General features: G+C 56.8%; 37 protein-coding genes (1 of these 37 cut by a window edge). 22 read left to right on the top strand and 15 right to left on the bottom strand.

Going from position 1 to position 43,574, the window contains the following annotated elements; all coding sequences use genetic code 11:
* Positions 1–355 (bottom strand): DUF4277 domain-containing protein (locus AB5Y90_RS06235; protein ID WP_368166452.1); only part of this gene is annotated, 355 nt, incomplete at its 3' end.
* 205 nt (positions 356–560) lie between these two features.
* On the opposite strand from AB5Y90_RS06235, the gene tcdA reads away from it, so the two are divergent.
* Complete coding sequence (tcdA, locus tag AB5Y90_RS06230; RefSeq protein WP_368166692.1) at positions 561–1,397, top strand: tRNA cyclic N6-threonylcarbamoyladenosine(37) synthase TcdA; 837 nt, start codon at positions 561–563, stop codon at positions 1,395–1,397.
* 21 nt (positions 1,398–1,418) lie between these two features.
* Here tcdA and AB5Y90_RS06225 read toward each other — a convergent pair whose 3' ends face one another.
* Both AB5Y90_RS06225 and AB5Y90_RS06220 read right to left on the bottom strand, forming a co-directional pair.
* Positions 1,419–1,853, bottom strand: coding sequence for a SufE family protein (locus AB5Y90_RS06225; protein ID WP_307895918.1), 435 nt, complete (start codon positions 1,851–1,853; stop codon positions 1,419–1,421).
* A 13-nt stretch (positions 1,854–1,866) separates the two neighbouring features.
* Complete coding sequence (locus tag AB5Y90_RS06220) at positions 1,867–3,087, bottom strand: aminotransferase class V-fold PLP-dependent enzyme (RefSeq protein WP_307895919.1); 1,221 nt, start codon at positions 3,085–3,087, stop codon at positions 1,867–1,869.
* A gap of 181 nt (positions 3,088–3,268) precedes the next feature.
* Between AB5Y90_RS06220 and rep the strand changes: the two genes are divergently transcribed.
* Positions 3,269–5,281 carry a DNA helicase Rep gene (gene rep, locus AB5Y90_RS06215; protein WP_368166691.1) on the top strand — a complete coding sequence of 671 codons (2,013 nt, stop codon included), beginning with the start codon at positions 3,269–3,271 and terminating at the stop codon, positions 5,279–5,281.
* 2 nt (positions 5,282–5,283) lie between these two features.
* On the opposite strand, the gene AB5Y90_RS06210 is transcribed toward rep, so the two are convergent.
* The 5 genes from AB5Y90_RS06210 to AB5Y90_RS06190 form a co-directional block, all read right to left on the bottom strand.
* Positions 5,284–7,560 (bottom strand): putative bifunctional diguanylate cyclase/phosphodiesterase, encoded by a 2,277-nt coding sequence (locus AB5Y90_RS06210; RefSeq protein WP_368166690.1) that lies wholly within the window; start codon positions 7,558–7,560, stop codon positions 5,284–5,286.
* 84 nt (positions 7,561–7,644) lie between these two features.
* Positions 7,645–8,100 carry a cytochrome c5 family protein gene (locus tag AB5Y90_RS06205; protein ID WP_058056430.1) on the bottom strand — a complete coding sequence of 152 codons (456 nt, stop codon included), beginning with the start codon at positions 8,098–8,100 and terminating at the stop codon, positions 7,645–7,647.
* A gap of 197 nt (positions 8,101–8,297) precedes the next feature.
* Positions 8,298–9,326, bottom strand: coding sequence for an L-threonine 3-dehydrogenase (tdh, locus tag AB5Y90_RS06200; RefSeq protein ID WP_368166689.1), 1,029 nt, complete (start codon positions 9,324–9,326; stop codon positions 8,298–8,300).
* A 55-nt stretch (positions 9,327–9,381) separates the two neighbouring features.
* Complete coding sequence (locus tag AB5Y90_RS06195; protein WP_368166688.1) at positions 9,382–10,572, bottom strand: glycine C-acetyltransferase; 1,191 nt, start codon at positions 10,570–10,572, stop codon at positions 9,382–9,384.
* A 115-nt stretch (positions 10,573–10,687) separates the two neighbouring features.
* Complete coding sequence (locus AB5Y90_RS06190; RefSeq protein ID WP_005340848.1) at positions 10,688–11,332, bottom strand: TetR/AcrR family transcriptional regulator; 645 nt, start codon at positions 11,330–11,332, stop codon at positions 10,688–10,690.
* A 158-nt stretch (positions 11,333–11,490) separates the two neighbouring features.
* Between AB5Y90_RS06190 and rfaD the strand changes: the two genes are divergently transcribed.
* The 6 genes from rfaD (at position 11,491) to AB5Y90_RS06160 (ending at position 18,409) form a co-directional block, all read left to right on the top strand.
* A complete protein-coding gene (gene rfaD, locus AB5Y90_RS06185; protein ID WP_368166687.1) occupies positions 11,491–12,450 on the top strand; it encodes an ADP-glyceromanno-heptose 6-epimerase in 960 nt (319 codons plus the stop codon).
* A 64-nt stretch (positions 12,451–12,514) separates the two neighbouring features.
* On the top strand, positions 12,515–13,696 hold the full coding sequence (locus AB5Y90_RS06180) for a glycosyltransferase (protein ID WP_368166686.1): 1,182 nt from the start codon (positions 12,515–12,517) through the stop codon (positions 13,694–13,696).
* Positions 13,693–15,453, top strand: a complete 1,761-nt coding sequence (locus AB5Y90_RS06175) for a polysaccharide deacetylase family protein (protein WP_368166685.1) — start codon at positions 13,693–13,695, stop codon at positions 15,451–15,453. Before AB5Y90_RS06180 ends, AB5Y90_RS06175 begins: the two co-directional genes overlap by 4 nt.
* Before the next feature lie 3 nt (positions 15,454–15,456).
* Positions 15,457–16,665 (top strand): O-antigen ligase family protein, encoded by a 1,209-nt coding sequence (locus tag AB5Y90_RS06170; protein ID WP_368166684.1) that lies wholly within the window; start codon positions 15,457–15,459, stop codon positions 16,663–16,665.
* Complete coding sequence (locus AB5Y90_RS06165) at positions 16,662–17,327, top strand: glycosyltransferase family 25 protein (RefSeq protein ID WP_368166683.1); 666 nt, start codon at positions 16,662–16,664, stop codon at positions 17,325–17,327. Before AB5Y90_RS06170 ends, AB5Y90_RS06165 begins: the two co-directional genes overlap by 4 nt.
* Before the next feature lie 8 nt (positions 17,328–17,335).
* Positions 17,336–18,409: a glycosyltransferase family 9 protein gene (locus tag AB5Y90_RS06160; protein ID WP_368166682.1), complete on the top strand. Its 1,074-nt coding sequence runs from the start codon at positions 17,336–17,338 to the stop codon at positions 18,407–18,409.
* 27 nt (positions 18,410–18,436) lie between these two features.
* Here the strand turns inward: AB5Y90_RS06160 and AB5Y90_RS06155 are convergent, their stop codons facing one another.
* Positions 18,437–19,498 carry a glycosyltransferase gene (locus AB5Y90_RS06155; RefSeq protein WP_368166681.1) on the bottom strand — a complete coding sequence of 354 codons (1,062 nt, stop codon included), beginning with the start codon at positions 19,496–19,498 and terminating at the stop codon, positions 18,437–18,439.
* Between the two features lie 236 nt (positions 19,499–19,734).
* Here AB5Y90_RS06155 and AB5Y90_RS06150 point away from each other — a divergent pair, with 236 nt between their 5' ends.
* From AB5Y90_RS06150 to AB5Y90_RS06125, 6 genes are all read left to right on the top strand, one after another.
* The gene (locus AB5Y90_RS06150; protein WP_368166694.1) at positions 19,735–20,946 is read left to right on the top strand and encodes a 3-deoxy-D-manno-octulosonic acid transferase; all 1,212 of its coding nucleotides are present in this window, start codon (positions 19,735–19,737) and stop codon (positions 20,944–20,946) included.
* A 200-nt stretch (positions 20,947–21,146) separates the two neighbouring features.
* A complete protein-coding gene (locus tag AB5Y90_RS06145) occupies positions 21,147–21,968 on the top strand; it encodes an AraC family transcriptional regulator (RefSeq protein WP_368166680.1) in 822 nt (273 codons plus the stop codon).
* A 40-nt stretch (positions 21,969–22,008) separates the two neighbouring features.
* A complete protein-coding gene (locus tag AB5Y90_RS06140) occupies positions 22,009–22,644 on the top strand; it encodes a LysE family translocator (protein WP_368166679.1) in 636 nt (211 codons plus the stop codon).
* 57 nt (positions 22,645–22,701) lie between these two features.
* Positions 22,702–23,832: a PotD/PotF family extracellular solute-binding protein gene (locus tag AB5Y90_RS06135; RefSeq protein WP_201909348.1), complete on the top strand. Its 1,131-nt coding sequence runs from the start codon at positions 22,702–22,704 to the stop codon at positions 23,830–23,832.
* Between the two features lie 390 nt (positions 23,833–24,222).
* Positions 24,223–24,879, top strand: coding sequence for a DUF3313 domain-containing protein (locus AB5Y90_RS06130; protein ID WP_368166678.1), 657 nt, complete (start codon positions 24,223–24,225; stop codon positions 24,877–24,879).
* A 258-nt stretch (positions 24,880–25,137) separates the two neighbouring features.
* Positions 25,138–25,650 (top strand): cupin domain-containing protein, encoded by a 513-nt coding sequence (locus AB5Y90_RS06125; RefSeq protein WP_368166677.1) that lies wholly within the window; start codon positions 25,138–25,140, stop codon positions 25,648–25,650.
* Between the two features lie 101 nt (positions 25,651–25,751).
* Here the strand turns inward: AB5Y90_RS06125 and AB5Y90_RS06120 are convergent, their stop codons facing one another.
* The gene (locus tag AB5Y90_RS06120; protein ID WP_368166676.1) at positions 25,752–26,252 is read right to left on the bottom strand and encodes a DUF1993 domain-containing protein; all 501 of its coding nucleotides are present in this window, start codon (positions 26,250–26,252) and stop codon (positions 25,752–25,754) included.
* 311 nt (positions 26,253–26,563) lie between these two features.
* Between AB5Y90_RS06120 and ydfZ the strand changes: the two genes are divergently transcribed.
* The 3 genes from ydfZ (at position 26,564) to AB5Y90_RS06105 (ending at position 29,104) form a co-directional block, all read left to right on the top strand.
* Positions 26,564–26,761 (top strand): putative selenium delivery protein YdfZ, encoded by a 198-nt coding sequence (gene ydfZ / locus AB5Y90_RS06115; RefSeq protein WP_005342516.1) that lies wholly within the window; start codon positions 26,564–26,566, stop codon positions 26,759–26,761.
* A gap of 277 nt (positions 26,762–27,038) precedes the next feature.
* Positions 27,039–27,569, top strand: a complete 531-nt coding sequence (locus AB5Y90_RS06110) for a transposase (protein WP_368166675.1) — start codon at positions 27,039–27,041, stop codon at positions 27,567–27,569.
* Between the two features lie 245 nt (positions 27,570–27,814).
* The gene (locus AB5Y90_RS06105) at positions 27,815–29,104 is read left to right on the top strand and encodes a hypothetical protein (protein ID WP_368166674.1); all 1,290 of its coding nucleotides are present in this window, start codon (positions 27,815–27,817) and stop codon (positions 29,102–29,104) included.
* A 110-nt stretch (positions 29,105–29,214) separates the two neighbouring features.
* Here the strand turns inward: AB5Y90_RS06105 and uvrD are convergent, their stop codons facing one another.
* The gene (uvrD, locus tag AB5Y90_RS06100) at positions 29,215–31,386 is read right to left on the bottom strand and encodes a DNA helicase II (protein ID WP_368166673.1); all 2,172 of its coding nucleotides are present in this window, start codon (positions 31,384–31,386) and stop codon (positions 29,215–29,217) included.
* 507 nt (positions 31,387–31,893) lie between these two features.
* On the opposite strand from uvrD, the gene AB5Y90_RS06095 reads away from it, so the two are divergent.
* The 4 genes from AB5Y90_RS06095 (at position 31,894) to AB5Y90_RS06080 (ending at position 36,629) form a co-directional block, all read left to right on the top strand.
* Positions 31,894–32,892 (top strand): BMP family protein, encoded by a 999-nt coding sequence (locus AB5Y90_RS06095; protein WP_368166672.1) that lies wholly within the window; start codon positions 31,894–31,896, stop codon positions 32,890–32,892.
* Between the two features lie 85 nt (positions 32,893–32,977).
* Positions 32,978–34,543 (top strand): ABC transporter ATP-binding protein, encoded by a 1,566-nt coding sequence (locus tag AB5Y90_RS06090; protein ID WP_368166671.1) that lies wholly within the window; start codon positions 32,978–32,980, stop codon positions 34,541–34,543.
* Positions 34,543–35,661, top strand: a complete 1,119-nt coding sequence (locus AB5Y90_RS06085; protein WP_368166670.1) for an ABC transporter permease — start codon at positions 34,543–34,545, stop codon at positions 35,659–35,661. Before AB5Y90_RS06090 ends, AB5Y90_RS06085 begins: the two co-directional genes overlap by 1 nt.
* A gap of 2 nt (positions 35,662–35,663) precedes the next feature.
* Positions 35,664–36,629 (top strand): ABC transporter permease, encoded by a 966-nt coding sequence (locus tag AB5Y90_RS06080; protein WP_368166669.1) that lies wholly within the window; start codon positions 35,664–35,666, stop codon positions 36,627–36,629.
* A gap of 266 nt (positions 36,630–36,895) precedes the next feature.
* Here the strand turns inward: AB5Y90_RS06080 and AB5Y90_RS06075 are convergent, their stop codons facing one another.
* Positions 36,896–38,887 (bottom strand): bifunctional 2',3'-cyclic-nucleotide 2'-phosphodiesterase/3'-nucleotidase, encoded by a 1,992-nt coding sequence (locus tag AB5Y90_RS06075; RefSeq protein ID WP_021230729.1) that lies wholly within the window; start codon positions 38,885–38,887, stop codon positions 36,896–36,898.
* A 348-nt stretch (positions 38,888–39,235) separates the two neighbouring features.
* On the opposite strand from AB5Y90_RS06075, the gene AB5Y90_RS06070 reads away from it, so the two are divergent.
* Complete coding sequence (locus AB5Y90_RS06070) at positions 39,236–40,177, top strand: hypothetical protein (RefSeq protein ID WP_368166668.1); 942 nt, start codon at positions 39,236–39,238, stop codon at positions 40,175–40,177.
* 81 nt (positions 40,178–40,258) lie between these two features.
* Here AB5Y90_RS06070 and mgtE read toward each other — a convergent pair whose 3' ends face one another.
* From mgtE to nirC, 3 genes are all read right to left on the bottom strand, one after another.
* Entirely contained in the window at positions 40,259–41,683 is a 1,425-nt protein-coding gene (mgtE, locus tag AB5Y90_RS06065) for a magnesium transporter (RefSeq protein ID WP_368166667.1), read from the bottom strand.
* A gap of 146 nt (positions 41,684–41,829) precedes the next feature.
* On the bottom strand, positions 41,830–43,230 hold the full coding sequence (cysG, locus tag AB5Y90_RS06060; protein WP_368166666.1) for a siroheme synthase CysG: 1,401 nt from the start codon (positions 43,228–43,230) through the stop codon (positions 41,830–41,832).
* A gap of 12 nt (positions 43,231–43,242) precedes the next feature.
* Positions 43,243–43,574, bottom strand: partial view of a nitrite transporter NirC gene (gene nirC, locus AB5Y90_RS06055; protein WP_368166665.1) — the 3' end only. Its footprint extends 481 nt past the window's final position; the window shows 332 of its 813 coding nt (coding positions 482–813); the start codon falls outside the window, past its right edge; the stop codon is at positions 43,243–43,245.

Here is a 43,574-nt window from a genome sequence, read left to right as displayed (position 1 = left end):
GCTCGACGACTTGCGCCGCCATCACCTGATACAAGGTGCTGACATCGGCGTCGAAGAGGGCATCGAGACAGCGCCCGAGCACATCATCATTGAGGTCATCAGCACAGATCCCGGGGCCGATCAGGCGCTCAACCGGCTTGTTAGCGAAGAATTGCGGGAACATGTGCAGGGTGCTGCTGTGAAAGCCCAGGCCGTTCACTATCATGGCGACCAGCGCTTGACCATGTGAGACCTTGAAAGGGGGCGTTTTGGGGAGCACGGCATCGATCATGCGGGCAATGCCCAGTTCTTGGCAGAGTGCGGCGACCAAACCAAGGTGATCGAGGTTACGGATAGAGATAGCGGGAGCGGCCATGATGATCTACCTGCAAAAGAGAGTAATAGATCAGAATGGCCGATCGCCGTCAAGCTTTGAAAAAGCCAAAATTAGGTGCGGAATGACGGTTTATTCCCTCTTCCCTGCCGTTTTCTCCATTTTTCCTCCTCGATTTTCTCCGGTTCTGCCATCGCCGCTGGCAGTGGTTGTCGCTATAATGGCCGCCCTCAAGCAAGGTGGTGGTATGAAAGCAGAATATCTACAGCGATTCGGGGGCATTGCCCGTCTTTATGGTCAGAACGCACTGCGTTCCTTTAACCAGGCTAAGGTCTGTGTTGTGGGGGTCGGTGGCGTGGGCTCCTGGGCGGCAGAGGCGCTGGCCCGTGCCGGTATCAACCAGATCACCCTGATCGATATGGACGATATTTGCATCACCAACACCAATCGCCAGATCCACGCCATGCAGGGTACGGTCGGTCGTCTCAAGACCGAGGTGATGGCCGAGCGCATTCGCGCCATCAATCCAGATTGCGAAGTGATCGAGGTGGACGATTTCGTCACCGCCGACAACCTGGCTGAGCATATCAAGCGGGAGTTTGACTATGTGGTGGACGCCATCGACTCAGTCAAGGCCAAGGTGGCACTGATTGCTTTCTGCAAGCGCAACAAGATCCCGGTGATCGTCGCGGGTGGTGCTGGCGGGCAGATGGATCCGACCCAAATCACAGTGGCGGATCTGGCCAAGACCATTCAGGATCCGTTGGCCGCCAAGGTGCGCTCCGACCTGCGCCGGTTGCACAACTTCAGTAAGAATCCGGCGCGCAAGTTCGGGGTAGAGTGTGTCTTCTCAACCGAACAGCTGAGCTATCCGGATGGCAATGGTGGCACCTGTCAGACCAAGGCAGCCAGCGATGGCACCATGAAGATGGATTGCGCCTCCGGCTTTGGCGCCGTGACGCCGGTGACGGCAACCTTTGGGCTGGTTGCCGCATCCCGGGTATTGAAGAAGATTGCCGAGCGGGGTGCCCGAGCCGAGAAAGAGGCCGGGAATGAAAACGCTGGGTCGATTGGCGAAGCCTAATCGACCACTGAACAATGCGGGTTAGACAACCCGCCCTCGGATCGCCAGCACGATCGCTCTGAGCCCGTTACCCCGTGACGGGCTCAAATGTTTCTCCAGCCCCAGTTCGATGAAATACCCTTCCATATCAAAAGCCTGGATCGCCGCAGACGATTGGTGGTTGAGTGCCGCCAGCACGATGACGATAAGGCCCCGCACGATGCGGGCATCGGAATCACAGGCAAAGTGCCAGCAACCATCCTCGCTTTGTTCTCCCTTCAGCCAGGCCTGGCTTTCACACCCCTTGAGGCGGAACTCCTCCTGCTGCCATTCGCCGGGTAGCGCTGGCAGCTGCTTGCCGAGCTGGATGATGAGCCGGTACTGATTCTCCCAGCCGTGAGCGGCGGCAAACTGCTGGCGGATGGTGTCGGCGTTGGGCTCAAGGCCAATCTGGGTATAGCTTGCGAGGTCACTCATTCGGTTGTCTGCCTTAGAAGAAGTCACTGAGTTTGTGCAGGGCGGCCAGCAGGGCGTCGACATCGTCCCGATTGTTGTAGCAGGCCAGCGAGGCGCGCATGGTGCCGCCGATCCCGAGCGATTCCATCAGCGGCATGGCGCAGTGATGGCCGACTCGCAGGGCGATCCCCTGCATATCGAGCAAGGTAGCGGCATCTTGCGGGTGGATATCATCCAGCAAGAAAGAGACCGCACCGGCGCGTTGGCCGGGTTCACCGATTAGACGTAGCCCCGGTACCTGCTGCAGGCCAGCGACCAGATAGTCGGTCAGGGCCTGTTCATGGTTGGCGAGCCATTGCCGGTCTTGCTCCATCACAAAGTCGATGGCGGCGGCGAGGCCGATAGCACCAGCGATATGGGGGGTGCCCGCCTCGAATTTGAAGGGCAGGGTATTGAAGGTGGTGCCGCTGAAACTGACCCGATCGATCATCTCGCCACCGGCTTGCCAGGGCGGCATCCGCTCCAATAGCTCGGTGCGGCCCCACAACACACCGATGCCGGTCGGGCCATAGAGCTTGTGGCCGGAGAAGGCGTAGAAGTCGCAACCGATGGCTTGCACATCCACCTCGAGATGAGCCACCGCCTGGGCGCCGTCGATCAGCGTCACGGCGCCAACCGCTTTGGCGGCCTCTACTATCTGGGCGACCGGATTGACGGTACCGAGGGCATTGGATACGTGGGCCACGCTCACCAGCCGGGTGCGTGCTCCCAGCATGGCGTGATAGGCGGCCAGATCGAGATCGCCCCGCTTATCGAGTGGGATAACCCGGATCACCGCGCCGGTACGCTGGGCGACCAGCTGCCACGGGACGATATTGGCGTGGTGCTCCAGCGTGCTGAGGATGATTTCGTCCCCTGTCTTGAGTTCGTTCATCCCCCAGCTCTGGGCTACCAGATTGATCGCTTCTGTGGTACCACGGGTCCAGATAACTTCGTGGCTGCGGGGCGCATTGATAAAGCGGGCGACCGTTTCGCGGGCGGCCTCGAAGGCACGGGTCGCGCGGCCACTCAGGGTGTGGGCGGCACGGTGCACGTTGGCGTTGTCGATCCGATAGTAGTGAGCGATGGCATCCAGTACCGCTTGCGGTTTCTGGGTGGTGGCGGCGTTGTCCAGATAGACCAGAGGGTGGCCGTTTACCTCCTGCGCCAAGGCCGGAAACTGGCTGCGCAGTTGGTCGTGCTGTTGCTGATTCATGCTCCCCTCATCATCTGGAAAAAGTCATCATCTCGAAAGGTCGGCCATGATCCTGAAAATAGCGCCCAAACACAAGGCGCGATAAGTCGGAATGGCGGTTGCCTGCCGTGCAGCAGGTACGGCTCGTCGGGTGATTTCTGGTACAATGCCGCCCCTCATCATAAGCCAAGAGATCCGGCCCATGAAGCTCAACCCCAATCAGAACGAAGCGGTCAAGTATGTCTCCGGCCCTTGCCTGGTGCTGGCGGGTGCCGGATCGGGCAAGACCCGCGTCATCACCAACAAGATTGCCTATCTGGTGCAGCAGTGCGGCTACAGTGCGCGCAACATCGCTGCGGTCACCTTTACCAACAAGGCGGCGCGGGAGATGAAAGAGCGGGTCGGCCAGACTTTGGGGCGTAAGGAGGCGCGGGGGCTGATGGTCTCCACCTTCCATACCCTGGGGCTCGATATCATTCGTCGTGAGCACAAGAGTCTGAATCTCAAGGCCAACTTCTCCCTGTTCGATGACACCGACCAGCTGGCGCTGCTGAAAGAGTTGACTGAAGACGAGCTCGACAACGACAAGGACAAGCTCTCGGCCCTTATCAGCCAAATCTCCAACTGGAAGAACGACCTTATCCTGCCTGCCCGCGCCATGCGCATCGCCCGTGGGCCGGAAGAGGTGCTGATGGCTCAGCTCTACGAGCGCTATCACCGCCAGATGGTGGCCTATAACGCGCTGGATTTTGACGACCTCATCGTGATGCCGACCCTGCTGCTCAAGAGCAATCAGGAGGTGCGTGAGCGCTGGCAGAACAAGATCCGCTATCTGCTGGTCGATGAGTACCAAGACACCAACACCAGCCAGTACGAGCTGGTGAAGCAGATCGTCGGCGAGCGGGCTCGTTTTACCGTGGTAGGGGATGATGACCAGTCCATCTACTCCTGGCGCGGTGCCAAGCCGCAGAATCTGGTGCTGCTAAGCGAAGATTTCCCCAGCCTCAAGCTGATCAAGCTGGAGCAGAACTACCGCTCCAAGCGGCGGATCCTCAAGTGCGCCAACATCCTGATCGCCAACAACCCGCACGTCTATGACAAGGCGCTCTTCTCCGAGTTGGATGAAGGGGTGAAACTCAAGGTGCTGTTCGCCAAGAACGAGGAGCACGAAGCGGAGCGGATCGCCGCCGAGATGATGGGACACAAGTTTATGAACCGCACCCGGTTCAAGGATTACGCCATCCTCTATCGGGGCAACCATCAGTCGCGCATCTTCGAGAAGGCGCTGATGACCAACCGGATTCCTTACCGTATCTCCGGCGGCACCTCGTTTTTCTCCCGCACCGAGATCAAGGACATCATGGCCTACCTCAAGCTGCTGGTGAATCCGGATGAGGACACCGCCTTCCTGCGGGTGGTCAACCTGCCGCGCCGCGAGATTGGCCCCACTACCCTCGAAAAACTGGGGCAGTATGCCAATCAACGTGGCAAGAGCCTGTTTGCCGCCAGCTTCGAGCTGGGGCTGGAGCAGCACCTTTCCGGGCGCGGACTCGTGGCCCTGCAGGCATTCACCAACTGGCTGGTGCGCCTTGGCGATCAAGCGCTGCGCGGCAATCCGGTGGAGGCGGTGCGGGACATGATTAAGGAGATCCACTACGAAGAGTGGCTCTACGAGACCTCCCCCAGCCCGAAAGCGGCCGAAATGCGGATGCAGAACGTCTCTACCCTCTATCGCTGGATCACCGAGATGCTGGAAGGGGATGAGCTGGAGGAGTCGATGACGCTGGCTCAGGTGGTCACTCGCCTCACCCTGCGCGACATGATGGAGCGCAACGAGGGGGAAGATGATGCGGATCAGGTGCAGTTGATGACGCTGCATGCCTCAAAGGGGCTGGAGTTCCCCTATGTTTACATGGTGGGGATGGAGGAGGGCTTGCTGCCCCACCAGACCAGCATAGATGAAGACAACGTCGAGGAGGAGCGGCGTCTCGCCTACGTGGGGATCACCCGGGCCCAGACCGAGCTGACCTTTACCCTCTGCAAGGAGCGGCGTCAGTTTGGCGAGTCGGTACGGCCAGAACCGAGCCGCTTCCTGCTGGAGCTGCCGCAGGATGACCTTGAATGGGAAAACCAGAAAAAGGTGACTGCCGAGGAGCGCCAGCAGAAGGGGCAGATGGCGGTGGCCAATCTGCGCGCCATGTTCAAGAAGGATTAACCCTAAGTGCTGGCCGGAGTGAGCAGCGGTACTATGTCTGTGCCCGGCATGGGTGGTGAGATATAACGTCCCTGTCCCATCCGGCAGCCAATATCGATTAGCTTCTGCAATTGCTGCTGGTTCTCTATGCCTTCCACCACCAGGGTGTAATCGAGATCCTGACAGATATCCCGCATGGCGCGGATCAGCGCCAAATCTTTGGGTGATTGCAGCATCCGCTGGGTAAAGCTGTCATCCACCTTGATGTAGTCCACCGGGAAGTGGAACAAGGCGTTGAGAGAGGAAAAGCCGGTGCCAAAATCGTCGAGGCTGATCTGGATGCCCTTGGCGCGCAGCTCGTGCAGCGAGGCCAGCGCATCGGAATCTTGCCGCGACAGCTCCCGCTCGTTGAATTCAAAAATCAGATAGCCGGGGGCGACCCCTTCCTCTTCGATAATTCCCATCAGTCGCATGATGTGGTCATGGTTGACCAGATGCTTGCCCGACAGATTGATGGCGACCTTGAACTTGCTCTGCCCGGAGATTGGCAGCCAGTTCTTCAGTTGCTGACAGGTGTGGCGCAGGATCTGGTAATCCAGCTCCAGTATCAGACCACACTGCTCCGCCAGCGGAATAAAGTCGAACGCATCTTTCAGAATCCCCTCCTCGGTCAGCCAGCGCGCCATCACCTCCAGTCCGGTCAGGCGGCTATCCTGCAGCCGGATCACCGGTTGGAAATAGGGGACGATACGCCCCTCCCGCAGGGCTCTGGCCAGCATCTCTTCCGGCGAATTCCAGTTCTGATTGATGCAATCATCCGAGTAGCTGACGATGCGACTGCGACCATTGCGCTTGGCCTGATACATGGCCAGATCGGCCTGATGGAGCAGCTGGCTGATATCTGAGGTTTGCTCGGATACGCTCGATACCCCCAGGCTGACGGTAATGCTCAACTCGTTGCCGAGTAGCCGGAACGGGTAGGAGAGGCGGCTGATGATGCGGTTCAGTACCGGGCTGATGTCATCGTCGCTCTTGCTGCTGTCCAGATAGATGACAAACTCGTCGCCCCCCAGTCTGGCCACCAGATCGTTTTGTCGGATACAGGTTTGCAGGCGGCGGCTCACCTCCTTGAGCAGCTGATCGCCAGCGCTGTGGCCGAGGGTGTCATTGATCTGCTTGAAATGATCCACATCGATAAAAATCACCGCGAATCCCGGCGATTTGTAGCGGTTGTAGTGGGTCATGGCGTGGTTGAGGTGGTTCATCAACAGCGCGCGGTTGGGCAGTTGGGTCAGCGGGTCGTGAAGCGCATCGAATTGCAGCCGCCGTTCCAGCTCCTGATGCTGCTTGAGCTGCTTTTGCAGCCTGAGGTTGGTCTGACGCAGCTGTTGCAGCCGCTGGTTGATGGAGTCTTCGGTATTGATGTCGTTGAGCTGCTGGCGGATCCGTCTCAGCTCCAGCAGCAGGGTGAGCTGACCACGCAGGAAGTCGAGAAACAGCTTGTCGTCGGTCTCCAGCGGTTGAGCCGTGCTGATGATGAAGTGGGCGAAGTACTGTTGTTGCAGCCGCAGCGGCATGCTGTGCCAGTAGCGTGACTCCCTGCTCACCTCGATATTGCTGGTGCTGTGGCACAAGCCGCTGATGAACTCGTCTCCCTGATGGGGATGGGCAGGGTAGATCTTTTCCAGCTTCTGACTGGTTAACCTGACCAGCAGCATGTCCTCGATGGTGAGCATCTGGCGCAGTACCGCTTCCAGTTGGGAGAAGAGCGCCTGAGCCGGCAGGGTATTGGCGAGTCGCATGATGCGGCTGATGCTTTCGATTTTCTTTTTCCAGTTCGGGTCTTTGCGGATCAGCGGCGAAGGCAGCTCGGTGAGATGGGATCCCGCCTGGGTTTCGGTCAGCCGTTTGGCCAGACACTCCAGCAGCAGACGCAGGGTCGGCAGGTCGGCGGGGGTGCCACGCGCCAGCAACCACTGTATCTGGCCATGCTCGATGGGGAAGACGCACCATCCTTCGGCCTCATCCAGCTGGGTGAGCTGATCGGTGATGCGGGACTGCTCCCGGCCCAGCTGTTGCTTGAAGATGTCGCTGACCTTGTAGGCGTAAAGCCAGTTCAGGCCGGTATCGGAGAGGCCCAGCATGCCGAAATGTTGTAGCGGGCAGAGTTGGTCAATCTGCTGGATCAGGGCATCGTAATCGTCAGATGTGGCGGTTTGTGGCGCCGGGAAGTCCATAATGGCAGAGACCAACGCCAACAGAGGAGTTGAGTAGTGGGATTCGATGGATTGGGCCGACATGTGCAACTCCCGATATGTCTACCTTACAAGAGTAGTCGGAAGCCGATAGATTGAAAGGGCCGCAATTGCGGCCCTTTCAAATACTTACAGCTTGTCGATCATGTAGTGGATGGCGTTTTCAATCTCTTCATCACTACAGTTCGCACAGGTGCCGCGCGGAGGCATCATGCCGGACTTGCCGGTAAAGCCTTCAATGGCATGTTTCTTGAGAGTATCAATGCCCTGGGCGATGCGAGGATCCCAGGCTGCCTTGTCACCCCGTTTGGGGGCACCAGCGGCGCCGGTGTCGTGACAGGCAAAGCAGGCGCCCTTGTATACCGTTTCGCCATCGCGGGGACCGGAGGAGGCGGTCGCAGCAGGAGCAGCACTCGCGCCGGCAATACCTTCCAGATCCTTGGCGGTATAGACCTGACCGATTGGTTTGATCCGCTCGGCAATGGCCTCCGGTGACATCTCATCGGCAGCAAGCACTGCCCCAGACAAGCTGGCGGCCGTCATCCCGACAGCCAGCAAATAGCTCAGTTTTTTCAACACGCTCATATACTCCCAGCAGTCTTTTATTATCCATGTAAACGACGGGATTATAACCGAATAGTTACAGCCATTTAAACGCTTGTGTGTGAAGTGTTAAACAGTCTGCGTACAAAGTTTTGGCCGATATCACGGCAATTTGGGTGGTGGAGATAAAAAGAAACCCGGCATTTGCCGGGTTTCGAGTAACCAAGGGGTGAAACGGCCTATTTATCCCAGCTCAGGATCACCTTGCCGGAGTAGCCGGAGCGCATCGCATCGAACCCCTGCTGGAATTCGTCGATGTGGAATCTGTGGGTGATGATGGGGGAGAGATCCAGCCCGGACTGGATCAGGCTGGCCATCTTGTACCAGGTCTCGAACATCTCGCGGCCATAGATCCCTTTGATAAACAGCCCCTTGAAGATCACCTTGTTCCAGTCGATGGCCATGGTGGAGGGGGGGATGCCGAGCATGGCGATCTTGCCGCCGTGGTTCATCTTGTCGAGCATCTCCTGGAAGGCGCTCGGGACGCCGGACATCTCCAGCCCCACGTCGAAGCCTTCGGTCATGCCCAGCTCGCTCATCACGTCGGCCAGCTTATCCTTGGCCACGTTGACCGCGCGGGTGGCGCCCATCTTGCGGGCCAGCTCCAGCCGGTATTCGTTGACGTCGGTGATCACCACGTGGCGCGCACCCACATGACGGCAGACGGCGGCGGCCATGATGCCGATGGGGCCTGCCCCGGTAATGAGCACATCTTCACCCACCAGATCGAAGGAGAGGGCGGTGTGCACCGCATTGCCGAACGGGTCGAAGATGGCAGCCAGCTCGTCCGGGATGTTGTCCGGCAGCTTGAAGGCGTTGAATGCGGGGATCACCAGATACTCGGCAAAGGCGCCCGGGCGATTGACGCCAACGCCAATGGTGTTGCGGCACAGATGAGTGCGCCCAGCGCGGCAGTTGCGGCAATGACCGCAGGTGATGTGCCCTTCGCCGGAGACCCGATCGCCGATGGCGAAGCCGCGCACCTCCTGACCGATGGCGACCACTTCCCCAACATATTCATGGCCGACCACCATGGGTACCGGAATGGTCTTCTGGGACCACTCGTCCCAGTTGTAGATGTGGATATCGGTGCCGCAGATGGCGGTTTTGCGGATCTTGATCAGCAGGTCGTTGTGGCCGAGCTCGGGGGCCGGCACATCCGTCATCCAGATGCCGACCTCTTTGTGCAGTTTGGAGAGTGCTTTCATGGCTGTTCCTTCAATATGAATGCAGAAAAAAGGGGCTGCAGCCCCTTGATTCAAATCAGATAACGCCGAGTTCACGGCCGATGCGGATAAAGGCGTCGATCGCCTTGTCCAGCTGCTCGCGGGTATGGGCGGCAGACATCTGGGTGCGAATGCGGGCCTGACCCTTGGGCACGACCGGGAAGGAGAAGCCCACCACATAGATGCCAGCTGCCAGCATGCGGCTCGCCATTTCGGAGGCGAGTTTGGCATCCCCCAGCATCACCGGAATGATGGCGTGGTCGGCGCCTGCCAAGGTGAAACCGGCTGCGCTCATCCGCTCGCGGAAGTAACGGCTGTTCTCTTTCAGACGTGCGCGCAGGTCGTGACCTTCCGCCAGCATGTCGATCACCTTGATGGTGGCGGCGACAATAGAGGGGGCCAGCGAGTTGGAGAAGAGGTAAGGGCGGGAGCGCTGACGCAGCCAGTCGATCACCTCTTTCTTGCCGGAGGTATAGCCGCCGGATGCGCCGCCGAGCGCCTTGCCCAGGGTGCCGGTGATGATGTCGACCCGATCCATCACGCCGCAATATTCGTGGGTGCCGCGACCGTTTTCGCCGATAAAGCCGACGGCATGGGAGTCATCCACCATCACCAGCGCATCGTATTTGTCGGCCAGATCGCAGATGGATTTGAGGTCGGCGATGACGCCATCCATGGAGAAGACACCGTCGGTGGCGATCAGCTTGAAGCGGGCGCCATCGGCGTCAGCCTGCTTGAGCTGGGCTTCCAGCTCGGCCATGTCGTTGTTGGCGTAGCGATAACGCTTGGCCTTGCACAGCCGCACGCCGTCGATGATGGAGGCGTGGTTGAGGGCATCGGAGATGATGGCATCTTCGGCGCCGAACAGGGTCTCGAACAGACCGCCATTGGCATCGAAACAGGAAGAGTAGAGGATGGTATCTTCGGTGCCGAGGAAGGCAGACATCTTCTGCTCCAGCGCTTTGTGCTGATCCTGGGTGCCACAGATGAAGCGCACCGAGGCCATGCCGAAGCCATGGCTGTCGAGTCCCTGATGGGCGGCAGCGATCAGATCCGGGTGGTTGGCCAGCCCAAGATAGTTGTTGGCACAGAAGTTCAGTACCTGCTCACCGCCGACGGCGATGTTGGCCTGCTGGGCGGAGGTGATGATGCGCTCCTGCTTGTACAACCCTTCAGCTTGCACCTGGTTCAGTTGCTCGGTCAGGTGACGATAGAATCCGTTAGACATCCTCGATCCTTAGTGGCTATTTCAGCTGCGTATCAACAGAGGGCGACATTTTACTGCAATCTGTTGCGGTAAATTCAAATGATTGTGCTGATATTCAACAAATGTGAAACAGATCTCACCCAGCTGGTTGGGCCAGCTGGCGGTAGTGCTGCTCCAGCTGCTGGATCTGTCCGGCAACCTGGGGTTGCACATAGGGGCGCAGCAGGAACAGCACCTTCAACACGCCCTGATAGAGCAGAGGTTTGGTGATGCGGGTGTTGGGGGCCTGGGCAATCTGGAAGGGGATCCAGCAGGTCACCACCATCTTGATGGTCTGTCCCAGATCCGGTAGGTCTTCATCGCTGACATCTATGATGCCCCCTTCGCGCAGGCTTCTGAGCAGCGCGACCACGGAGGATCGCATCTGCTCCTGGGCCTTGAGGTACTTCTGTTGCAGCGGCTCGTCACGGCTCAGGATGTCCGGCAGGTTGGCGTAGAAGAAGCGGAACTGCCACATCAGATAGAAGATGGCATCGAGATAGCCCATCAGATCCTGCAGGGTGATTTCACGGTTGCGGGTCGGCACGAAGCTCTCGCTCAGGTGACGGGCATACTGGTCGAAGATGGAGTGGATGATGTCTTCTTTATTGCGGAAGTGGTAGTAGAGGTTGCCTGGGCTGATACCCATGTGCGCCGCAATATGGTTGGTGGTGATGTTGCGTTCACCCTGATCGTTGAACAGCTCGGTCGCGCTGTGAATGATCCTGTCTCTGGTTTTCATCACTCATTCCTCCAACAGGTTCCGCTCGGGGCAGTTTTGAACAAGGTCGAATCCCCGGACGGCCCGTGATAAACTTTTCGGCAATTTCAAATTGGCTCACTATACACAGCTTTAACAAGCAGTCACATGTAGCCATCAACGTACGAGAGGCAAACTCCATGATCGTAGTAACTGGCGGTGCTGGCTTTATCGGCAGCAATCTGGTCAAGCAGCTGAACGCTCAAGGACGGACCGATATCGTGGTCATTGATGACCTGACCGACGGCACCAAGTTCGTCAACCTGGTCGATCTGACCATCGCTGACTACATGGACAAAGACGAGTTTCAGGCTCGCATCGTCTCCGGTGACGAGTTTGAAGAGTGGGACAACGGCATCGAGGTGATCTTCCACGAAGGCGCCTGCTCTGCCACCACCGAGTGGAACGGCAAGTTCATCATGGAGGTCAACTACGAGTACTCCAAGGATCTGTTCCACTACTGTATCGAGCGTGAAATCCCGTTCATTTACGCCTCTTCTGCCGCGACCTACGGTGGCCGCAACGACAACTTCATCGAAGATCCCAAATTCGAACAGCCGCTCAACGTCTACGGCTACTCCAAGCAGCTGTTTGACCAGTACGTGCGCCGCTGGATGCCGGAGATCAACTCTCAGGTCGTTGGCCTCAAGTACTTCAACGTCTACGGCCCGCGCGAGCAGCACAAAGGCTCCATGGCTTCCGTCGCCTTCCACCTCAATACCCAGGTGAAGAAGGGCGAGAATCCCAAGCTGTTCGAAGGTTGCGACGGTTTCCCCAACGGCGGTCAGATGCGTGACTTCATCTATATCGACGACGTCTGCAAGGTAAACTTGTGGTTCTGGCAGAACCCGCAGCATTCCGGCATCTTCAACTGCGGTACCGGCCGTGCCGAGCCGTTCCAGAACGTGGCCGAAGCCGTGATCAAGCATCATCAGAAGGGTGCCATCGAGTACATTCCCTTCCCGGATCATCTCAAGGGTCGCTACCAGAGCTTCACCCAGGCTGACATGACCAAGCTGCGCAGCGCAGGTTATGACGCCGAGTTTAAAACCGTTGCCGAAGGGGTTGCGGATTATATGGCTTGGCTCAACCGGGCCTGATTATTCGCTTTTGCGGAATGGCCGCCAATGAGGCGGCTTTTTCATTATTTCCTATGTGGTTAGCATGAAGAAAAAAGTCTTATTTATAATGGAAACATTGGGCGGAGGAGGCGCCGAAAAGGTCCTTATTGAAACGCTTAAGCGTTTGGATTTTAGTAAATACGCTATTACGCTGCTGTTATTAAGGCGTGAGGGTGTATATTTATCTCAAGTTCCGAAAAATGTAAAAATAGAATTTCTGTTACCGACCGAACCATCGGGGTTGTTTCAGCGTAGAATTTTTTTCTCTATTAAAAAACGCTGGTGGAATTTCGTTCTAAATAGCAAGTGGTTAGCAAATATCGTATTTAATGAACGATATGATATTGGTATCGCATTTTTGGAAGGGAATAGCTCTCTGTTGTTATCTCACCTGAATTCTGTTGTTCGAAAGATAGCATGGGTCCATATAGACTTGTTGTGCCATCAAATTCTTTCCAGAAAAGTTGAGCGTACCGTTTATAAAAAAATGGATAACATTGTCTGTGTCTCTAAAGGTGCACAGAATGCATTATTGAAATTGTATCCTGAAGTGAAACCATATACTCACGTGGTTTATAACCCTGTTGATATAGAAGGCATAATGCGGAAAAGTCATGAGCCTATTACGAGTGAGGGGCAAATAAAAGTTATTGCTATTGGACGGCTATGCAATGCCCAAAAAGGATTCGACATATTACTGGCTGCTCATAAAATAAATATTGATGCAGGGGTTAAATATCACCTTACTATTTTGGGAGAAGGTGATGATAGAGCTGGGTTAGAGTCATTTATCAATATTAATAATATTGGTGATAGTGCGAAATTACTTGGGTTCAAGGAAAATCCATATCCATATCTTGCTGATAGCGATCTATTCGTTATGTCCTCACATTATGAGGGTTACCCGGTTGTACTCGTAGAGGCAATGGCGTTGGGGAAGGCCATTGTATCGACAGATTGTACTGGACCTAATGAAGCTCTCGATGGCGGAAAATATGGTGTTCTCGTTCCTGTCGGGGATGCAAATGCGCTTGCATTGGCAATACGAAAAATGATTGAAAATAAAAAAACGCTATCAACATATAGTTCCTTATCGAAGGAGCGAGCCAGGATTTTCAATCTCCGAGAGAGTATGAGGCAGATCGAGCAATTATTAGATGGGGAGAGCAAACTTCCTTCCAGTTGCACTCTTCATTCGAGTCTTGTTGACGGAGGTGTAGGGTGAATATATTGATGGCACTCTCCCAGCTCGAGGTAACGGGCGCGGAGGTCTATGCCACGACGGTCGGTAACGAACTGACCCGGCGTGGTCACAACGTCTTTTATGTGTCAGATACCTTGACCAAACCGACCCTTGGCCCCGTCTTCAAGCTGAGATTCAACAAGCGCAGTATTCTGCGCCGTTTCTGGCACGTCTTTTACCTTATCTACCTCATCAAGAAACACCATATCCAGTTGGTGCATGCTCACTCCCGCGCCTCAGGCTGGAGCAGCTATGTGGCCTGTAAGCTGACTGGCACCCCGATGATCACCACGGTACATGGGCGTCAGCCGGTGCACGCCTCGCGCAAGGCCTTCCATGCTCTTGGATTCAGGGCGGTTGCCGTTTGTGAGGATATTGCCCGGCAGATTGTCGACAATCTGGGGGTCGATCCCGCGATAGTGCAGGTGCTGCGTAACGGTATCGAAACCGACAAGTTCCAGCCTGTGCCTGCGCCGGACAATCCAAAGCCGGTGATTGCCATCATTGGCCGTTTGAGCGGCCCCAAAGGGGAGCTTTGCTACCGCCTGCTCGACGAAGTGCTCGATCTGGATGCCTGTCGGGTGCGGATTGTCAGCGGTACCAAGGTGCCGGAGCGCTTTGCCCGTTTCGAAGGGCGCGCCGAGTTTGTTGGGTACGTCGACGATGTCCCCGCTCTGCTGGCGAGTTGCGATCTGGTGATCGGCGCAGGTCGGGTAGCGATGGAAGCACTGCTCTGCGGTCGACCCGCCTTTGCCATTGGTGAAGCCAGGGCCATCGGTCTGGTGAGCGAGCAGAATCTGGATGAGGCGCTGGCCAGTAACTTCGGTGACATTGGTCCCAAGGATCTGGCCATTGATTTTGCGGCCCTGAAGGGAGAGATCGAATCTGCCCTGGCCAGCAAGACGGTGCCGGAAGCCATTCGCCAACGCATTCAGGATCAGTATGGCTTGCAGGGGGTAGTATCCGGCCTCGAAACCATCTATCAGGATGCCGTAGTCGAAACCCTGCGCCGCGAGATGCCGGTCATCATGTACCACCGTTTTATCGAGCAGGATAGCGAGAAAGGGGTGCACGGCACCTGGATGCCGATCGCCATGTTCGAGAAACATTTGCGCCTGATGAAGTGGCTCGGCTACGAAACCCTGACCTTCCGTGATCTGGCTGACAAAGGCTTTATCCACCGTCTGCAATATGGCAAGAAGTACCTGATGATCACCGCCGATGATGGCTATCAGGACAATCTGACCCGCATGCTGCCGCTGCTGGAAAAATATGGTTACAAAGCGGTGGTGTACGTGGTCACCGGTGAAGGCTATAACCGTTGGGATGTGGAGCATCCGACCAATCCGGACACCAAGGTTTCATTGATGAGTTGTGAGCAGGTCAAGGCGCTGGCTGCCAGCGGTCATGTGGAAATTGGTGGTCATACCCTGACTCACCCCCGCTTGAGTCAACTCACTGCCGAACAACAAGCCCATGAAATTCAGGATAATAAACGCCAACTGGAGGCCCTGCTTGGCCATCCGCTGCTCTCGTTTGCCTACCCTTACGGAGATATGAACGAGAGTGCCAAGGAGCAGGCTATCGCCGCCGGGTATCGTTTTGCCGTTGCTACCAATAGTGGCCCCAAAGCAATGCACCAGGACCCTTTTAAGATCCGCCGGATTGCTATCTTCCCCCGCACTGATGTGTTCGGGTTGTGGCGCAAAATTCGCGGGAACTATGTATTTAGGAAGTGATTTATGCCACCAGTAATTCAGGTCTTTTTTGATCGCCTGACCACAGTGCTTTTTTCTGCCACGTTGGCATTTACATTTTGTGGACTTTTTTTGTTGCCAAATGGTAAGGGTATTCTTGCTAATATGTTGGTTATTTCGATTGCGATCGGAGTTATAAATCTGATTATTGGTCGGAAGTGGGATATAGGACTACGGGATAGACGTATTCTCTGGCTATTTTTTGGATATGCCGCATTTATTTTAATAAACCGTCTCATTCATGGTGATCAGTATGGAGTTATGCGCAGTCTTGGCTATGTCTCCTTATTCGGGCTTTTGGTACCAAGAAAAGAGATCGTTCTAAGAGTAAGCCGATACGCCATCATGGCGGGTGGGGTTGGCATGGGCTTTATCAGCCTGTGGCAACAGTTTCATGGCATCTATAGGGTTGAGGGATTTACCAATGCAATACTATTTTCACAGGCAAGCTTGGTGATAGCACTACTGGCTTGGGGCATGCATAAAGAAAGATCTCTGCTTAGTTGGGAGAAAGGTTGTGCGTTGTTATCTATCTTGATGGCGCTCTACAGCCTCTATGCTTCGCAGAGCCGCGGTGTTTGGCTGGCATTTATGACGATTGTTGGTTTGATTGTGCTTGTTAAGGCGATGAAAAAACCGCTCAAATATATTGTTTTTTTGCTTCTGATATTGAGCGGAGGAGCAGTTTTTTACAATCAGAGTTCAGTATTACAAGAACGAGTACAAGCCAGCATTTCTGATATCAGTAATGCAGAGAAGGGCGTTTATGGCACTTCTTGGGGATTACGTCTGGTCGCTTGGCAGGGGGCATGGCAAGGGTTTCTAACTGCCCCCGTGTTAGGGGTTGGTACTGATGGATTTGATGTAACGAAACAGGCTTTGGTTGCATCCGGTGTCAGCTCTCCTTTGTTACTAGATCCCGCCCTAGCCCATTCCCACAATCAATATATGCAAAACTTGATCATTCGTGGTGCCGTTGGTTTTAGCGCGCTTCTACTGTTCTTTGGGTGGCCAATGTGGTGGGCGATACAACGTTGGGGTGTGAGTTCGGTTGGGTTATTATTACCACTTTCTTTTGCCATCAATAGCTTGAGTGATGTTCCATTTGAGCATCAAAATACATTGTTTCTCTACACGTTGGGATTGGTATATATCTGGTTCCAAAATCAAGATAATCATAGAGGTTTTCGATGATTCCAATTTTCGTAATCAGCTTGTTACGAAGCCATGAGCGGCGAGCAGCCATTGAGAAGCAAATGGCTCATGCAGGCTTATCTTTTACATTTTGGGATGCTGTAGATGGAAAGCTATTAGGTAATGATGGTTTAGCTAAGGTAGATCTAAATGCAGCGGAGGCATTTTGTGGCCACTCTTTAAGCTTGGGTGAAATAGGTTGTGCGTTAAGTCATATCAGCCTCTATGAGATGATGGTAAAGAACAATATAGATAAAGCTATCATATTAGAGGATGATATATATATTCACATGCATTTTAAGAGTGTTGTGGAGGAGGCTTTGAAAAAATCTAGTTCAGAAATCATCTTCATTCATCATGGAAAGGCGAAACAGTGGCCATGGGCACGAAAGTTACCAGAGGGATATCGATTATCCCGTTATCTTCGGCCTAGTAAAAATTCCAATAGGGGTATTATATCCACCGCTGGATATATATTGACATCAGAAGGTGCGCGAAAATTATTACATTGTGCTTATCCAGTAAGAATGCCATCTGATTATTTGACTGGTCGGCTTCAGTTGAACAAATTGAATGCATCAGGTATTGAACCATGCTGTTTGGATGTCGGGTTGTTTGATACGACGATTGATGATCGTGATTATGGTCAACATATACAATAATAGAGGTGATGACTGTGATTAAAACCTTGCAATTGTGGAGAGATGCGCTTCGTCGCAAGCTTGGCATTTTACTATTTGATCACCACTCATCAGTGATATCACCATCGAATGGGGCTACTGTTTTTGTGAGATGGGATGCGAAGCTTGGTGATGCAATCGTCTCTTCTTGGGCGGCAAGAGAGATTAAAAATGTATTTCCAGATAGGAAGGTTTATATCATAACCACCTCCGCAATGGCACCTTTGTTTCGAGATTTTTTTAATTTTGATAATGTTTTTGAGATATCAAAAAGGGCTAGCTATACCGAGCTAAAAAAGCTAGCAAAAGAGTTGGGGGACGTTGATTACCTCATTCATTTTAGTCAAAAGATGAAGATGAAAGATCTTTATTTTGTTTCTCACGTTGGAAGCAAGAATGTCGCGGGAATTGATGATGAGCTTGATTGTGTTAATATAAAGTTGGGCAAAAAAACAGCTGGCATGCACTTCTCAAAGAAATTTAAGGTGTTGTTGGAGTATATGGAAATTGTTAACCCTGACACCAGTTATATAGTGCCTTATTTCAAAGATTCTGAGGATAGGGTTGGCTCTTGGTGGCCAAGTCATAAAACGTTGTGCTTCAATCCATATGGTAGTGGGGCATCCCGTTGTTTCAGCGTTGAGAAAACCATAGCTCTAATAAACACAATGCTTGCTTCATCAAATTACAACATTTGTCTATTGTACCCGCCTGGTCGTGAGAAGGACGTAGAACGCATAATATCTCATGTTTGTGACCCCGCCAGGATTCTCATTGATCATGAAAAGCCATCTTTGGCTGCGCTCTTTGCACAGGCAAGGCATTGTGCCGGTATGGTGTCTGTAGATACTGCTACTGTGCATATTGCAACAGGTTTGAATAAACCAGTTCTTGGTATTTATAATGATAATTTCGGGATGCCGGAGAATGTAGAGTGGCATCCAAATAATCATCGCTCAAGAGTTATCTACGCAGAAACCAGGTCTGCACAACAAGACGTAAACTTTATAAACGTTGCTGAATTTGAAATGGTATTTAAAAAGTGGGTGGCTGATTATCTATAGAGAGTTGGGGTTTTCCCCAACTCTTTTTCATAAAGATATAAATTCTTCGGTAACTCTTTCACTAGAAAAAGGTTGATAATAGTTTGAATTAACGGGGATTCTTCTTCGATCCATGCTTGTAATTGCTATGGCCAGTTCACTGATGTCTTCCATCGGTATTAAAAATTTATCGAGTGGTGTTGTCAATATTTCAGCAGGCCCAGATGGACAATCCACACTGATAACCGGTGTATAGCAGATAAGTGCTTCAATAAGCACAGTTGGTAGCCCTTCTGCATCTGATGTCAGGATGAGTGCTTGGGCAGCCTTGATATAGGGATAGGGGTTCTTCTGAAAGTCGATGATCTTCACCTTGCTGGCAAGGTTCATCTCTTCGATCATGGCTTCAATGTGAGGGCGTCGCTCCCCTTTGCCCATCAGGACGAGTGGTGTATCAACGCCGCTTAGCTGATATGCCTGCAAGAGACGATCGTGGCGTTTTCGTTCTTCGAAGGTGCCGACATGGATAAAATACTTGTCGAATGGCTTGCTGAAAGGCTCATTAGCCAACGCCTGAATTTTCTCGATATCAAACGGATTGTAGATAACCTGACACGATTTAGGGGTAGCTTTGACATTGTGCAAAATGTCGTCTGCTATACCACGGGACACACAGATCAGTTTCTTGCCATTATAGAAGCGCTTGAATTTTTCATATCCTTTGGCATTGTCTTTGGCAAAACCGGTGACATTACCATGGATCCAGTAATAGATATTCAGTGTTTCAGGCAGGTGCCTGGTAATTTTGTCACATGAACATGAGATGATGACGTCAGGTGAAATATCTTTGATTTTTTTCAGGATCAGTGACGCTTGTATCTTTTCAACCGCCATATTGGATATGGCTTTGGTCAGTTTTGTGACAATGCCAAGATTAAGCGGATGAATATTTTCAGGCAACGTATGATCTATTTTTTCCCGTAAGGTAAACAAGGTTACATCTGTACCGGCATCTTTTAGCAATGATGCGGTATTGAGCAAAACCTTTTCCGCACCACCACCATACAAGTCTTCAACAATGAATAAAAACTTTTTAACTGGTGGGGTCATAACTGCTCCGCGGGTCTCATAACTGACTGGTAAATCTACTAAAAATGTGAATCGTAAACGAGCAAAATCAGGTGGCAACTGTTAAAGTCGTTAGCAATTTTTTCAATAGGTATGGATCAATGATTGGTCTTAGTGGGCGCTACCATAACGCATTATTCGCGGCCTGTATATTTGCCGGGCTGCTGCTCTCCTGGTTGTTTTCTGTTAATCAGCTCCTCACTGGCGACCAGACCCAGATGCTCTACAAGGGTTACCTTGGAGCCTATGAGGGGGTCTGGCTCAGCTATGGTAATGCAGCGAGTGCGGTGGGCAATGTGCCGGGCAGCTTGTCGGCCTGGCTGATTGGCGGGCCGCTGCTGCTGTGGGACTCTCCCTATGCCCCCATGGTGTTGCTGCTGGCGATGCGGCTGGTCGGGTTCCTGCTGTTTGATGCGGTGATCCGCCAGGTGTTTGTTGACCCCGTATCGAAGGGCAATGCGCGGTTGCTGTTTCTGGTGCTTTGCTGGCTTAACCCCTGGTTCCAGTACGAGAGTTTGCTCTACAACCCCTCCTATCTCTTCCTCTTCTCGGCCATGCACTGCTGGTCGGCCTGGCATATGCGCGAGCGGGCCTCCTTCTGGCACATGATTGTTCACCTGCTGGCCATCGGCATGGCGATGCAGTTGCACTACTCCTGGCCGCTGTTGGCGGTAATGTCCACCTATCTGTTCTGGCGCCGCATTCTCAAGGTGAGCTGGAGCGGGGTGGTGGTGGCTACCCTGCTGATCGGTGCCTCCCTGATCCCTTACGCCATGGAAGTGATGAGCAACAGCCACATCACCCAGAACGTCGATCCCGAGGCGCGCCAGCGCTATATCGGCTGGGGGCTGGTGCATGTCTATCCGGTGCTGAAATCGGTGATTTACTGGCTGCGCTACGGCTCCTGGCTGTTTGCCAGCAAGCTGGTCAACGATACCCAATTCATCTGGCTGGCGGGGAACGAATATCTGCAGATGGCCGCGATCTGGCTGTGGCGGCTCGTGATTTACGGGATGGGCTCGGTGACCGTATTGCTGGCAGCCAAGGCCAACTGGCAGTTGTGGCGCGAACTCAAACCGCGTCTGCTGCGCAGCGACCGTGCATCCGTGGACGGCACGAGCTGGCTCGGCCTCTATGCTATGGCGGCCGTATTGGCTGTGCTGGTGAGTGCGGCGCTCTCGCCCATCATCTTCAACTACTGGCACCTGATGCTGATCTTCCCCTACGCCCTGTTCCCGATCCTGCTGTTGCTGGTGCGTTGGAGCCGTCGTTATCCGCAGTGGGTTGGCAAGGGGCTGCTGGCAGCAACTTTGTTCTGCACCGCGGTGAACCTGATTGCGGCGAGCGACAGCACCAAGTTCTCCTATCAGGCTGACTACAAGCTGCAAGTGCAGGAGTATTTGCATGAGATGAAGCTGCAGCCCAAGTAATTAGGGGGAGTGCGGTCAGACGAAGGGAGGCGTAATGCCTCCCTTTGTTTTTTCCGTAGCTCAATAAGCGGGTTGTGGTTGCCGGTCATCGCTGGTGGCGTAGCCGACCTGCTTTGGTGGGCATTGCATCAGCTGCAAGGGCATAGCCGGAATGCAATAATCTACAAGCTTTCAGCTTGTTTGCGGTGTATCTATAACCCATGAATACCACCGATTCCCTCATCCGCTACTGGCAATCCCCGCACCTGCCGGGGGTCGAGCTGTCGCACTCTCACCACAGGGTGTTCAGCTACGGCCGCCATGTCCATCTCGACTACCATATCGGGCTGGTGCAGCGAGGTTGCCAGAAGTTTATCCACAAGGGGAACAGTCACCATCTGGTGCGCGGGGTGCTCTCTACCGTCAACCCGGACGAGGTGCATGACGGCCTCAGCCTGCTGCCGGAAGGGTACGAGGTACGGGTCTTCGCCATCGATCCGCAGCAGCTGGCGCTCTGGCTGCCGGAGCAGCCGGAACCCTTCTTCGACAAGGGATTGCAGAGCCGCCCCGACCTCTATCAGGGCTTTGCCCAACTGCACGGCTATCTCGACAACCCCAAGGCTGATGGCCTGCTGATCGAGAGCCAGCTGCTCGCCCTGCTGGGGGAGCTGCTGCATCTGGCCCCCGAGGTGCACCAGCTGGCCGATCCCCAGTTGCGATTCCTGCGCGACTATCTGATGGCCGCCCTCGACGAGCCCCACTCGCTGGAAGAGCTGGCGGGGCTGCTCGGGCTCGACCGTTTCGCCTTTCTGCGCCAGTTCAAGAAGCGCAGCGGCATGACCCCCTACGCCTGGCTGAAGCGGCTGCGACTGGAGCAGGGCAAGCGGCTGCTGGCGAGCGGCATGGCGGTGAGCGAGGCGGCGCTGGCGGTCGGCTTCTTCGATCAGAGTCACTTCCACCACGGCTTTCGCCAGGCATTCGGTCTGACACCCGCCGAATTTCGTGCCCAGATGCAATCTTTTACAAGCCGCGCCCCCCGCTGATCCGCCATGCTGGCTCCCCGTCGTTAAAGCGAGAGTTGTTATGCTGACCAGTCTGTTCGTTACCCTCGGCCTGATGCACCTGATTGCACTGGCCAGCCCCGGCCCCGATTTTGCCCTGATCCTGCGCACCAGCCTGCACCGGCCGACCGCCCTTGGCGCGGCGCTGGGGATCTCGTTGGCTATCATGGTGCACGCCACCCTCAGTCTGACCGGCATCAGCATGCTGATCGCCAACAACCCCATGCTGTTTATGGTGATCAAATGCGGCGGTGCCCTCTATCTGGGCTGGCTGGGCTGGGGGGCCCTGATGGCGGCCCGCCAGCAGAGCAGTACCGTGATGGCCAGCACCGCCAACGAGCTGCGCGGCTGGGGCAGGGGCGTGCGCACTGGCCTTGCCACCAATCTGCTCAACCCCAAGGCGCTGGTGTTCTTTATCGGTCTGCTGGCTGCCATGGTGACGCCAGAGGTGGATGGAATGACCCGCAGCCTGCTGGTGGGCGAGCTCTTCATCATCTCCCTCTGCTGGTTCGGGTTGCTGGCGTGGAGCCTCTCCACCGATCGTGCCCAGCGCCTGCTGCTGCGGGTGCAGCGGCCACTCAATCTGGTGACCGGCGTGCTGTTTGCGGTGGTCAGCCTCTCCATTCTGGCGAGCATGAGGGCCGAGCTGGTGGCCTGACGAGTGGGCGCATGGGCCTATACTCCAACAAGGTTTACCTGTCAGGAGTGCCCGGCCATGCGTCTACTGCCTCTTTGCTGGTTGTTGGGGATGACCCCGGCGCTGGCGGCCCCGGTTCAGCTCAAATTGCTGGAGTGGGGCTATCTGCCAGCGGGTTATGAACAGCAGTTTGCCGACTACGCCAACGCCCATGGGGTGGAGGCGACGGTCAGCCGGATCGAGCCGCTGCTGACCGATTTCGACAGCGTCTACCGCTCCCTGCGCACCCGCAGCGCCGATGTGGTGCTGCCGACCAGCTACTTCTACAAGGCCCATCACCAGCCGCTGTTCAAGCTGCTGCTACCCATCGATTTCAGCCGCCTGCAGCACTACGCCGAGGTGAAGCCTGCCCTCAAGAACACCGAGTATGACAAGCAGGGGGAGCACAACTACTCGGTGCCCTTCTCCTACGCCATGTTCAGCCTCGCCTATGACAGCAAGCAGGTGCCGCAAGCGCCCACCAGTTGGCAGGTACTTGCCAACAGCTCGCCGTCGGGCCAGTTTGCCGAGTTCTGCGACCAGTTCGAGCCGCTGCTCTTTTCGGTGCTGCTCTCCCTTGGCAAGTCGCCCGCCCTGTTTGCCAGCGGCGAGATGCTGGCCGACAAGACCTTGCAGCAAGAGGTGGAGCAGCAGCTCTCGCAGCGGCTGCGAGCCAGTCGCGGCTTCTGGTTCAATCAGGCCAACCGCTGTGAGGATCTGCGCCAGCAGACCTTTGCCACCACCTGGGGGCTGGAGCTGGTGGAGTGCAACAAGCAGAACGAGCAGCAGTGGCGGATCGCCATGGTGCAGGAGGGGGCCATCTATGCCCTCGATGCGATCTCTATCGCCCGTCATGTCGGCGATGATCCCGCTCGGCTCAAGGCCGCCTACCTGCTGGTGGATTTTCTGCTGAGCGCACCGCTGCAGCGCCAGATGCTGGTAGGCACGCCCACCATCTCGGCCAGCAATATGGCCTCCCGGCCGCCCCTCAGCCCGCAGGAGCAGGCGGTGCTGCCGGATCGCCCGCTGCCGGAGTTTGACGAGCGGCTGCTGGTGCCCGCGTTGCCCGCCCATATCAAGAATCGCTACAAACGGATGGTGCAGCAGGCGATCGTCGCCAGCGGCAAAGAGGGACTGGTCAAGCAGTGCCCCTGGGATCTCGATAACTGATGAATGAGCCTGCCGCTTCTTCGGCGGCAGGCAAGTTTGCGCAAGATGGCTGATGATCGGTCATCGCCCGTTCCAGGGCATTCCCCCGTTCAACTCACGCCGCTCGCGGGCTCGCATCGTTTGAAAAAACTGAGCGCTTTCCGCAGCCCCATTTAGCCGGATTAAACAACCGAACCCTCGCCAGATTGCCGTTCGTACCCTGGCTGACCCTGTACAAAAGTGCCTCAATTGTGACAACTTGGATGTGAGCTGAACAATCCTGATCTGTCCCTTGTGGGAAGGTGATGAATAGGTTATTTCTCTGTGACATTGGCGGCATCCGGCACGGGTTCTCCAGCCATGTGGTGCGAAATCCACAGCAAAAACAAACAGTAAAATGCAGGAGCAAATATGAAAAAGGTCGTGATGATTGCCGTGGCTGCGGCCCTGCTGGGTGGTTGCGCCGTCAAGAATCAGGTATCCCACAGCTTGCAGGCGATCCCGCTGACAGCCTTCCAGCAGAGCGAGAGCAACCCCAATCAGCGCGTCTACAAGGAGCCGGGCGTTGACCTGCGCCAATACAATGAGGTGCTGCTCGATCCGCTGCAGTTTATCCGGCAGGAGAATGGTCAGTGGTATCTGCTGACCGCCAACGAACAGAACCAGATTGGCCGCTACTACCACGACAAGTTCCAGAGCGAGCTAATCAAGCAGGGCGTCAAGATCGCCACCGCCCCCGGCCCGAAAGTGATGCGGATCCAGGCCGCCGTCACCAACTTCGACCTGACCCGCCCCGACCCCAAGCTGCGTGACCTGCTGCCGGCCAAGATCGCCATCAACGTCACCCGCGAAGTGATCGGCAAGGAGCCCTACCTGCTCAAGGTGGGCAGCATGGCCCAGCTGCTCGACTCCCGGAGTGGCAAGCTGCTGGTGCGGGTGATGGATGCCCGCGAGAGTCAGGATACCACCCACAAGGATGAGCCCATCACCGCCGGGGAGATGGAGAAGATGATCGACCAGTGGGCGGCCAGCCGCGCCAAACAGCTGGCGGATAATCTTGGGAAATAAGAGCGGAAATTAGCCTCAGTGCAGACAGATCGAGAGAGGGAGCCAGCGGCTCCCTCTTTTTGTCTCTATTTTTGTCCGCACCACATGCCGCTGGCATGGCCGTTCAGCCCTTGCCGAATGGGGAATCGACCCGTTGCCGAGTCCGCCGCCACACCATCCGCTGTGCAACGGGCCGACCGATTTCTGCTTTTCTCGCCCGCATTCAGGCAGTTAGGATGACCCCTCCCGTGACAACATCCTCATAGAAAAGGAACCGCTATGACCCGCCACCCCTGCATCAAACACTGGAGCGAGCTGCAAGAGCAGACGCCGCGCTACTACTCCGGCAGTCAGGAGCCCCTTTCTCGCGGTTGCGCCCTCGGCAAGCACTTCGGCTTTAGCCGCATCGGCATTCACCACGAGATTGTCGAACCCGGCCATCGCACCAGCTGGCCCCATGCCGAAAAGACCGAGGATGAGTTCGTTCACGTGCTGGAAGGGGCGCCGGATGTCTGGCTCGATGGCGTGCTCTATCGGCTGCAACCGGGGGATTCGGTGGGTTTCAAGGCCGGTGACGGACTGGCCCACGCCTTTATCAACAACACCGAAGAGGCTGTCCGCCTGCTCTGCATTGGCGATACCGATCGGGAGGACAACCGCATCCACTACGCCGTGCATCCCGAGCGCAATATCACCCTCGGCAAGCTGCACTGGGATGATGTGCCCGAGCGCGAGCTGGGGGATCACGACGGCCTGCCCGACAAGCTGCGCGAGCGCAACGGCCCCTTCTAGGGCGCAGCCCTTCTGCGCACCAGATCTGCACCACCCGATATAAAAAAGCCTGCCGCGTGGCAGGCTTTTGCTATCTGTTTGCCGCCAGTGGCGTGCAGCGCTTATTGCAGGTTGAGCCCGCCCAGATAGTCGCGCTTGCCGAGATCGACCCCGGCTTGGCGCAGCAGGGCGTAGGCCATGGTGAGGTGGAAGTAGAAGTTGGGAATGCCGTACTCATGGACGCAGGTATGGCCATCCATCCCCTTGCCGCCCGCCCAGTGGGGCACGTAACGCCCGCTGGCGTACTGGCTGTAGTCTGCCTCCAGCTTGCCCTGCAGATAGGTGATGGTCTTGCCGATATGGGCGCGCAGATCCGCGATCGTTTTAGGGTCATCACCCAGCACCGGCGGCTCGCTGTGGCTGGCGGTGGCGACCACGGCGCGGGCCGAATCGCAGCAGATCAGCACCTGCTTGGACAGCGGCAGCATATCGACGATCAGCCGCTCGCCGAAGAAGTTCTCCACGTTGAACTGCTTCGCCGCGGCGTGGGCCTCGGCCTTGGCCAGACAGTGGTCGAGGTTGGTCAGCATCTTGATAAACTGGGCGGTAATGTCGCGATTCATGAGCACTCTCCATCTTGTTGAAACAGCGGCCCGCTTGCGCGGCCACAGTGAATGAGACTGGCTAATCGGCCACCAATATACCCCAACCGCTGCCGGGTTCGAGCCCGCCACGATGAAAAGGGCAGGGGGGCGCTACTTCGCGCGACAACCGCTGGCCAAGCGGCCATGCTCGCTTTTTGAACCTGTGAGTCCCTTATCGCCCCTTTTTTGATCTGTGACATAAATCACCTTTTTTCAGGGGCGTAGGCTGAATGTCGTTGTCCTGGACACAAGCCTGTGCATCCGCCAGGACACAAGAAAAGGAGAATGAGATGAAGATCTATGACCGTAACCGCAATGTGCTGAACCTGGGTCAGCGCGTGATGATTGCCGCCACCGGCGCAGTCGACTTTCTGAAAGAGGCCCACACCGACAATATGACCCCCTATCAGGCGGAGCATGAGAAGTGCGTGCTGCTGGCAAACTCCGGTGAGCGCTACGCCCCCATCGAGTTGATTAGACTAGGCTGATCCCTTTCTCTGTCACCCTACTCTTTACAATTCACCCGGCCGCCGCGCCCCATCTGGCGGCCGGGTTTCTGATTTCCCCTCTTTGCTTTACCCACCTTTCTATTGCAATGCTTCAAGCCGGTTTGAGTTGCCATGTAGGTTCGATTAGCGAAGCGTAATCGGACGATCGCGTAATCGAACAATCTCGTAATGGAACATCCGCATCATCACGGCCCGCAAGCAGATCGAAGTGAGGCAAGGCTATGCTTGGCTTTTCGGCCTCAACGAGGAGGACAGGATGGCCAATTGGCGGCGGGCATGGTGGCCCGGAGGAACCTGGTTCTTTACCGTCAACCTGCTGGAGCGGCGCAACAACCGGTTGCTGGTGGAGCAGATTGACCTGCTGCGCCGCAGCGTTGCCAAGGTGCAACAGGCTCACCCCTTCGCCATTCACGCATGGGTGGTGTTGCCCGACCATCTCCACTGCATTCTCTCTTTGCCGGAGGGGGACACCGATTTCCCCCTGCGTTGGCGGCTGATCAAAAGCCACTTTTCCCGCGCCCTGCCGGTCAATGAGCGGCGCAACCAGACCCGGCTACGCCACGGGGAGCGGGGCATCTGGCAGCGCCATTATTGGGAACATCTGATCCGGGATGAGCAGGATTACCGCCACCATATGGATTACGTCCATATAAACCCGCTCAAGCATGGTCATGTCACACGGGTGGCCGATTGGCCGTATTCCACCTTCCATCGTTATGTGGCGAGTGGCGTCTATCCGCAGGATTGGTGCGGGTCGGTGGCTGGGGTGTTGGGGGGATTGGAGTAGACCTCTAAAAGGGTTGCTCCGTTGTTAGCGTCCGATTACGCGAACGTCTTACGCGATCGTCCGATTACGCTTCGCTAATCGAACCTACGGCCCTTCAATTAAAGAAACCGGCGTAGCTTCACCAGCTACGCCATCTACTAAAAGATCGATGTCACAGATTTTATGTAAATATATCATAAGATTAGGCGTGTTTTTGTTACATTAACAATCAGAAATTAAAACTTATTTTGCCGATGGGAGTGAGAGTGGGAATATTAGAGGATATATGGAGTTCCATTAAAGGTAATGCCAGAATAAGGGTTAAAGACCCTATAATTGGCACCTTTATTTTCTCTTGGTGTATATGTAACTGGGATAAGTTGGCAACCCTCTTTTTAGGAACAGCCTCAATTGATGAAAGAATAAAATACATGGTTGATACCATGCACATCACAAATCTACTTTATGATGTAGATCTGATAATCCTTCCATTAATGCTGACGATATTATATCTGTTTGTATTTCCACATTTATCACTATGGGTAAAACAAAAACAGAATGCCGTTATTTTATCACAGCACAAACAAGCTATAGAATTGGATATTAACCAGGCAAAGGCTCAGAAACAACTTAACAAAGTCAGGCTTAGAGCAAATCCTGAAAAAGAGTTTCTTACTCAAGAAATTGAAATGGATCTTCAAGAGGAGATGCGGAAAAGTGAACGCCGTAACAAGATAATGGAATATATAGATTTAAAGACAAAAAACAAACGTGCAGAGTTGGAAATAAAAAGTTCTCAGGCAGAGAAGTTACGTGTCGAGCTTGAAGTGAAAAAACGACAAGAGGACACAGAAAAAATGAAATTTGAAAGGCAAGCCGCAATTCATAGGGCAACGTTAGCTTCAAATCGCTTTCCTATCTTGTATCAATGGATGAATTTGCTTTCAAATAGCATCCAACAAGATGGCGTGACCATGAGCCTTAGTGGATTAACTAACACTATCGCTGCCATGTTTGGGTATGACACCATAGATATGCTGATCAATGATAAAAATTTCAACAACTCAAAGTTAGATGAAATAAAATTCATCTATCACGATTCAGTATATTTGGCTGATAAGCTTAGCAATATAGCAAGTGCTGAAAATGACAATGAAGAAATAATATCTGGAGAGTTACTTTTTGATCATGTTCAGATGATATTGGAGGGTTTCAACATAGATTTGTTATCTGCTGATGAATTAGCGGAAAAGATATGTGATATGGTCAATGAAACAAGTTATGACATTCTTAATAGTGAGGAATTATCAGGCCCAATGGCTGAGACTGACACTATATTTGATGACCTAGAGATAGCCGTCGATAGTTTTAAATTTAATGACGGATTTGAAGTCTCAATGAGTGGTTATGCTAGCGGTCATCATCGAAAAGAAGATGATGTTCTCGGTCGAGAATTGTCAGTTAATATAATCGCTAGTTGTACACCACAGATAGGTAGATTCGGTTTGTCAGATTACAAATTAACTATTAGTGGATCGCCTAGAGATTATGAGTGAGTTAGCAACTTTGGATTTTTCTTATAAATAAAAATTCTTGCATAAGAAAGCTATGATATATAAACCAACCCGGCCTAAGCCGGGTTGGGTGTATCAAAAGGCGGAAGAAATCAAAGCGCTTCCAATCTGGCATACGCCGTCACCAGCCACTTGGCGCCGACGTCGTCGAACTGGATCTGCACCCGACTCTGCTGGCCGACCCCTTCGAAGTTGAGTACCACCCCCTCCCCGAATTTCGGATGGAGCACCCGCTGGCCGAGCTTGATGCCGCTGGCGTCAAAGCTCTGCTGCACCTCGTTCTGGCTAAAGCGACCGTACTGGGTGGGGCGGCTGACCTGAGTGCGCAGCCGGATCTCTTCCAGACACTCGGCGGGCATCTCGCGGATAAAGCGGCTCGGCTTGTGGAACATCTCGCGGCCGTAGATGCGGCGGCTCTCGGCATAACAGATGTAGAGCTTCTCCATGGCGCGGGTCATGCCGACGTAACAGAGGCGGCGCTCCTCCTCCAGCCGGCCCGACTCCTCGGTGGATTGCTGGCTGGGGAACATGCCTTCCTCGACGCCGACCAGCAGCACCAGCGGGAACTCCAGCCCCTTGGCGCTGTGCAGGGTCATCAGCTGCACCGCGTCGGCATATTCGTCCGCCTGATTCTCGCCCGATTCCAGCGCCGCATGGGCGAGGAAGGCGGAGAGATCGCTCATGTCTTCCAGCTCGTCCGGGCGCTGGTACTGGCGGCAGGCGGTGACCAGTTCGTCCAGGTTCTCTACCCGCGCCTGGGATTTCTCGCCTTTTTCCGCCAGATACATGGCCTTGAGGCCGGAGTTCTGGATGGCGATATCCGCCTGCTGGTGCAGCGGCAGCATGGCGACCTGCTCCTCCAGCGCATCGATGAGATCTACAAAGCCGCGCACCGCGTTACCGGCGCGACCGGTCAGCACCTTGTCATTGAGCAGGGCCTTGGCCGATTGCCACAGGTTGAGCCCCTGATCCCGGGCGTTGCCGCGCAGGATCTCGAGGGTGCGATCGCCGATGCCGCGGGTCGGGGTGTTGACCACCCGCTCGAAGCTGGCGTCGTCGCCACGGTTGTTGATAAGACGCAGGTAGGCCATGGCGTCTTTAATCTCTTGCCGCTCGAAGAAGCGCAAGCCGCCGTAGATGCGATAGGGCATGGCGTCCTGCATCAGCGCCTCTTCCAGCACCCGCGACTGGGCGTTGGAGCGATAGAGGATGGCGCAGTCGGCCAAGAGGCCGCCCTTTTCCTTCCAATCCTTGAGGCGGCCGACCACGAAGCGCGCTTCGTCCACCTCGTTGAAGGCGGCGTACAGCGAAATCGGCTCGCCCTCGGCCCCTTCGGTCCACAGCTCCTTGCCAAGGCGCTCGGCGTTATTGGCGATGACGCTGTTGGCGGCTTTGAGGATATTGGCGGTGGAGCGGTAGTTCTGCTCGAGGCGGATGGTCTCGGCCCCCTGATAGTCGGTCAGGAAGCGCTGGATGTTCTCGATCTTGGCGCCGCGCCAGCCGTAGATGGACTGGTCATCGTCGCCGACGATCATCGCCTTGCCGCTGTTGCCCGCCAGCATCCGCAGCCAGGCGTACTGGATGCCGTTGGTATCCTGAAACTCGTCCACCAGGATGTTCTGGAAGCGGTCGCGGTAGTGCTCGAGGATGTGCGGCTTGTTGAGCCACAGCTCGTGGGCGCGCAGCAACAGCTCGGCAAAATCTACCAGACCGGAGCGATCGCAGGTCTCCTGATAGGTCTTGTAGATCTGCTGATAGGTGCGGGTGACGGGATCGCCGTAGAGGTCGATGTCGCCGGGGCGCAAGCCCTCGTCCTTCTTGCCGTTGATGTAGCTCATCACGGCGCGCGGGGCCCAGTGCTTCTCGTCGAGGTTGAGCGCCTTGATGACGCGGCGAATGAGGCGGTACTGGTCGTCGGAGTCGAGGATTTGGAAATCCTGCGGCAAGCCCGCATCCAGATGGTGGGCGCGCAGCAAACGGTGGGCGATACCGTGGAAGGTGCCGATCCACATGCCGCGCACGCCGTCACCGATCACTTTCTCGACCCGGCCGCGCATCTCGGCCGCCGCCTTGTTGGTAAAGGTGACCGCGATGATGGAGAAGGGTGAACAGCGTTCCACCTGCATCAGCCAGGCAATGCGGTGCACCAGCACCCGGGTCTTGCCCGAACCGGCACCGGCCAGCACCAGCAGATTGCTACGGGGCGCCGCAACGGCATCTCTTTGCTTGTCGTTGAGCCCGTCGAGCAGGGTTGAAACGTCCATCACCACTCCTGTTTATTTATACAGGCGGGGATTATACGGCCATCCCCCCTGCCAGACCAAATCCAAACTCGGGGGAGGGGGCGAGATGGGGGCTTGCAGGGGAGTCGGTGCGGCCAATTTTGGCTGGCGCAGAGAGAACGGGACGGGGAGGTCTCCAGCTGTAGCCAATACTTGCTCGCGCGGTTTGTGGGGATTTTGAGAGCCGGATCACGGGCTTGCCGGGGGGCTGGATGAATAACAGGGGAAAACGGTTTACAGTAACTTGCTGAACAATAAGAGAAATGTCGTTTGGGTCTTTTGGTTGTTAGCATAAAAAACTGAAAAGTAGCTAAAAAACAACTGCTTATAAGGTTATTTGCTTAGAATTCAAACCGTTAACGCAAACGTTTTTCCCTTATCATTTGCTTGACCCGCATCGGGGCTGACTTAGAGTAAGCCTGCGTGCTAGATAGCCTGCTCTGACAGGCAAGCAAGTTCCCTCACTTAATAACAATCAAGGATACGATCGTGACTAAAGTGCTCAAGCTGGCCACCGTGGCCTCCCTCACTCTCGCTGCTCTCTCTGCTCAGGCTGCTTCCGAGCCAGCCGTCATTTATGACACAGCGGGCAAGTATGACAAATCATTTAACGAAGCCGTGTTCCGTAACGGCGTCGAGCTCTACAACAAGGACAAGGGCGTCAAGGTCAAAGAGTTTGAACCCCAGAACGAAGCCCAGCGCGAGCAGGGTCTGCGTCGTCTGGCCAGCCGTGGCAACGGCCCGATCGTGGCGGTCGGTTTCAACATGGGTTCTGCGGTAGAGAAGGTTGCGACCGAGTTCCCGAAAACCCAGTTCACCATCATCGACATGGAGGTCGACAAGCCGAACGTCCAGTCCGTCATCTTCAAGGAGCATGAAGGTTCCTTCCTGGTGGGCGCGCTGGCTGCCATCGCTTCCAAGAGCGGCAAAGTCGGCTTCGTGGGCGGCATGGATATCCCGCTGATCCGCAAATTCCAGTGCGGTTACGAGCAGGGTGCCAAGTTCGTCAATCCGAAGATCGAAGTGTTCCAGAACATGGCGGGCTCTACCCCGGCCGCGTTTGCTGACCCGGCCAAAGGTGCCGAGCTGGCCAAGTCCCAGTTCGCCAAGGGCGCTGACGTGGTTTATGCCGCAGCTGGCGGTACCGGTATCGGTGTCTATCAGGCAGCCAAGGACAGCGGCAAGTTCGCCATCGGTGTGGACTCCAACCAGAACCACCTGCAACCGGGCACCATGCTGACCTCCATGGTCAAGTCTGTGGGTCTGGCCGCTTACCAGACCTGGGATGACGCTGCCAAAGGCGAGTGGAAGCCGGGTATCAAGAACCTGGGTCTGGCCGAAGGCGGTGTGGATTGGGCGCTCGACAAGGACAACGAGAAGCTGATCACCCCGGAAATGAAAGCCAAGGTAGATGCCATCAAGGCTGAAATCATCGCTGGCAAGGTCAAGGTTCATGACTACATGAGCGATAACACCTGCAAATACTAATTAGATAGTTGCTACGACTCTCAACGCACCACCGGCCCGCACGGGCCGGTTTTTAGTCTTATTTCATGAAACGCAGGGCTGCATCATGGACCAGACAGATCGCTATGCCATCGAATTAAGAGGTATCGATAAGCGGTTCGGCGAAGTGTACGCCAACAAGCTGATCGACCTTAAGGTTCGCAAAGGCAGTATCCACGGCATTGTCGGCGAAAATGGCGCCGGTAAGTCCACCCTGATGAGCATCATTTATGGTTTCTACCATGCCGACAAAGGCGAGATGCTGATCGACGGGAATCCTTTCAAACCCCATGGCTCACAAGATGCGATTGCCGCAGGGGTGGGCATGGTTCACCAGCACTTCATGCTGGTCAACAACTTCACCGTATTGGAAAACGTCATCCTCGGCGCTGAGAACGGCTGGCACCTTCAGCAGAGCGTGGCGTCAGCCGAAAAGCTGCTGGGCGAACTGGCGCGGGATTATGGCCTCGACGTGCCGTTGCACGAGAAGGTCGAAGATCTGCCGGTGGGTTTGCAACAGCGGGTTGAAATTCTCAAGGCGCTCTATCGCGGCGCCCGCATCCTGATCCTCGACGAGCCGACCGGAGTACTGACCCCGCAAGAGGCGGATCACCTGTTCGAGGTGCTGAAAAAGCTGCGGGATCAGGGGGCAACCATCATCCTTATCACCCACAAGCTGCGGGAGATCCTGGCCATTACCGATCAGGTCTCCATCATGCGCCGTGGCGAGATGGTGGCCCACGTCGCCACCAAGGATACCGACAAGGAGCAACTGGCCGAACTGATGGTGGGCCGCAAGGTGCGCCTCAAGGTCGACAAGGGGCCAACCCAGCCCGGTGAAGCCAAGCTGAAGATCGAAGGGCTCAGCTACGTCGACGCCAGCAAGGTGGAGCGGGTCAAGTCCGTCAGCTTCGAGGTGCGGGCCGGTGAAGTGGTCGGCATCGCCGGGGTCTCCGGCAACGGTCAGTCCGAACTGCTCAGTTTGCTTGGCGGTATTCTCAAGCCGAGCAAGGGCAGCTTTACCATCAGCAGCCGCAGTGGCGTGCACAAGGTGAGCGCGGATCACCCGGCTGATCCCGAGCTGGTGCGCAACTACGGCCTCGGCCATGTGCCGGAAGATCGCCACAAGATGGGGCTGATCAACCGCTTCGAGGCGAAAGAGGCCTTTATTCTCGGTTATCACCGTCGCCCGCAATACAACAAGGGGTGGCTGCAGAACAAGGAGGCGATCCAGCAGGATTGCCAGGCCAAGATGGAGAAGTGGGACGTGCGCCCGCCCCATCCCGATCACAAGACCGCCAACTTCTCCGGTGGCAACCAGCAGAAGCTGGTGATCGCCCGTGAAGTGGAGCAAGACCCGGATGTGCTGTTGATCGGCCAGCCGACCCGCGGGGTTGACATCGGCGCCATCGAATATATCCACCAGCAGATCATCGCCATGCGCGACAAGGGCAAGGCGGTGCTGCTGGTCTCGGTGGAGCTGGACGAGATCATGAGCCTCGCAGACCGGATTCTGGTCATTGCCGATGGTCGCATTGTCGGCGAGCTGGATGGTGCCAAGGCGGATGAGCGCACCATTGGTCTGATGATGGCGAACATAGTGCCGGACGAAGTTGCTAAGGAGGCCCACTGATGAGCCAAGTACGTATTCCTGCCTGGGTCTCCGTAGGCGTCTTGTCTGCGGTCAACATCCTGCTGGCCTTCCTGGTGTCGGCCATCCTGTTCTACTACCTCGACATCAACCCGGTCGATGCCGCCAAGATCATGTGGTACGGCGCGTTCGGCACAGGTGAAGGGGTCGGCTTCACCCTCTACTACGCAACCGGCTTTATCTTTACCGGTCTGTCGGTGGCGGTCGCCTTCCACGCCGGTCTGTTCAATATCGGTGGTGAAGGTCAGGCCTATATCGGCGGTCTCGGTGTCGGTCTGGTCTGTCTGATGCTCGGCGATGTGCTGCCGTTTGCCCTGCTGTTGCCGCTCTCCATCATTGCCGGTGGTCTGTTCGGTGCGGCCTGGGCCTTTATTCCGGCCTGGCTGCAAGCCAAGCGCGGCAGCCATATCGTGATCACCACCATCATGTTCAACTTCATCGCCGCCTCGCTGATGGCCTATCTGCTGGTGGAGGTGTTCAAGCCGCCCGGCTCGATGGCGACCGAGAGCAAGGTGTTTGCCGAAGCAAGCTGGCTGCCCAAGATGAGCGGGCTGGCGAACCTGTTCGGGATGGAGATCCCTAACAGCCCGCTCAATATCAGCTTCTTCTGGGCGCTGATCTGTGCGGCGCTGGTGTGGGTCTTTATCTGGCACACCCGCTGGGGTTACGAGATCCGCTCGGTCGGCGCCAGCCAGAGCGCCTCCGCCTATGCCGGTATCTCCTATCCCAAGGTGGTGCTCCTGGCGATGGTCATCTCCGGCATGCTGTCGGGCTTCTTCGCCCTCAACGTGCTGCAGGGTGAGCTGCACCAGATCAAGCTCAACTTCGTGGAAGGGTTCGGCTTCACCGGTATCGCGGTGGCGCTGATGGGGCGCAACCATCCGGTGGGCGTCATCATCGCCAGCCTGCTGTTCGGTTTCCTCTATCAGGGGGGCGCCGAGCTCAGCTTCGAGTTTGGTGTCGACCGCAACATCGTGGTGGTGTTGCAGGGTCTGGTGATCCTGTTCTGTGGCGCCCTTGAGCACATGATGCGTCCGCGCATCGAGCAGCTCTATCTGGCGTTTGCCAACCGCTCAGCCGCGCAAGCTAAAGGAGTCTGATCATGTTTGAAATTCTGATCCTGATGCTGGATGCGACCATCCGTACCGCGCCGCCGCTTATTCTGGCCGCCATGGCGGGCATGTTCTGCGAGCGCTCCGGGGTGGTCAACATCGCGCTGGAAGGCAAACTGCTGGCGGCGGCGTTCGCCAGTGGTGCGGCGGCGGCGGTCTTCGGTTCTGCCTGGATAGGTCTGGGTGCCGGGGTGGGTGTCTCCATCCTGTTTGCCCTGATGCACGGTTTTGCCACCATCACCCATCGCGGAGATCAGGTGGTGAGCGGCATGGCCATCAACATTCTGGCGGCCGGTCTGACCGTCACCCTGGGCCGTTACTGGTTCGATCAGGGTGGCCAGACTCCGGCACTCTCCGGTGATGCCCGTTTCGCCCCCATCGATCTGCCCTATGCCAAGGAGCTGTGGGATGTGCCGGTGATCGGCCAGCTCTACAGCGAGCTGCTGAGCGGCCACTCCCTGCTGGAGTACGTGGCGTTCGCCTGCGTACCGCTGGCCTGGTGGGTGATGTTCCGTACCCGCTTCGGTCTGCGTCTGCGTGCGGTGGGCGAGGCGCCCGCAGCGGTCGATACCGCCGGTATCTCTGTGGTGCGGATGCGCTATACCGCGCTCCTTATCGGCGGCCTGCTGGCCGGTATCGGTGGCACCTATCTGGCGGTGGCCCAGACGGCCCAGTTCATCCCCAACATGAGTGCGGGCAAGGGCTTTATGGCGCTGGCGGCGCTGGTGTTCGGCAAGTGGCGTCCCTGGAATGCCATGGCCGCCTGTCTGCTGTTCGGCTTCCTTGATGCGGTCGCTATCCGGCTGCAAGGGGTGAGCATCGGTGGCTTCGCCATTCCGGTGCAGGCCATCGAGGCTCTGCCCTACATCCTGACCGTGTTCCTGCTGGCCGGTTTTATCGGCCGAGCGGTGGCCCCCAAGGCACTTGGTACACCTTATGTGAAGGAGCGGGAGTAGCGCCCTCTATCGCGATACTCCCACCCACGCAAATAACTGCAGGCCCACTTCGGTGGGCCTGTTTTTTTATGGGCGGGATAGGGCAGACCAGCCGGGAGCTGGATGGTTCGACAGAGGGTGACAATGGCGTGAAGGGATAAATGGGCTGCGCGAGTTGCCGCAGGTCGTGGTTGGCGTACAGGCGCTGACCCCCTTGTCAGCTCCATCAAAAACCCCCTCGTATCAGGAGGGGGTTACAGAGGTTATTGCCGGATTAACCCTGAGGCTCAGGGTGCCAGCACCAGCTTGTAGACACCAAAGCCGGGGTGTTTGGCATCGGTGGGCGGCAGCGTCTCCACATAGTTCAGCTTGCCACCGGTCAGGGCTTGCGCCTCGCTGCGTGGCGAGCTGTAGATGCGCAGATCCAGATTGGCAGGCAGGGGGGCCAACTGCCAGTTGTTGTCTGCCGGGGGCTCGAAACCGGCCGGATTCTTCTCTGCCAGATCCTTGAGGTATTCGGAGAGCACTTCGCGGGTTTCGAACTGATCTTCATGGACGATCACCTTGGCGTTGATGCCCGGGAAGTTGCCACCACCGCTGGCGCGGTAGTTGTTGGTCACCACGTAGAACATCTGGGCCGGGTCGATCGCCTTGCCCTGATAGGTCAGGTTGGTGATGCGATAGCTGTCGCTCACCTTGTTGCCATCCACATCGTAACGGGCGGGTTTGGTCACATCGACCTGATAGTTCACCCCGTCGATCACGTCGAAGTTGTAGGTGCGGTACTTCTCGTTCACCAGCCACTGGGTCGCGGTACTGGCGGCATCGATCTTGTTGAACTGGACGGCGCTCTTCTCCAGCCACTCCTGTACGGTCGCGCCATTGATGGCGACCACCTGCAGGGTGTTGGGGTAGACATAGAGGTCGGCCACGTTGCGCAGGGAGATATCGCCAGCCGGTACATAGGTGAAGTCGGTCGGGCCGTTGCGACCGCCACGGAATGGCGCGGCAGCGGAGAGGATGGGCCATTTCTCCTTGAGCTGACCATCCTGTTGCAGCTTCTTGGCATGCCACAGCTGGGCGTCGCTGACGATCTGGATGGAGGGGTCATCCTGCACCAGCGCGAAGAAGCTGTGGATCGGCTTGGTGATCTTGCTGAGGGGCTCGTCCAGCCACTGGTTGGCCTGCTCGTGCTCGGCAATGACCTGATCGACTACCGCCTGATCTTCGGTGCTGCTGGCGCTGCTGTCGATCTTGCGCAGCTGGGACTGGCTGGAAGCCACTTCCCAGCGACCCTCTTTCCAGGTCATGTGCAGGTCGATGATGCCGAGGTGGTTACCCCAGACGCCCGGCATCACGGTCGGTACGCCCGCCAGGGTGCCTTTCTCGTTGTCCACGTCGGTCATGTTGGGGTAGTCGCCCGGGAAGGTGCGGTGGGCATGGCCCAGCAGCAGGGCATCGACCCCTTTCACCTTGGCCAGCGGCAGGGCGGCGTTCTCCATCATGGGTTCGCGCGGGTCACCGATGATGCCGGTGTGGGCCACGACCACGACGATGTCAGCGCCCTTGGCGCGGATTTCGGGCACATAGTGCTCGGCGGTCTCGACCATATCGGCCACCACCACCTTGCCCTCCAGATTGCGCTTGTCCCACTGGGTGATCTGGGGCGGGGTCAGGCCCAGCACCCCGACCTTGATGGTCTGGGTATTGCCGTTGGCATCCTTCACCTGACGATCCAGCACCACATAGGGTTTGAACTTCTGCTTGCTCCAGTCGATGGTGCCCTTGCCATCACGGCTGAAGGCATCGGCCTGGAAGACGTTGGCGTTGATGTAGGGGTAGTTGGCCCCTTTCAGGGTCTCTGAGAGGAAGTCGAGACCGAAGTTGAATTCGTGGTTACCCAGGTTGCCGACATCATAGCTCATGGTGTTGAGCGCCTTGATGGCGGGGTGGGTTTGCTTGCTCAGCCACTGCTGTTTGACCTGCTGGTCGTGGATATAGTCCGCCAGCGGGGTGCCCTGGATCAGGTCGCCGTTGTCGATCAGCAAGTTGTTGGCGTTCTCTTCGCGGGCCTTGCGGATCAGCACAGCGGTGCGGGCAAAGCCCAGCGAGGCATCCGGCTTGTTCTGGTAGTAGTCGTAGCTCAGTAGGTTGGAGTGGATATCAGAGGTTTCGATCAGCCGCAGGGTGAGATCACCGGGGGCCTGAGAGTTGTTGTCATCACAGCCGGACAGCAAAAAGATAACTGCCACCGCGCTCAGTTTGAGGGTGGTTTTCATTGTTGGATTCTCTTGTTATGGGTATGCCAGCGTGGTGCATTCTATCGACAGCAAAAGAATCCGATTGTGAGCAGGCTGGCAATTCGGGCTAATTACCCTCCTGTCAATAGAGTTATAACTCTGATTTTCATCTGTTTTTTCGGGTCGCGACCCTCGCTGCTTTTCTGCCGTGAGTCACCCTGTCGTCACCGCAGTGCGGTCGGGGCAAGCTGCGCGGCCTGCCGTTCCTGCGAGGCTGTAATGGTTGGTTACAGATCTCCATTCGACTGATAGATGACCTTTCCCTTAAATTCAGCGGCGATTGATTGCATCTAAAAATTACAAAGCGACAGCAAGGAATAAAACCTCATGAAAATGCACAACAAAGCGCTGCTGGCCATCGCCTGCGCTGCGGCCCTGTCTGCCTGTGACAGCGAAAAAGCTGCCAACAGCATTGCCAAGCGGGTGCCGCTGGCTCTGCCGGAGGCGGGTCTTTACCAAGCGAATCTGATGAGCCGCGACGGCGACAAGGCGACGCCGCGCATGATCAAGGATCTGGATGGTCTGGCGCTGGTCTACCCGAAGGGTGAAACCGTGCAGTACTGGGGTGTCTGGGTGGATCATCAGGTGGGCAAGGTCGAGACCAACAGCCAGTGGCTGGGTCAGGCTGACCAGAAAGCCGACAAAGACGGGATCTACCCGGTGCAGTTGATCCGCAACAGCGAGCGGCTCGGCACCAGCACGGCGCTCAGCTCGGTGACCAACGACCACAACCTCATCACCTTCCAGGATCAGCCGGTCATCGATCTGCAGGGCAAGGAGATCAAGCGCTGGGTTTTTGATTTCACCCGAACCGGCACCAAGTTCTCCGACAACTCCCCCATCTATTCCGGTTTCAGCGGTCATGTGGCGGTGACGGCCCTGACCACCAAAGCGGTGACCACGGCCAGCTGGAGTGCCACGGGCAGCGATGGCTTCAGCAGCGACATGGTGGGCAAGGTGGATACCACCAACAACGGCGGCAAGCTGACGGTGGCGATCGAGTTTCCGGCGGCAGGTTGTACGCTGGTGGGCGAGGGGAGTGCCACTGCCGGGTTGAGCAAGCTGACCATGACCGGGTTTGGCAAGTGCAACTTCAAGCAATCCGCTGCCGCCACGCCGATCGAAAACCTCTGGAATGCCGCTCTGGCCCGGGCGATGGATAACAGCGTTGCCTATGTCACCACCTTTACCGCGGATGCCAAAAAAGAGGCGCTGGTCATCGGCTTCCCCGACACCAATGGCTTGCTGATCACCGCTGACAAGCGATAAGCAACCCAACGGCAGGGGCGGGCAAACGCGCCTGAAACAACAAGGGAGCCAGTGGCTCCCTTGTTGTTTTCAACGCACGGTTTACAGCAGGAACAGGGTCGCCAGCCCGAGGAAGATAAAGAAGCCGCCGGTATCGGTGATGGCGGTGATCATCACGCTGGCACCGACTGCCGGGTCGCGGCCGAGTCGGGTCATGGTCATGGGGATGATGACTCCCATCAGGGCGGCCACCAGCAGGTTGAGCATCATGGCCAGGGTCATCACGGCGCCGAGCGCCGCATCCTGATAGAGCAGATAGGTGGCAATGCCCATGGTGCCGCCCCACACCAGCCCGTTGATGAAGGCGACCCCGAGTTCCCGCAGCAGCAGGAAGGAGAGGTTGCCCGCCTGAATGTGCTGCAGCGCCAGCGCCCGCACTATCATGGTGATGGTCTGGTTGCCGGTGTTGCCGCCGATCCCGGCGACGATGGGCATCAGGGCCGCCAGTGCCACCAGTTGGGAGATGGTGTGCTCGAACAGGCCGATCACCCGCGAGGCGACAAAGGCGGTGCAGAGGTTGATGGCAAGCCAGGCCCAGCGGGTCTTGACCGCCTTGGAGACCGGGGCGAACACGTCTTCATCCTCGCTGATACCCCCCATCCGGCGCAGGTCGGTGTCACTCTCCTCATAGACCAGATCCACCACCTCTTCGACGGTGAGGCGGCCCATCAGCTTGCCCTTGCCATCCACCACGGCGGCGGAGAGCAGGTCATCCCGCTCGAAGGTGCGGGCCGCCGCTTCGTCGTTATCCTCCGGATCGAAGGTGACCGGATCCCGCTCCATCACGTCGCTCACCAGGGTGGCGGGTTTGTGCAGCAGCACTGTGGTAAGAGCCAGCTCCCCCAGCAGGTGGTTGCGCCGATCGATGACGAACAGCTTGTCGGTGTTGGCGGGGATCTTGCCGCGCAGCCGCAGATAGCGCTGCACCGTGGCCAGACTCACCTCGGGGCGGATGGTGATGATCTCGAAGTCCATCATGGCGCCGACGGTGTGCTTGCCGTAGCGGATCACCTCCCGCACCCGATCCCGGTCGGCGGGGGCCATATAGGTGAGGAGCCGCCCCATCAGGTTGCGCGGCAGGTACTGGCCCAGATAGATCTGATCGTCGATATCCAGGGTACGCAGGGCGTGCAGCAGCTCCTTGTCGCTCATCCCGCTGATAAGGCTGTCCCACACCGTCTCCGACGCTTCGACCAGGGTCTGGCCGCGCTTCTCTTCCTCCACCAGTGCCCACAGGGCATGACGTTCATCGGGCGGCAGCGATTCCAGCGCATCGGCGACGTCGGCGGCGGGCAACCCGTTGACCAGTGTGGTGAGTTCGCTGGTCTGATCGCGCTGCTCGGCATCCTGCACCACCTGCGGGTCGAGCAGGCTGTCGGTGAGGGCGTCATCGCGCAGCAGCAGGGTGAGAATGCGGGATCTGTCATCCGCGCGCTGCCGGGCGCTGTTCTTGATGGGAAGAGACATGGGATGAATTCCTGAGATGGTAGCCAAGGGCTCAATGCCCATAGGATACCAGACTTAAAACAACAGGTTATGACCGTGATGGGAGAAGAGGGAGGTAAAAGTGAGGCCACCTGCTGGTGGCCTCATGGTGAGTTGCCGAGGCTCCCTCAGGCGAGGGCTCGCTGGCGCTGCGGGGCCTGGCCAAACCAGGCGAGCTGGTCGGCCAAAGTGACCACCGAGCCCACCATGATGAGCGCCGGGCTCTCGACCCCCACCGCCAGCGCGGGTAGCTCATCGAGAGTGCCGCGAATGACCCGCTGGCAGGGTTGGGTGCCGCGCTCGATCAGCGCCACCGGGGTGTTGCCTGCTTTGCCGTGGGCCAGCAGCAGCTCGCGGATGGTGGCGCAGGATGAGAGCCCCATGTAGAACACCAGCGTCTGTTTGTCCTTGGCGAGTAGCGGCCAGTCGAGATCCCGGGCGCCCCCCTTGCCGTGGGCGGTGACGAAGCGCACGCTCTGGGCGTGATCGCGGTGGGTCAGCGGAATACCGGCGTAGGCGGCGCAGCCGCTGGCCGCAGTGATCCCCGGCACCACCTGAAAACCGATGCCGCTGCCGACCAGCGTCTCCAGCTCCTCGCCGCCACGGCCGAAGATAAAGGGGTCGCCCCCCTTGAGCCGCACCACCCGTTGCCCCTTCTGCGCCTCCTCCAGCAAGAGCTGGTTGATCCCCTCCTGCGGCACGCAGTGGTTGCCCGCCTGCTTGCCGACGAAGATGCGCTTGGCATCCCGGCGCACCAGGGCCATCACCTCGTCGGAGACCAGCCGGTCATAGACCACCACGTCCGCCTGCTGCATCTGGCGCAGGGCGTGCAGGGTGAGCAGGCCCGGATCGCCGGGACCGGCACCCACTAGCACCACTTCGCCAGCACTCTGGCTTTCGTCGGCAAACAGGTTGTCGGCCAGCTGGTGGGCAGAGGCGCTATCCCCCCGCGCCAGCGCCTGCCCGAGCCGATCCGCCCCGAGCAGCCGCTCCCAGAAGCGGCGCCGCTCGCCCATGCTGGCGAAGCGGGCCTTGACCCGCTCCCGCAGGCTGCCGGCGAAGGCCGCCACGGCCCCCAGATGTTGCGGCAGCAGGGCTTCCAGTTTTTCCCGCAGCAAGCGGGCCAGCACAGGCGCCTTGCCGCCGGAGGAGATGGCCACCATCAACGGCGAGCGATCGATGATCGATGGCATGATGAAGCTGGAGCGTTTCGGGTCGTCCACCACGTTGGCAAAGATCCGCGCCCGGTTGGCGCTCTGGTAAACCAGCGCATTCACCTCGCGCCGATCGGTTGCTGCCACCACCAGCCACTTGCCCGCCAGTTGTTCCGGCACAAATTCACCGGCCAGCCACTCGATGTTGCCATTGGCAGCCAGTTCCGCCAGCTCGGGGTCGAGCTCGGGCGCCACGACGGTGAGGCGAGCACCGGCATCCAGCAGCAGGCGCGCCTTGCGTTCCGCTACCTCGCCGCCGCCGACCAGCAGCACGGGTTTGTTGTCGAGTCGGCAAAAGATGGGCAAGTAGTCCATGGGGCCTCCGGATCAGGCGGTTCGGGTCTGGTTGGCGGTGCTGGTGGTCTCGCTCACTGCAACCGGGCGTTCAGCTTTCGGGGTGGCATACCAGTAGCCGAGGCCCATAAAGAGGACGCCGGAGACGGTGTTGCCCAGGGTCACCCACAGCAGGTTGTGGCCGATGCCGCCCAGGGTGTAGGCCTCGGAATGGGCGCCAAACCAGGAGAGGGCGAACAGGGTCATGTTGGCGATGGAGTGCTCATAGCCGGAGGCGATAAAGGCCAGCAGGCACCACCAGATGGCGATGAAGCGGGCGGCCCCTTCGGTGCGCAGCGCCATCCAGATGGCGAGGCAGACCAACC

It is taken from the genome of Aeromonas sp. R4-1, from assembly GCF_040908325.1.
Classification (GTDB): domain Bacteria; phylum Pseudomonadota; class Gammaproteobacteria; order Enterobacterales; family Aeromonadaceae; genus Aeromonas; species Aeromonas veronii.
The sequence above is the reverse complement of the archived record's forward strand: the minus strand, read 5'-3'. Positions and strand labels throughout refer to the sequence as shown.

Coding starts and splice junctions, on each gene's coding strand:
- AB5Y90_RS06220 (WP_307895919.1), bottom strand. CDS start 3,087: ATGAATCAGCAACAGCACGACCAACTGCGCAGCCAGTTTCCGGCCTTG.
- AB5Y90_RS06075 (WP_021230729.1), bottom strand. CDS start 38,887: ATGAAAACCACCCTCAAACTGAGCGCGGTGGCAGTTATCTTTTTGCTG.
- AB5Y90_RS06145 (WP_368166680.1), top strand. CDS start 21,147: ATGAATACCACCGATTCCCTCATCCGCTACTGGCAATCCCCGCACCTG.
- AB5Y90_RS06090 (WP_368166671.1), top strand. CDS start 32,978: ATGGACCAGACAGATCGCTATGCCATCGAATTAAGAGGTATCGATAAG.
- rfaD (WP_368166687.1), top strand. CDS start 11,491: ATGATCGTAGTAACTGGCGGTGCTGGCTTTATCGGCAGCAATCTGGTC.
- AB5Y90_RS06085 (WP_368166670.1), top strand. CDS start 34,543: ATGAGCCAAGTACGTATTCCTGCCTGGGTCTCCGTAGGCGTCTTGTCT.
- tdh (WP_368166689.1), bottom strand. CDS start 9,326: ATGAAAGCACTCTCCAAACTGCACAAAGAGGTCGGCATCTGGATGACG.
- AB5Y90_RS06110 (WP_368166675.1), top strand. CDS start 27,039: ATGGCCAATTGGCGGCGGGCATGGTGGCCCGGAGGAACCTGGTTCTTT.
- AB5Y90_RS06180 (WP_368166686.1), top strand. CDS start 12,515: ATGAAGAAAAAAGTCTTATTTATAATGGAAACATTGGGCGGAGGAGGC.
- AB5Y90_RS06165 (WP_368166683.1), top strand. CDS start 16,662: ATGATTCCAATTTTCGTAATCAGCTTGTTACGAAGCCATGAGCGGCGA.
- AB5Y90_RS06130 (WP_368166678.1), top strand. CDS start 24,223: ATGAAAAAGGTCGTGATGATTGCCGTGGCTGCGGCCCTGCTGGGTGGT.
- AB5Y90_RS06155 (WP_368166681.1), bottom strand. CDS start 19,498: ATGACCCCACCAGTTAAAAAGTTTTTATTCATTGTTGAAGACTTGTAT.
- AB5Y90_RS06150 (WP_368166694.1), top strand. CDS start 19,735: ATGCTCTACAAGGGTTACCTTGGAGCCTATGAGGGGGTCTGGCTCAGC.
- AB5Y90_RS06225 (WP_307895918.1), bottom strand. CDS start 1,853: ATGAGTGACCTCGCAAGCTATACCCAGATTGGCCTTGAGCCCAACGCC.
- AB5Y90_RS06080 (WP_368166669.1), top strand. CDS start 35,664: ATGTTTGAAATTCTGATCCTGATGCTGGATGCGACCATCCGTACCGCG.
- uvrD (WP_368166673.1), bottom strand. CDS start 31,386: ATGGACGTTTCAACCCTGCTCGACGGGCTCAACGACAAGCAAAGAGAT.
- AB5Y90_RS06210 (WP_368166690.1), bottom strand. CDS start 7,560: ATGTCGGCCCAATCCATCGAATCCCACTACTCAACTCCTCTGTTGGCG.
- ydfZ (WP_005342516.1), top strand. CDS start 26,564: ATGAAGATCTATGACCGTAACCGCAATGTGCTGAACCTGGGTCAGCGC.
- cysG (WP_368166666.1), bottom strand. CDS start 43,230: ATGGACTACTTGCCCATCTTTTGCCGACTCGACAACAAACCCGTGCTG.
- AB5Y90_RS06190 (WP_005340848.1), bottom strand. CDS start 11,332: ATGAAAACCAGAGACAGGATCATTCACAGCGCGACCGAGCTGTTCAAC.
- AB5Y90_RS06140 (WP_368166679.1), top strand. CDS start 22,009: ATGCTGACCAGTCTGTTCGTTACCCTCGGCCTGATGCACCTGATTGCA.
- AB5Y90_RS06170 (WP_368166684.1), top strand. CDS start 15,457: ATGCCACCAGTAATTCAGGTCTTTTTTGATCGCCTGACCACAGTGCTT.
- AB5Y90_RS06120 (WP_368166676.1), bottom strand. CDS start 26,252: ATGAATCGCGACATTACCGCCCAGTTTATCAAGATGCTGACCAACCTC.
- AB5Y90_RS06135 (WP_201909348.1), top strand. CDS start 22,702: ATGCGTCTACTGCCTCTTTGCTGGTTGTTGGGGATGACCCCGGCGCTG.
- AB5Y90_RS06160 (WP_368166682.1), top strand. CDS start 17,336: ATGACTGTGATTAAAACCTTGCAATTGTGGAGAGATGCGCTTCGTCGC.
- tcdA (WP_368166692.1), top strand. CDS start 561: ATGAAAGCAGAATATCTACAGCGATTCGGGGGCATTGCCCGTCTTTAT.
- AB5Y90_RS06205 (WP_058056430.1), bottom strand. CDS start 8,100: ATGAGCGTGTTGAAAAAACTGAGCTATTTGCTGGCTGTCGGGATGACG.
- AB5Y90_RS06070 (WP_368166668.1), top strand. CDS start 39,236: ATGAAAATGCACAACAAAGCGCTGCTGGCCATCGCCTGCGCTGCGGCC.
- mgtE (WP_368166667.1), bottom strand. CDS start 41,683: ATGTCTCTTCCCATCAAGAACAGCGCCCGGCAGCGCGCGGATGACAGA.
- AB5Y90_RS06195 (WP_368166688.1), bottom strand. CDS start 10,572: ATGTCTAACGGATTCTATCGTCACCTGACCGAGCAACTGAACCAGGTG.
- AB5Y90_RS06125 (WP_368166677.1), top strand. CDS start 25,138: ATGACCCGCCACCCCTGCATCAAACACTGGAGCGAGCTGCAAGAGCAG.
- rep (WP_368166691.1), top strand. CDS start 3,269: ATGAAGCTCAACCCCAATCAGAACGAAGCGGTCAAGTATGTCTCCGGC.